Raw genomic sequence first — 57671 nt, 5'->3', positions numbered from 1 at the left:
TAATCTCTTTACCATGATTGATGAAATGATATGGTCCAACGATTTCCTCGTCGGTCACCGCACGGATCGTTTCACCGGAGTAGCGATGAGGAGCCATCACTGGCCAGCCATCTTCATTGATCCACATTTGATGTACACGAATTTCATGCTGTTCGCCTCTATTCGGGAACCTGCTGTGGAATATATTGAACAGCTTTTTGCTATCCTCGTCATAGTAAGTAGAGTTATGTCCTGCGGACACATAACCATAGGCTGGATAGTTCGCTTCATTATATAAGTTGTCGTATACATAATTGCCCAGCTGCTTCACACCATAAGGAGCAATATTAACGTCGTTGCCTACCAGACCACCGCCTGGTTTACCTGCTGCTTTCAGCATATCATTGCCTTCCGCATCATAATATGGGCCTTCTGGCGTCAATGAACGTGAAACACGCATATTATAGCCACCAACGGCATCAAGTCCGCCAAACGTCACATATAAATAATAGTATCCAGACTCTGGTACATATTGAATGTAAGGCGCTTCAATTCTCGCATGATTGCCGCCCATTAGCTTACGGCCATAGCCATCATTCTCTGAGTTGAGCTCACTGTTCTCGTAAGCAATCGGCAGTCCAGTCTCAGCATCCATCTCCATCATAAATATGCCACCTGAGTATGAACCATAGACCATCCACAGCTTGCCTTGCTCGTCAAAGAACAGATTTGGATCAATCGCATTTGGATGAATATTCGCATTATAGTTGGCATCGTTAAGCGGTGCTTTGCCTTTGCCAGATTTCAGTATAATCCCCTGATTCACATATGGACCTTCAATGTCATCAGCAACAGCAATACCAAGCGCAGAGATCGGTGCATCTCCCCTACACGCGTTATAATACATATAGTATTTGCCATTCAGTTCGATCACATCAGCTGCCCAAAGCCCTTCAAGCTCCGCCCATTCGAACGCTTCCTTCAAATCTACAAGTACATCGTCAAATAACGGATTATCCGAATTCACTCCACTTGCAAAGGTTTCCCATTGCAGGAGGTCTGGTGACTTGGCTGCTGCAAGGTGCGAACCAAATACATAGTACATGTCATCTACAACGATAATAGATGGATCATGTACAGAATCGTTGCGGAACACAGGCGGCTCAGTTAAGTCTGGCACGGGAGATGGTGCAGGTGTTCCGGTTGGGCTTGGCGTTGTTACTGGGCCAGGATTAGTCACAGGTGTCGGAGTCGGTGTTGGTGTCACGGTTGGGTCTTCAAGCTTACCCTCCACAACGTTCGCTGCTTCCCCACTTAAGCTGCCAATCGTACCATCTAGCTTAATCGTCGGCTTGTTCGTTGAACGAACCTCGACAGAGCCGAAGCTTCCGATCAATTCGATCACAGCACCTTCTGGCAGTCCATCGATTACGAGCTTATCTATCGTAACGCCTTCTTCCGCTACAACTCTAACCGAGGATTGCAGTACAAGCTCTCCTACAGAAGTCGTTCCAGCTAAGACGAGACGGAAAGCTTCATTATAATTGTCATCGTTAAGTACAATCGTCCCAACGCTGGAGCTGTCTACAGTTACCGCTTTAGATGCTCCTGCCACATACAGGGTGCCATCAATGCTTGTGCGATCAAGCCCAAACTCGCCATCTGCCGCACCTTCCGTCACATATACATTGCCTGTAAATGTTGACTGTTCAATGATTACACCAGCTGTATTCACAACAGCGTTGCGATCAGTGAGAGCTTTATAAGTGCCTGACTTAACGAGCAGCTCGCCACCGATTGCCCCAATTAATCGAATAGCCTCGGCTGTACTAATCGTCAGCTGCGGCTTAAAGGTACCGTCCGAATAACCATGAACATAGCCTTCATTCACTAGCGCAGCAACAGCAGCACGACTCCATTCCGGTAGACTGACAACATCAGAAAGCTTATTGGTACCGGAGCCATCGTTGCCATTAAGGGCTAGCTGAAACACTCGATGCAGGATAACTGCGGCTTCCTGTCTGCTAACAGGAGCAAACGGTCTCATTGTGCCGTCTCCATATCCGTTCATATAGCCAGATGCAACCGCTTTCATAATGTCGCTATAGTAGGGTGCTGACTGTTGAACATCCTTGAATGCAATCTCTGCTTCCTCTTGCAAATTAAACACTGCATTGATCAAAGCAGCAAATTCAGCGCGTGTAACCGGCTTATTCGGCTGATAGCTGCCATCCTTTTCACTTGAAATCAACCCTTTGTCTGTCCACGCTGTAAAATCCTCTTCCGCCCAATGTCCTTCAATATCTGAAGCGGATACAACAGACGCTGCATAGCCCGTCTGTAAAGTGATCGGCAAAGCCATTGCAAATGCAAGGACGATAGCCATTACGCGAAAATACAGTTTCTTTGTCATAACTGTCTATTCCTCCTAATACTATTCATAGTTTGAGAGCCTAGTCAGGAAGTTCTAATGGTTGTCGTTGTAAGATTTGTGAGTTTTCTAGAATGTTGATTTTAGATCTGTAGATTGGAGTGGAATCTGCGGAGGTAAAGGGATACTTGTGTGAAATGCTAATCTGTAAAGAGGACATCAATTTGGGGCACCAAGGTGTCTTTCCTTGTGACTGAAAATTCAAAATATTGTGATAATTTGTAATGCTACTAATGTACGATCTTGCTGCTCTTTCTTTCTTTCTTTCTTTCTTTCTTTCTTTCTTTCTTTCTTTCTTTCTTTCTTTCTTTCTTTCTTTCTTTCTTTCTTTCTTTCTTTCTTTCTTTCTTGCTTGCTTGCTTTCTTGCTTGCTTGCTTTCTTTCTTTCTTGCTTGCTTCTATCATCTTATGATCAACGAAGTTCAGACACGCTATTGCTTGGCTTCAATATTAGATATAAGCATCAATAGCGTGCTGAAGCTACGTTATCAACTTACTGTTACTGTGTTCATGCACGCATATACTCATGTTACTGTGCCCATGTTACTGCTGATTCGTTACAGCAACGCTGTCCTTGATATTAATCTTTCCATGTGACCGTACTGCCCCTTATTACTCCTTCAATGCGACAGCACTACCCCACAGGGAGATACCTTCCTCTGAGAGAACGGAGAATGTCATAACTTCCTGTGTCGTTAGCTCGTCATACTGACGCAGGAATACTCCGCGATATATAACATCGTCAATCTTAAGCGTAGCATTGTGCTCACCGCTTAGCTCCCAGCTGCCTGATAGCTCGCCAGTAATCTTGCCATCAGCTTGAAGCTCTACAACGATCGAGTTTTTCACCTCTGCCGATATGTCTCTACCATGATTCACTAGCTTGTATGCACCAGCAGCCTCTTCCTTCGTATACGTACCAATCGTTTCTCCTGCATAACGATGAGGCGCCATGACGAACCAATCATCCTCATTCAAGAACATTTGATGCACACGAATTTCATGACCTTCGCCTCGGAATGGGAAGCGTGTATGGAAGATGTTGAAGTACTTACCACTCTCCTCGTCGTGGAACGTGGAGTTATGTCCAGGCGACACATATCCAGCACCAACACCGCCGCCGCTTTCACCCGGCTGACGTCGGAACATGAAGTTGCCGACCAGCTTTACGCCATACGGCTCAATCGCACGATCATCGAAGAACGACCCTGGTGGACCTTGCGCATCAATGAGATCGTTACCCATCGAATCGAGATAAGGACCGTCCGGCTGCTTCGAGCGCGCGATACGCATATTGTAGCCGCCATTGGCATCCAAGCCACCGTATGATAGGAATAAGTAGTAATAATCCGTTTCAGGGCTGTACTGAATATATGGCCCCTCAATACGAACGTGGTTTTTGCCTAGCAGTTTTTTCCCGTAGCCTTGATCAGGCAGCGGCAAACCTGTCGAAGGGTCTAGCTCCATAATAAAAATTCCACCTGAGTAAGAGCCGTATACCATCCATAGCAGCCCTTCTTTATCAAAGAACACATGTGGGTCAATCGCATTAGGATGAACAGTCGCATCATAGATCGTGCCATCCTCACTCGGCTGCCCCCACATGCCTGACTTCAGGAACATGCCAAGATCCTCGAACGGACCTTCAGGAGAATCGGATACCGCAAGACCGATCGCAGCTCGCGGAGAGTCTCCTTTACACACACTATAATAGAAGTAATATTTTCCGTCCGCGAGCTGAATCACATCACCAGCCCAGAAAGTCTCCGTCTGACCCCACTCCAGCGCTTCAGCCATCTCTTCCTTTACGTTAGGAATAAGAGGGTTGCCATCGACAACACCAGTGCCGATAAGTGTCCAATTCATGAGGTCAGGACTTTTCGCTGCAGCTAGATGTGAACCATAAACATAAAACATACCGTCCGCATAAATAACGGAGGGATCATGTACAGATGCATTCGTAAACACTGGAGTACCTTCTTCTATCGTCATTTGTTCAGTGGCGGCAGGAGTCTCTTCCTGCTCCTTCACTTGCTCATTGCTTTGCTGCTCGTCGCCATCCTCTTGATTGACAGTCTGCTCAGGCGTCGCAGAAGGAGCAGGCTGCTCCTTGCTGCAAGCTGATACGAGCAGAAGTGCGGCAGCACAGCTCATTGCAATCATCCATTTTTTATTCATTGAATCCTCCTACAAACTTTCGTACGTTCGTTGATGTGCCTCTTTGCAACGAAAGTTACATCGGAAGCATTAACTCAGACTTTTTGTATCGTCCTTGATGCTGAATTCAATATTCGACGTCGACTAAGCTACAACGCGTTACTTCGTGATCAAAGTTGGACTTTTTGAGCTACCCTTCCAATAGAGGCTCAAAAAGTTCAGCTTTCAGCACCGAGAAGATGAAGTAATACTAGAAAGCGAGTAGCGCAGCGTACGGTATTGGAACGTGAGCAACGGAGCTTTCGGTAGGGCTTCATATTCGACGTCGACTAAGCTACAACGCGTTACTTCGTGATCAAAGTTGGACTTTTTGAGCTACCCTTCCAATAAAGGCTCAAAAAGTTCTACTTTCAGCACCGAGAAGGTTGAATAAAGCTAGGGACTGAGGAGCGCAGCGTACGTAGTGGGTACGTGAGCACCAGAAGGCCCGGCTGAATTCAAGATTCGATGCCGAATAAGCTACAACGCGTTACTTCGTGATCAAAGTTGAACTTTTTGAGCATCATCTTCCAATAAAGGTTCAAAAAGTTCGGGCTTCAGGACCAAGAAGATTGCACGCTAGTAGAAAACGAGGAGCGCAGCGTACGCTTTTAGTACGTGAGCACAGAAGTTTTCGCTAGCGTTCAATATTCGACGCCGACTAAGCTACAGCGCAGAGCATCGTCATCAAGCCTGTGCTTTTTGAACTACCCTTCCAATAAGGTTCAAAAAGCTCGGGCTTCAGGACCAAGTAGATGAAGCAATACTAGAAAGCGAGTAGCGCAGCGTACGTTCTTGGTACGTGAGCAACGGAGCTTTCGGTAGGGCTTCATATTCGACGTCGACTAAACTACAACGCAGAGCATCGTCATCAAGCCTGTGCTTTTTGAACTTCCTCTACTATTCGCCTGCTATACCTGCTCTCTCGATGCTCTCAACAAAGTACCTCTGCACAAACAAATACAGGATAAGAATCGGAATTACCGACAGCACAACCCCGGCCATCATCTGATTCATAACCGTCGGAGCCATACCTATTGCCCCCGACGAAACACTTGTACTCATTTGATCGGCGGTCATTGAAGCTTTACCATAAAAGCCGTTCATGCGCTGTGCCAGATTGTAGAATGGCGGAAGCCGCAAGTACAGACTTGGCTGGAAGTTGTCGTTCCAGTGCCATACGATCGAGAACAGGAACACCGTAATCATCGCAGGACGTCCAAGCGGGAACATAATCTGCCAGTACGTACGGAAGGCGCCCGCTCCATCGATCCGTGCTGCCTCCTCAAGCACTGCCGGCAAGCGGCGGTAGAACTGGATAAAGATTAATATAAACAGTGCACCCTGCAAGCCATGACCGAAGGCTGCCGGTACAATGAACGGTAAATGCGTATTGATCCAGCCTAGATCGCTAAAAAACATGTATAGCGGTACAACGATCGTCTGTGGCGGAACTAAGAATGTAAAGATCAATAGCACGAACCATAGCCCATACAGCGGGAAGCGATAGCGTGCAAAGCCGTAGCCGATCAGCGAGCAAGACACGATCTGCAGCAGCGCACTTCCGAGCGAGATGATGGTACTGTTCGTTAGACCTTGCCAATACTTCATCTCCGTAAATGCTACGCCGTAGTTATGAAAGTTAAGCTGATGCGGAACCCAGCGAACGGTTGCATCTGCTACATCCCAGGTCTGCATTAACGATTTGGATACCATGTACAAGAGCGGGTACAAGAACACAAAGGATAAGCTTAGCAATACGAAATAATAGAATAAATTGCCGACAAAGCTTTTACTTTTCTTAATCGTGTAAAACTTCACAGCAGGGTTAATTTTATCGCTCACCTTGAGGTTATTTATAAATTGCTGCGGATTCGCCATACGATTACCTGCCTTCCATCGACGATAAGCTTCTTCTAAATAGAAGGAATACAATACCGATCATAATGAAGATCAATACGAAGTAAATCCAGCCTAAAGCAGAAGCATATCCGTAGTTATTTTCTGCAAACACTCTCTGGTTAATGTAGTCCATGACGCCATTATCTGCACGCGTGAAGGAGCTAACCATCGTAAACAGGGTGTTGACCAAAATCATTGGCATAATCATAGGAAAGGTAATCTTCCAGAAGCTTTCCCATTTCGTAGCCCCGTCACATTTTGCAGCTTCATATAACGCAGGTGAGATCGTCTGCAGGCCCGCTAAGAAGATAAGCGTCTGTACGCCCGCATCCCACATAACCATCGTTAGTGCATCTGCATACGTCAGCAGATTAATGAGCAGATCACCTGGAATGAATAGGCGCAGCATATTGTATAGATCATAATCCAGGAAGATCGGAAGATTCGTCGCACCTTGCTCCATCAGCTTCTTCAACGTCGTACCCGAAGCGATAATAACAGGCAAGAAGAAAATTCCACGGAACAGCATACGCCCTCTAAAATGTCGATTCAATAGCAAGGCACTGGTCATTGCGAAGATCAGCACGAGCGGAACATGCGTCAGCATATTCGTAAATGTGCTTTGCAGCAGCGGCAGAAACTGCACATCTACTGTAAACGCTGCTCGATAATGCTGCGTCCCCACATACTCAGCAACTAGCCCTGCCTTACTCGGTGATAGATTTTGAAAGGAATAGTAGATGGAGCGTCCAAGCGGTATCGCCATGAACGCCATAAATCCTACAATCCAAAGCATGATGAAGGAATAGCCTTCCATGATGTGACGTTTTCTCATATTCATTTTAAATTTCATGCTGCTTCCTTCACCCCTTACTCCATGTATAATTCATGCTATCGACCGTTACACCATCAACCGTAACTGCCTCATTGCTGTAGTTGACGATAACCGCAGTTCCATTCGCATAGCTTGTGCGGAACACCTTCGGTGCTAGACGTTCATGATTCGTCATCTGCTGGCCAGCGATAGCATCGTACAGCGGCAGCAGCTCTGCATATTCTTCTGCAATCTGCGCAGTCCAGTCTCCAGCATAAGAGCTGAACAGTCTCGTTTCTGCTGTACGGTGCAGCTTGCTGCTAAGCTCGCCAGTCAGCTCTGCACTTGGCAGTGCACCATACTCGATTGCTTTCAAGTATTCTACTTCGGCATCCTCACGCAGGTTGATAGGACCCGCATAGTAAGGCACAAGTCCGTGAACGACAAGCTGATAGAAAGGCACCGCTTCATCTGTATAAATGTAATTGCTGTGGAATAACGGCACTTCCTCGATCCGATCAACTAGACCTAGCGCATATGCGTTACCGTATTCAACGGCTACCGAGCCGACCTCTTCCTTCACTAGCCTCATGCTTTCGATCCAAGCATTTGCCGCGACCGAACGATCCGTTATCGATGCTTTATCCTCATCTGAGTAGATAAGCTCTCCCATATATTGAAGCTGCACGCCATCTATCCCAAGTGCTGCAAGATCATCAACCTGCTTCTTCAAGTACTTGTTTAAAGCTTGCTCCGGCTTCAAGTAATGGAAGGTTAGATAATTCTTCGTCCAGCGGTCACTAGGCCAATACATCGTAGCAACAAGCAGCTCACGATCCATTCCGCGAACAGCGTCCTTGCGCTCACTGTATTTGCCCGTTGCTTCAAAGGGCTTCACATAGTTAGCCCGCAAGTAAAGCGGTACACCCTGCTCCTCTGCAAATGCAGTAAGCTTCTTCAATCCGCTCTTACCGCCAAGCTGCCTTGCAACCTTATGCTGTGGCTGTGCGCCGTACACACCATCCTTTGTCCAGCCTTCATAGGTGGCAACGATATTGCCAACACCAAGCCCCTTTAAGCTTTCAATGATCTCCTCAGCCTGCTTGAACGTTGTCAGCTTAATAAAGGTGTCTCCAATAATCTCCTCTCGCAATATGCCACCGAACAGCTTAAGCGATAGATTTGGCGCCTGATCGGCTACTGGCGTAACACCTTGCTCCTCTTGCAAATAGCTGCGATAAGCCTTTGCCATGCCGACATAGTTGGCCTCTTCCTTCTCAAGCAGCACATACTGTGCACTGCGATCACCAGCGATCATCGTACCTTGGAAATAAGGAATCATGCCTGAATTACCAATGAAAATAATATCGTTTTTGCGATACATAAACTCTACGGCGCTGCGGTAAACAGGAATTGCGCGAATGCCCGCCGGGTTAGCGTTAATTTTCGCTTCATATTGACCGTCCTGAACGATGGTCATCGACCCGACGCCATTGCGATATATACCGAACACAGGAAGCGCAATGCTTTCGCGGATTGTATTACCGCGTTTCCCCTCTGCTGACAGCATATCGTGTGTATGAGAGATAAACGTCGTATCGTTGCCATAGATGTATTCCGAGTAGCCCTTCAAGTACTGCTCGTGATTCGTACGGAAGTTAAGCAATGCACCCGAACCATCAGGAATGAGCATTGCCCCTTCATCTGTTTCAAGCGCGCCATTGAAAAACGGTAGCGGCTCCAAGCTCGTCAGTCTTGCCGACCCACTCTCTACAATACTTTCGAACGGAATATCGAGCTGCAAGCCGCGATCAGTAAGTGTATAGATCATCTGAACAGCAATGCCTTCGGCACCGAAGTTAATATCGAGCACCACTTGATCGCCTTCTACCTTATAGCTCGTTGTCGTTGTACTATCCTTCAGTGAATAGGTCGTCGTAATATCAGAGCCCTCTGTATAACGAAGATGGAGCGGAGAATCGACGAACTTTTTATTGTTCGGCGGCAGTGTAGACGGCACCTGCGGTGCACCTAGCCACTCCGTTCCTGACTGCTTGCTGACGACACGAACATTGCCCGTTGCCTCATCAATGAACAGCTTGAACTTATCATTGCTCAGCACCTCAGTCGTCGCCGTTACCTTCGAGAGCGTCACTTCGCCACCGACAGGTACTGCTGCTCCACCAGTTGCAACGGACCCATCCGTTGCTGGAGCTTGCTCCGTACTACCAGCTGCATCCGACGCCGCAGCGTCAGCTTGCTCTGTGCCACCAGCTGCATCCGATGCAGCTGCGTCCACTTGCTCAGTACTGTTTGTTGCCCCCGCATCCGCTTGCTCTGATGCTGCATCATCTGCCGCTGCTTGATCTCCAGCATCACCTTCTACAGCGGTTTCAGCTTGCTCGTTCTCCACTGCTGAAGCTGCAGTGTCGCCTGCTTGCTCTGCATAAATATCTCCAATCGAAGAAAGTGCAGAGGATTGGCTTACGAGGACGACAGCAAGCAGCATAACTAAGATTAGTTTTTTCCAGCCTATGTTTTTTCGCTTCATCTTGCAGTCCCCCTATCCTCTTAGCCTTAATTCTTTAACGATATCGAACAAGAAGTTTACGAACTGATTCGCCAAGCCGAACAACAGAATGCATATAAACCATAAAATAAGTACAGCAATAATACTTAAAAATGTAATAAATAGCGTTTTCGGAAGATCAAAGTTATGAAGCACCTTAACCTTAAGTAGATAGAGCCAGATAACCCATAGATAGATCGCACTCGTCAGTAGATTGACGATACCGGATTCATCAAGCGCCAAAAACTGAGTAAGCAGCGTAATGGGGATAATGAACACGATGTACGGGACGAGCGCATACGCACTGCCATATACAATTTCTACAAATTTTCCCTCACCATCTAGAATGGCTGAAACGGCCCAATGTGCCACACACCATGTAAACCAAGGCACGAAGATCCAGATCGCTTCCTGTAGAATCGAGATCTGATACGCCTCACGCGATTCGAAGGCAAATCCTACGAGATAGATTGAGACAACTCGGGCTAGATAGGCACAGATAATTAACGTTATCGCTTGCCTAATTCGCACCATGCCAGGGTTCTGAATATCCTCAAAAAAGTCGAATGGACGGAACATGATTTTATGGATCATTACAAATGGACTCATACCGTCTCACTCTCCTTTACTAATACGCTTTTCTTCACTGGTACACTTGGCTTCAGCTGTGACTTCTCCTTCACCTTGCGTGCAAGCCAACGTGACAGCTTCGGAATGTAGATACGAAGCAGGATGAACAGAACAATTACGCTGATCGCAATAACTGCAAAGTTTTCCTTCACGAGCTCCTTGCGATATTCCTTAAACGCCATTGAATAGTCGCCGCGTGCGCTTGCTAGCTTGAAGTATTCCATCGCTTCTTTATATTTCTCTTCCTTATAAAGGGCTTTACCGATTGCTTGGTAGGCCATCTCGTAGTTACTGTTCTGACGAATAACCTCCTGCCACATCGCTTGTGCCTCTTCATAGCGTCCATCTACATACAAGGTTGACGCCTCTTGTACGAGGGTGGCGAAAGGCGTTTTACGGAACACCTCGATGGAGTTGCGTCCACGGTCTACAACGTAAATATTGCCATCGGCAGATTGCGCCAAATCAGCTGGCGTTGTAAACATTCCGCGCTGCTCTCCTACACCGCCGAAGGCGAATAGGAAGTTGCCCAGCTTGTCATACTGGAACACTTTACTTGCCTGTAGATCCAGTGCAGTAATGATCCCATTCTGATCGACAGACACTCCAATGAATGAAGGCATGGAGAATGGACCTGCACTATAAAAATCACCGTATTGTCGCTGGAAGCCCATGTTTAACGTATCGACACCGACAGGTGACAGACGTTTGATCTGGTTGAAGTCTTCACCGATCGTCGTTGTATACATAAAGCCTTCCTTATCGATGTCCAGATTGGAAAACTCTGCTGGACGAACGGTTGCAATTTTTTGCTGCTGTGATTCAGTGGCGATGAGCCGAATGAACAATCTCGACCAGCTGAAGCCAACATGGTTGGCGCCATAGAAGCCCTTGAACTGTCCGGTCGGGTCAAGCTGAATCAAGCCTTGCGTATTTCCGTCACTAACGACATACATATAGTCGCGCTTATCAAGAATGATTTTGGAGGGCGAGTAGGAAAACGTCGCACCAATGAGCGGACTTTCCGGCTTCAAAAACTCTTGCTGAAACGTCCCGTCTGCATTGAAGATAACGATACGACCATTTTTCGTATCCGCTACGTAAATCGTACCGTCTTCCTTCACGTAGACACCCTTCGGCTCGCTAAGCTTGCCTTTGCCATCCGCGTCTCCAATCAAACGTACAAATCGATGCTGTTTATCGAGCTGAACGATGCGGTTATTGCCCGCATCCGCAATATAAATCATGCCATCACTCGTAATAAACAGAGATTCTGGTCGGACAAATGCTCCTGATTCCAGATCAAGCCCTGTTATCGAGCTGTCATACACGAACCCTGCAATAGAGCGTATATCATTGCCTTGCGAATTGATCGTATAGCTTTCATAGGGCGTTGCCGCATGAGCGGTGGAAGCTAGCAAGGACATAATAAACGTCATCAGCACGAGGATTCGCACTTTTTTTAATGGTTTCATAGCTGCCCTCCTATTCCTTCAAGCCCGAGTGAGCCATCGTCTGAAGCACCATGCGCTGCGTTCCGATAAAGACGAGCAGCGTAGGAATAATCATCAAAAAGCTGGCTGCAGCGAATGTACCCACACGCGCGATCACTCCGGCTCCCCCTTGAATCGTCTGAATAGCAAGCGGCAGAGACTTCATATTTTCACTCGTTGTATACACCATCGCTGGGTAAGGATCATTCCATGCGCTAATGAAGCTGAACAATGCGAACGTAGCAATGGCCGGCTTCAGCATAGGCATAACGATTGACCAAAATATTTTCCATTCTGACGCCCCATCGATCCGCGCTGCTTCCAATAATGCATCTGGAATCTGACGCAAAAACTGTACCATTAGGAACATTCCTACTGGAGCTGCCAAGTATGGCAGGATCAAGGCAAAGTACGTATTCATCAGACCTGATTTACTCATGATCAAGTACTGTGGAATTTGCAGTACAAGTGGAGAGAACATCAGAGACGCGACGATGAGATCGAAGAAAAACTTTTTGAACACCATATTGTGCTTAGCAAGCGGATAAGCTGCCAGCGCTGAAATAATGACACCACCACCGACAATACCTGCCGTGACGATAATGCTGTTCACGATATAACGAATAAATGGTACCGCAGATGTTCCTGTAACGAGCAACAGGTCACGAAAGTTAACCATCGTTGGATTCATTACGAAAAATCTTGGCGGGAACAGAAACAGCTCACTTATTGGCTTGAGCGCTGTCGACGCAAGATATACGAGCGGCATAAGCATTAACAACCCAAACGCTGTTAGAAAGGTATAGAGACCAATGCCGCCCCAGTCAATTCTTCTTCTTATGGATCGTAATCGAGACATCATTAATCCCTCCCCAACAGATTAAAGATTAGGCGGTTCAAGCCCATCATCAGCAAGAACAGCACCACTGCAATGGCAGATGCATAGCCCATCTCGAATCGAATAAATGCGTAGTCGAACAGATGCGTCAATATCGTGTGACCTGCATAAAGCGGACTCGGCAAACCAACGAGCTGCACACTAATATCGAATACTTGCAGCGAGGCGACGACCTGCATAACGGCGCCGAACAGCAGCTGCGGCTTAACCGATGGAACGGTAATATACCATAGGCGCTGCCAGCGGTTGCGAATACCGTCAATATCACCCGCTTCATATAAATCAGTCGGTACGTTCTGCAAGCCGGCAAGGAAGGCAAGGAAGCCTACACCCATGCTCATCCATAGCGAAACGATAACGATAACCGGCACGATGGAGCGAATATCCTGTAGGAATAAGAACGGCTCATCAAAAATCCCAAGCTGAATGAGCCAGTGATTGAGCAAACCCTTCCGGTCCCCTGCAAACATATAAAGCCAAACAACGGACATCGCGGTTCCACTGGCAATCGATGGCGTGTAGAAGCATAGCGTGTAGAAAAACCGATATTTCGTTGGAATTTGACTAATTAACCATGCAAGTAAAAACGCCATAATATAGCCGATTGGACCAGTAATTATCGCAAACTTGAGTGTGATCCCAACAGCCTGCATAAAAATATCATCTTCAATAAAAAGCAGCTTATAGTTGGAAAACCCAATAAAGCGCGGTGATTCTAAAATGTTATAGTACGAGAAGCTTAGCGATACCGAGATAATAATCGGTACGACGATAAAAAGCGTAAACAGGAGCAGGAAGGGCGCTACAAAAAGTAGCGACACCTTACTGCGTTTCACATCAGCCCAGAAGAGCTGCATTTTTTTCTTAAAGCGGGACTCAGAACGGGCCATTACTGCTCCTGCCTGTGTCTCTGTTTTTTCAGCTATCATTCTGTCGTCCCTCCTTGTTCAACATCATCTAGACCAAACTCTTCTCGTTTTTTGGCTAGCTCTTTATCAATTTCCTTAACGCCATCCTCAACCGATTCGCGGACAATTCGACCATTTAGTACGATCTCGTTCCACATATTAGCGATATAACGTGTCGTATAGTAACCACCAAGCACGACCTCGCGCTCACGGAACCATTCCCATTGCTCAAGAATCGCTTCAATATCCTCTGCTTGCCATGGCAAACGCTGCAATGCTTCAACATTGGCTGTATTCCAGCGAGCCTCAACACCAAGCAATGCTTCGAGTTCAGATCCAAAGCGCTCCTGTGCATCTGCGCTAGTCCACCACTTCAGGAATTCCCACGACTGCTCTGGAAACTCGGTATCCTTGAAGATCATACCTGTTTGAGCAAGACCACCCGTTGAACGATTGATCTTACCATCCTCTTGACGCATACCAGGCATTGGCTTCATGCCCCACCAGCCTGTCAGCTCAGGTGCTGCAGTAGATAATAGAATGTACGTAGAGTAGTCAGCTACACCAATTGGCATCTCGCCCGAGCGGAAGCGGTTATAGAAATCAGCCTGCTTCTCGATCTTGTAGTTCGTAAACAATCCCGTCCACATCCGCATCGCTTCAATAGCCTCTGGCGAATCTAGTGCGGACTTGCTGCCGTTCTCGGAATAGAACTCTCCGCCATGCTGGAATAGGAACGGTGCAAATTCATTAATTGCCTGCTTCGTATCATTGATCGCATGCGGATAGAAGAAATCCATACCGTTTTGCTGCAATATAGGAATGAGCTCCATAACGTCTTCCCATGTTTCCGGCATATCCTCTTCCCCATAGCCAAGCTCCGCCATAATGTCTTTGCGATAGAATAGCATATAGAAGTTTTGATTCTCTGGCAGTGCAAAGTTTCCACCGTTGTACTTATAAGGAATAAGTGCTCCTGGACGGAAGCGTGCAGCTACCTCTTCATAATCATCGAAGCTGCCTAGATCGATAAGTGCATTACGTACCGCAAAGTCAATCGGCACCTCGCCATCTACACCAAGTGCAACGTCTGGCGCCAGACCTGAGGTGTTAGCGAGCATTAGCACCTGTGACTGGTTGGCAGGGATAACGTTTACATTAACCTTAATGCCAGTTTCCGGTGTAAAGTCTTCATCGATCATTTGCTTAATAATGTCGACCCAGTCACGACCACGCGCAACCCATACATCAAGTACTTCTTCATCATCGCTATAAACGGTACCTACGCCGCCATAATTTTTCCTAAAGGTTAGCAGTAGATCACTAATGCTTGTGCCAATACGTATATAGATCGGTGCAGCAGGTCTTGGCCAATCCTGATCCGGAGATTTCACGATTAAGTAATCCATAAGCAAGCTTTGTTTGCTTAAGCCGTTAACCCAGATCCCAAGTGAGGATTGTAATTCTCTAAACTGATTCAAACGAGCCGGAATAGAGCGTGTATTCTCAGACATATCAACAAGCACGCCTCTTGCCTCGTAAAGCGTACTAATCTCCGAGCTGCCTTCATCAACACCGAACAAAGACAGCATCGTAATCGCATCCTCGATATTCCACGCCATGCTTTGCAGACGCTCTACGATATTCGGAATATTACGATCTAGCTTCCAGTCCGCATTCGGGTCAGGGTTCGTTCCTGTCACTCGAATTACTTCACGTGTCAGCTCAGACATTTTTTGTGATGTATCAGTAACGAGCTCTAGCACCTCGCCAAGATCTCCAACTTGAACCTCCATTCGAATCGTGTTCTTACCTTCATTCAGATAGAACAAGTAATCCTCTTCATTCGATTGGCTGAAGTTGCTAATTTGCCATTCTTGCTTATAAGGGAACGGCACTGAATTCATCTCGATAAATGGCAGCTCACCGTTAATAAAAACTTTGCGCTGCACAGGGAAGCCATTCAGAAACCATTGTCCGAATCTAGCTCCTATATTGTATAAACCACTTTCGGGAACATCGATCTCCCATTCAGCCCATTGACCACCTTCTCGCCAGCTTAAGCCTCCAAAGCTATTAAGCACGATCGCTTCACTATTGAAAGGAACAGTATCAGGCTCGCGGTCTTCTATTCGTTTTAATGTTGGATCAGATCTTAACGTAGCAAGCTCTGTTTGGAACGTTAAATAATGACCTGTCGTTGCTTTGAGGTTGTCTTGTGCATACTGCGCTGACACTTCCTCGTATGTAGGAATTACTGGCGGTGCATAGACATGAAGCTCACCAATTGCACCAGGCTCACGAATCGCCTCGATACGAATCGTATGCTTGCCCTTGCTAAAGAAAAAATGGAATCCTTGTGCTACTTTAGCCTCTGAATCGATAAAGTCACGATACTGCCATCCGAATACCTCTTGGCGCTTCGGATTGTACTCGTTGCCCTGGTTGTCATACCACGGCTCTCCATATTCCTGCCACATACGCTGGAATTCCACTTGCTTTGCTTGATAGAATGGATATTCTCCATCCACTTGAATACTTCTAACTAGACCTGAACGCTTGCCTTCAAGCGCATAATAGTCCATACCGATCATATAGAAGCCGTCTTGAGGAATGTCTACCTCATACTCTACCCAGCTTTTTTCATCGCGTAATGCGATAACATCACCGAACTTACCATCCAGCTGACGCTCTACCGTTGTACCACTGTCGCTAATTGCGCTGTAATCCATGGAAGGGATCGTAAGATGTATACCCTGAACATCTGTGGCACCTTGACCTACATAACCGTAATAGTATTTGTAATAGGATTGCTCTAGTAACGCACTTGTATTTTCTCCATCTAATAGTGACGCTTCATCCAAATTATCATGGCGCGGCACATCGGCCATTACGTTTTGGTCGAAGCTGCGATTGTTATTCCACCATACTAGCAATGATGCCAGCACGATTAATATCAGTATGGTTCCTGTATACTTTTTCAAAAATCTGACCAAGCTGCTCCCCCCAATCTTAATTTGTTAGCTAATTGCACGGATAAATAATCCGAATCAAGTCGGGGCGACTTGATTCGGATTGTCAGTATCATTGCTTTCGTGTTACTTACCTAGATCAGCCTTAAGCTTAGCAAGATCCTCAGCAAGCATCGATTCAACATCTTCCTTCGCTAACTGAAGCGTTGTACGAGAGTCTACGTTGTTATCAAGCGCATCAAGAATACGAGGCACCCAAATGTTCCAAGCCGCACCATCTAGCGGATTTAGACGTTTTGTAGGGATGTTGGATGCGATCTTCTCATATAGCTTGTAATCCTCTTGACCGCCGAGGAATTCGCTCTTATGGCTTGCATACCAATCTTGTTGAGCAATGTCCGTATAACCAGGCTGGATGGAGTACTTTGTCCAAATCTCCCAAGCTGTTTGTGAACGCATTGCCCATTGTAGATATACCCATGCAGCTTCTTTATTCTCAGATTGAGAAGGAATAACGAAGCTTGAACCACCGATTGGGAAGTTAATGTCGAACGGTAGGTTCGTAACTCTCCATTTACCTGCTTGCTCTGGGAAGTTAACCTCTAGGTCACGTGCACCCCAAGAGCCTAGAGCCATACCCATCAATTGACCAGATTGTACAAGCGGCTTACCTTCATCTGTACCGTATGCTAGATGCGGTGCCCAGCCGAGCTGATTGCCGCGTTTTGTGTAGTCAAGGACTTGAACTAGCTTGTCATTTTCACGAACCCAGCCTAAATTATCATCGAAGTATCCGATCTCGTCACCAGCCCAGTGGATCGGACCATCACGCCATTCCATAACCTGCTTTCCTTGTGCTGCTGCAGCTTGTGCAAGCTGAAGGAAGTTCTCACCGTCTTTAATGAACTCACCAAGCTCTTCTGGATCAGCTGGGAAGCCTAGCTCCTCTACGATATCAGCGCGGTAATACCAAACTCCAGGCGTAGAATCCCACGGCATACCTAACAGCTGTGATCCGTCTGGGCTCATCCAGCGCTCCCAGTTGTATGCAGGAACTAGATCTTTATATTTACCAGCGTTATAAGGCTCTGCAAGAAGATCCTCCAACACGCCACCTGTTACATAACGAGTGAAGTTACCTACTTCAACCTCTGCAATGTCAGGTGCACCCGTGCCGCTCGCTAGTGCTGTTTGCAGGTTGTCGTGCAGCTCTGCAAACGGAACGAACACAGTGTTTACTTTAATATTTGGATATTCAGCCATAAATGCTTCTGCTACTTCCTCGAATACATTCTCGTTAAACACCCAAATAGAAACTTCACCAGAAACATCTTTGCCAAAATCCTCTTCGACAGCTGCCGGTGTTTCAGCATCCGTACCACCATCATTTGTCTGCTCAACATTCGTAGGCGTTGATCCTTCATTATTACCGTTGTTTGTCGTTGTACCGGAGTTGCCACCAGAACAAGCAGCTAATACAAGAATCAATGCTAGCAATGCGAATGTCATTTTACTGAATTTTGCAAATCTCATGTCTTTACCTCCTAATTTGTATTTGTTGGAGAAGCTTTAATGTATGACCCCTGATGTATACTAATTAATATAAACATTAACGAAACCATCTTTTTCACGTTACTTTCCAAGCATTTTTGTTAACGAAATCTTTAGTTTTTCTCCATGTGTTTGCAATCGCTTACACATGCGTTAAAAAAAGAAAGTTTCAATTTATGTAGACTGGAAAGAAAGCGTCACCATAGACGAAAGCGGTTATCGTTTATGTCTATGTTAATAGATTACTTATTTATTAATGATTAGTCAATACATAAACAATAAACTTTCTACTTTTTTTTATTTCATATTAGAGAGGTGGCTCCTGTCCCTATTATAGTAGGCTGTTGTAGTAGATCAACCACGCAATAGTAGATGCTCCTAGTCGAATAGTAGAGCAGATGCTACCGTAATAGACCCATGCCTGCATTAGTAGTGCGGATGCTACCTTAGTAGATACAAGCCCGCTTTAGTGAGCAATTGCTACCTTAGTAGATACAAGCCCGCTTTTGTAAGCAGATGATACCTTATTAGATACAAGCCTGCTTTTGTGAGCAGATGTTACCTTATTAGATCACCCCTCATGTAGCTCTGAGGCAGCTTTAATTATCGCAATGGCTATGCTTGTCCTGGCATAGGCATACGCAAGTATAGGATTACTGGCTCGGCATCAGCCAAGCCAGTAATCATTCTTCTGCTGCTTATTCTTAAGCGGCATACTCCTCTACCTCTAACCCTCAGCAATCAGCCTGCATCCTTTACGATTGCAACTTTTGTCTCGCATTTTATGATGTTAATTTGCCTATTTATACTACCTCATAAGTCAAGTCATCTCTTCATTAATCTATCTAGTATTCCACTACTAGCGTTCCAGCTCCCACACGACGGTCTGAACAGCATGCGGCGGCAGCTTAAGTAGTGCCTTTCCGTCTTTAATATTACCCTTTGCATTAACGGGTACGATAAGCTCTGCATTTTTCTTATTCACATTAGGAGTGTGAAGCAGCTCTTTATCGCCCGTCAAAGTCGTCAATGCAAATTGTTCTTTTACATCCAGCTCAGTTAGGTCGATGGTGACCGATTTGGCAGTCTGATCAGCATTCACAAGCTTCATATATAGATGAGTTTCATCGCGTGTCACGGAGTAGAACACCTCATCATTATAAGCCTCCAGCTTGTACGTGCTATCAAATCGATAGCTCTGTTCATCCAGCTTGCGGTGACGGCAGCTCAGCTGATCGCCGTGCTCTCCGCCATACACCACGCTATAGCTGTACGTAGTATCAGACTCTAGCTGCTCATCATAGGCAGCTCGCATATTGCCCGCCATCGTGCTTGACGCAAAATCTCCAAGCGTATATGCCTCAATTCCTTGCTTGAACACCTTGATTCCAGTCGCTTTTCCGTCCTGTCCAGCTACATATTCAATGACATCGTGCTTAGAGCTGTTCGGATTCTGCAAGCCAACGCCGACATACAGTCCATCATCACTCGTGACATGATGTGCAATAACATCGACCTGCACCCCGCTCCAATTCACATCGAGATACAGCCCAGTACGTTTATGTCCGTTCGGCTTAAGCGTTACACCGACACCTTCCTCCCACATAGACGAATCGCTGCCAGTAAGCCAGCACCACTGCTTTGCAAGCTGCTGCGTAAAGTCCTGTTCAAAAAGCAGCTCTCCGTTATGTGATCTAATCGCGATTGACTTCAGCACAACATGTCCAGCTGCTGTCGATAGAGAAATGCCTCCCTCTGGCTTCAAGCGAACCTTTTTACCGCGACGATACGTATAGTAGTCACTTGGAACAGTTTCTGTACCGATATTCGAAGCAAACATCGTCTGCACATAGTAGTTAGGTGTAAACCATATATCTGTATCATCAAACCAAATGCAGTCCGGCGTCCAGCGGTATGAGCCGTCGGTCAGCACCTTATTGAACAACGGTGCATAAGCAGCTAATCGCACAACATCGGCATTGTTTTCGAAGCCAGTCATAATCGCTGCTTCAGCAATCGCTCCTGCCAATGTGTTTTTATCGTTCGATGCATATTCACCTACAAATACCTTAGAGGTTAATCGTTCATCCAGCTGCCCCTGCTCATCGTACGCACGGAAATAATAATTGTAGCGATCAGCGTTGCGCAGCAAATAATCGTTCGAGCGATAATAGTGCTCGTCAACAATTGTATCCATATAATTCGACTGCTCGCTGTACCACTCTACTGTTTCCACGATTCGTTCGCTTCCATCAGTAAATGCGATCGTCTCAGAGCCCTTGTATTGTCCGCGCAAAAACTTCCAACCCTGCTGATAAGCATCATCGTCTGCCTGTGCTCCGACTGTAGATATAATGATCAGCTCACGACCTGGATAATGCTTCTCCATGTAGCGGTCGATTGCCGTTTTGAACACTTCAAAATTTGCAAAAAACTCTGTTCCCCAGTTTTCGTTGCCGACTCCGAGATAACGTAGATCGAACGGCTCTGGATGACCCATCGTTGCCCGCAGCTTTGCCCATTCATTTCCTTCAAAGTCCTCGCTAATTGCGAAATCTATTAAATCTGTAAAGTTTTTAATATAGTAATCTCTTAATGCACCGCCAGCAGGATTCGCATAATCACTGCGCGCCTGACAGAGCACACCGCATGCCATAACCGGCAATGGTGTAGCATTAAGATCCTCTGCCAGCTGGAAGTATTCCATGTAGCCGAGCCCAAGCGTCATCATATAGCCCCAAACGTTAAAGTTCTCCTTGCGAACTTCAATCTCGCCAACTGACTGCTTCCAATCATATACGTTCTCCCATACATGCGAGCCCTCTGAGATACAGCCGCCAGGGAAGCGTAGAAACTTCGGCTTCATATTTTGCAGTGCGACAACCATATCCTTGCGTAAGCGATAGTTGCTGTTACCGCTATAGTTGCGATGCGCCGATGGCGAGCCTTCCTCTTCCTGTGCTCCCCATACCTTTTCTGGGAATAGCGAAACCATATCAATCGACGTCTCATCACTGAACGTAATTGCCAGCTGACCAAGCACCGTTTCTGTCGCTGTCAGTGTTAGTGGCAGCTCGACGCCGTACTTGCGCCAATTTCCATCAGAATCGATCTGCAGGTCCAGCTCTTCACTGATCGCTTTGCCCTCTGCGTCCTGCAGTACAATATGCAGATTGGAGGAATTAACTGAGCGAGCCCATATGGTAAAGTGGTAGCTGTCTCCAGCGATAAAGGACATCGCGCAATGATGATTGCTGTCATTGAAGCCCTTATTAATAAGCGTAGCACCCGCAGGTGCGGTAATATAGGTATTATTCACTTCAGCGTCCGTCAGCTTAAAGTACTCATTAAGTCCGCCTTCGCTGCAAACTCTCACTTGATCAACATCGCCGTACCAGCCCTCTAGAGGATTACGTCTGCGGCCAGTGGAGTGACCGTGCTCACCGCATACGTGAGAGAAGCTATCGAAGCTAAACGCCTCAAAGCTGCGATTGCGGACAAGCTCTGCATAGATACCGCCATCGGCAGCGTTGTTAATATCCTCGTAGAACAAACCATACATAACAGGACTGACCTGTTCTGATTTGCCATTAGGCTTAAGGACGATTTCATACGGAACAGTAGACGCTGGAAGCACTGTTAGCTCCATCGAGGTCTGATAGCTTGCTGCTCCTCTAGTTAATGTTGCTGTAAGCGTAACGGCCTGCGGCTTTTCTAGTTGTGTATTAATGATGCCTCGATGAGATAGAACCTCTGGGTTAGAGGAAGTCCACTCTACCGTAACGAGTCCTTTCAATAATTCCTCAGGTAGCTCTAGCGATTCAGTCACGATAGAGGTTGGCAGCGTAATGTCGATTTGTCTTGCAAGCTCGATAATTTGCTCATCGCTTAATGTTTCGCACATTAGCTCGATGACCTGCTCATCAGACAAAGTCGCTGCATACAATCTGAAGTCAGAAATCGCCCCTCTAAAATCATGATCGGCTGCGAATTGGGAATGACCAATATAATTTTGGCGATACCCATCGCCTTCAAGCGTAGCAAGCCACTGCCGATAAGCAAGATATGTGCCACTCGAGGTTTGACTAATCGTACCATCGACGACAAGCTGCCCGTTCAAGTAAAGCTTTGGACCAGCCTTGCTTTCCGTCGCGCCTTTTGTACCGCTTACAACTAACGCAACGTGAATCCACTCACCAACTGGAAGCTGCTTATTGTAGTCTACCGCAAGATCGGAGCCGTTAAAGCATACACCTCGCAAATTCCGCGTCAGGAACATATACGGTCCCTGCGGTCCTTCACCAAAGTCGAAAATTCGTTCCCATACACTTTGTCCCGGTTCTAAATAAATCCAGCTCGCAACCGTTAGTCCTGTATAGTCATTAACCTCAGCCAGGATCCCCGCTGGAAGCTGAAAGTAGCCACTTCCATGCACGCCACCATCGAATACGATCGCTGGTCTGCCCTTCAACTGTTTAGCCGCAACCTTTCCGTAAACGGTTGCATGATTGTCCAAACCAGAACAATCGAAGCCAGCTTGCGCTTGAGCCTGTGATTGTGTTTGTGCCGCAGCTCCTTGCGAAGCATCGGTTCTTTCACTTGCCAACACCTCCGCTTTTTGCGCTGCATCCGTTGTTGCTTTATTCGCAGCTTCGGCTGACAAACCAACTCGTTCATCCGTTGTCTTCGCATAATGTAATATCAATCGTTGCTGTTTATGTACATCTGTCACAAGACCACCGCCAATCCTCATTATTATTAATAAATTAATTAAATATTAACCTTTATGCGAATCAGTTTAACCTACACCTTCCCATTTTTCAATAGTTGAATGAAGAAAAACACCTTTATATATAGGTTTTTGCCTGTTTTCTATCTGTTTTTAAATTAAACACTAGACAAAGCAGTAGGTTTGTGTGATATTAATATTATTGTAAATATTTAATGTTTATATTAACTAAATTACTATGAGGAGGATTGATTTTACCCTATGTCTACCACTGAGTACGTAAACCCGATTATTCCTCAGCGAGCTGATCCTTGGATTTATAAACACACAGATGGTTACTATTACTTCACTGGATCGGTGCCAGCCTATGATTGTATAGAGCTGCGTAGAGCAACGACGATCAATGGTCTTGCAGATGCTGAGCCTGTTGTATGCTGGAAAAAGCATGATTCTGGTCTAATGAGCGCGAACATTTGGGCCCCTGAAATTCATTATATTGATCAAAAGTGGTACATCTACTTTGCCGCTGCACGCACAACAGAAACTAACGATGGCTTATTCGATCACCGTATGTTTGCACTTGAGTGCGAGGCAAGCAATCCACTTGATGGTCCTTGGGTTGAGAAAGGTCAAGTTAAAACAAAATGGGAGTCTTTCTCTTTAGATGCTACAACGTTCGAGCATCATGGTGTTCGTTATTATGTATGGGCACAAAAGGACCCGAGCATTAAAGGAAATTCTAATCTATATATCGCACCGATGGCTAACCCATGGACAATCTCAGATCAACAAGCGTGCATCTCTACCCCAGAATATGATTGGGAGAAAATCGGCTTCCTCGTAAATGAAGGGGCTGCTGTCATTAAACGAAACGGAAGAATCTTCATTACTTATTCTGCAAGCGCTACAGATCATAATTATTGTATGGGCTTGCTGTGGGCAGATGAGAACAGCAACTTGCTTGATCCTGCTTCTTGGCACAAATCACCTGCTCCAGTCTTCACTACACATGAAGAGCATTCCATGTTTGGTCCTGGACATAACAGCTTTACTGTTGCCGAGGATGGAGAAACAGATATACTTGTTTATCATGCCCGCGACTGTAAGGAAATGATTGGAGATCCGCTGTATGTACCAAACCGCCATACTTGCGTGCAGCCTATAAAATGGACGCCATCAGGCTTCCCTGACTTTGGCAAGCCGTTAGCTAAGTCATCAATTCCATTAGCAGCAGGTGTAAAAGCCTAGCGAATATCGACATACCGCTCGCTATGATCTAAAAGTTACAGCTCTATCAACATTAGTTGCATAGGTATATGATTAGATAGTAGCTTATAGCATTGAACAGTCTTCTATTGATTGTTAAATTATAGTGTTTACGTTGAGACTAGCTTGATCGTTTAGGCTAGCATTATTTAATGATAGGTCTAGCTATCTAGTACCTCTCGTTAACACATTAGCTCGGTCCTCTGCTTATTGTAAAAGCAGTGGTCCGGGCTTTTTTATTCATAAGCGTATATCATGGAAAGCAAAAAAGCATGCGCAAGGGCCATTGAAGCGAATATCGCTCAATTTATGGCCTATGCTCATGCTTAGTTGTCGTTGTGCCATTGCTTAAACAATGCAAGAGATTCATGAGATTGATTTATTTATTCGTTTTAGAGGAAGCCTGCAATTCCTGTACTTCCATATCTGTTAGCTTGCGATCATAATACAGCTTGAACACGATGTCTTGGTTATAATTACCGAACCCGCTGCCAAACAAGGTAACGCCCCCAACATTCTCTGCATCCTCGAGAACAGAGATTCTAAACTTCCACTGCGTTATTTCCAGATCAAGATCAGATAGCTTGACCTCGGAAATTTTCGTTCCATCTATAAAAGTACCCTCTTGGTTAATTTTTAGCACCTTGAGTAGTCCGTATTGGTTAATTTCGTCCCACCACCAATCAGGTGTATAACGTCCACGCTGCTTGTCGCCACCAAAGTCACCAGGACTCGTCCACATTCCAAGATCGATTCCATTCAAATTAAACGTAATATCCGACGGCCAGTTTTCGTTAGCAAAGGGTGCCTCAGACGAGATTTCCATTGAGATTTCCAGCTCAACAGGGATCTCATTTTTATTCAAATAGTTGGCTAATCGATACTCAACATAGCCTTGACCGAACCAAAGAATTTTCGCATTTACTCGCTCTGGCTCAAGAAATGCACGAGGTTCATCGAACATTCCAATCACCTTTACTGTAGTTGCTAATCCGCAAGTTGGTGTAACCTCAAAATCAGTGTAGTGACCGACCGAAACTTCCGTCACGTGGCAGTCACGATATACGCTTTCAACCTTCGGCGGAAAAATAATTTCGATAGAATCGGTAACTAGTGTACATACCTTCTTAGCGCCACCCTTACCTGGTTGCATGGAAGACTTAATAATGCCTGCACGCTCAAGCTTTTTCACATGCATCGTCATAATCGCACTACTTAATCCCATAGCATCAGCAAGCTCTTTTATATTCATGGATTTCACTGCCAACAAACGAATCATCTCGATACGCACATTACTTGCCAACGCCTCATACACGGGCAAGGAATGCTGTGAAATGTCTATTTTCATATTAACCACCCTATTAATATACTTATTAACAATAATAACATAATTAAGTATAACATAAATCATTTCTTTGTAGTTCTTTTTGAGCATATGTCCAATTTGTTATGTATCAGCAGGTTAAAACAAACAACAGACTATATTTTTCTATTCTGTCTGTCATCCTTCGCTACTATGTAAATCAATTTAACTATATAATGCTGTAATAAAGAAACAGATCGCCGTAATAAACGATAAAGGTGTCATTACAAGCTTTTCTTTTTTACTTTTAGAAATAGCATTCATAGCGGTATTAATAATGAGATAAAACGCAAAGAAGTAACATGCGCCTTTAGCAAATGAAGCTATTGCTTCAATAGAAATCACGTGACCTGCTTGGAGTATACAGAGGATGGCAAACAACTGAACAAATACCGAAATTACAATAGCAAATCTCATATTTTTCGGCATGACTTTGTGCTTCCCGCCCATTGCTAGCTCCCCATATGGTAAACCTAAAGCTAACAGTATGTACAATATAGCAACTGCGAAAAACAATATGCTTCCAATCCATGCTGCTATCATATTAACCTCCTAAAAAGTGGATATGTTAAGCACAGTCTTACTAATTGATTACTTATTTGGGACTACTGGAGCCAATTGATCTCAATTCTCGTTAACTTACTTGCGACTGGAGCGCATAGTTCTCAGCTCTCTTCTTGACAACTTACTTGCGACCGAACGCATAGCTCTCAATTCTCGTTAACTTACTTGCGATTGGAGCACATAGTCCTCAGCTCTCTTCTCGACAACTTACTTGCGACTGAACGCATAGTCCTCAATTCTCGTTAACTTACTTGTGACTGGAGCGCATTGCTCTCACATGCTTCATCCTTTCATCATTCTTTAATGCGTGATACTCAGCGGAATCAACCGCATATAATGCCAGCTTTCCTTCGGCATTGTGATGTATTCCCCAGCCATAACGCTTACCTAGGGCTGAGGTTCGAAGGCACGGTTGACCTTTAGAAAAGAACTTTTCCCGTTCTTCCTCTCTACGCTCAACGGGAATGTTGTTGCGATGGGCATATACCTCGAATAATACGTCCTCTTGTGTATACGTGTAAGGCTGTTCAGCTATCATTTCATATTGAAGCACTGCAATGGTTTTCGTAGTTTCATCTTTTGCTACTGGAATTTGTCCAGCCGTCACTGGACAATCCTCTGCAACTTCAACAAACATATTGTAGTGATTGTGATCCTTTCTCATTCTAGCTCCTCCTTCTAATTCGTTACTTTGTTAACACCAATATAAAGCTATTGTTGTTCTTCTATTTCATTACCATTGTAGGCACTTCACTTGGTGCCTATTTACCAACTACAGCACACGATTTTCTTGCTCATCTATTCATACCACTTCACATACTTTTTTCTTGACCATCTATCCCTACCACTGCACACGCTTCTCTTGACCATCTATCCCTACCACTGCACATGCTTCTCTTGACCATCTAATAGAAAGCTTACACCGCCATTGCGATTACTCCCGAAAGAAGCTTGTTCTGTAGGCTTACTCTCAAAGGTCATCGAGTATGTAGCGCCCGATCTAGGCTCTAGAGTCACTTGCCTATACTGAATTTCAATAGCGGGGTAATCACTTGTTCGTTCATACACTCTCTCCAATATTGGTTTTATGTTTACCACTACCTTTTCCTTTCCGTAATTAAATAACTGAATCGTACAACGATACGATACAATCCCTTCATTTGTCGTATAGCTGCAGCGATAATCTTTTTTCGAATAATCAAGTACGGCTAATCCAGTGTCGTTTACATGTACAAGCATTAGCGCCCACTTTGTCACGAGAGGAAAAAGTATAAACAATAATATACAAGCGACTACGACTTTTCTTGCCACTTTATTATATTTTTTTCTAAAGTGACGAATTACAAGATTGCCGCATAATAAGGTTAAGATCAACCCTAATACGACTGAATAATGTAAGCCCTGATCTCCTCTACTCCACGCTGGAAGTCCAAACCATCGAAAGATATGATCCCCAAAATTCAGTCCACGATGGTCAACCATAAGAAATAACAACGAAATGAATAGCAACATACTATAAATCCATGCCTTTCTTCTCCACACCAACGAGCACCCCTCCTTGTAGATGAAAACTTAAGCATATCCATGTCTGTTTCTCTATATATCCATAAACTAACCCTATATTGAAGTCATCGATTGTATAGTTACATTTGAAGACATATGTTGTAATGTGTGTCCCCTAGACCAAAAAACACCTACCTCAGATGTTTGATCTAGGTAGGCGTTTTGTAAGTGTATTCTATGTAATTATTTCTTCCTCAAAAATTGATCTAGCTTCATCCATGTTTCTGTTATGCCTGTAACGAGCCCCATTTTTAGCACGGAGTCTAGCTCTTCCTGAGAAGGATAACGAGCCTCGCTTTTTACACGTGTAAATTTCGCTTGATCCTCAAACTCTAACACAACGATCGATTCTGGAAGACTTGGATCGATCTCGCCAGCCTCATTCGAGAAGCAATCTCGGTACACGATGCGATTCGGCTTGTCCATCTCGACATAGATCGCTTTCCCCCAGGATTGTTGCCCTACGTACTCCTTGCTTTTGTCCGTGCACGTCATGCAGAAATGCCAATATCCGTCTGGCTTTGCATCAATCTCACAAAAGGTTAGCTCCCAACCGTTCGGGCCCCACCATTCTTTAAGCTGCTCAGGATCAATAAAAGCTTGGAACACTTCCTCCCGTGAAGCTGGAAATACTTGCTCTAAAAACAACGATTGCCCTTTAACCTTAGAGCTAATCTTACCTAGCTTTGCTCTCGAAAACATCTATTCATCTCCTCTTAGACGTATATGCTAATCCCATCATAACGAATAAGGTGAGGTTAACGCAAATGGTATGTTATATGACTGCTCGAAATTCGGCTACAAAAACTGCTAGAGCTAGATTGATACTGCTGCAGACGGGTTTGGGTGGTTTTTCATATAAAATGCGGTGGTTGTGCGATACTCGATGGTTTTTGGCTGGTTTTTCATACAAAACGTAGTGGTTGTGTGCTACTTTGATGGTTTTTGGGTGGTTTTTCATATAAAATGCGGTGGTTGTACGATACTTCGATGGTTTTTGGGTGATTTTTCATACAAAACGTAGTAGTTGGGCGCTATTTCGTGTGCTTTGGGTGGTTTTTCATACAAAACGTAGTGGTTGTGCGATACTTCGATGGGTTTTGGGTGGTTTTTCACACAAAAAGTGGCGGTTGTACGCTATTTCGTGTGTTTTGGGTGGTTTTTCATATAAAATGCGGTGGTTACTCGCTATTTCGAGCGTTTTGGGTGGTTTTTCATATAAAATGCGGTGGTTGAGCGATACTCAATGGTTTTTGGGTGGTTTTTCATATAATACGCGCTGGTTACTCGCTTTTTCGAGCGTTTTGGGTGGTTTTTCATATAAAATGCGGTGGTTGTGCGATACTCGATGGTTTTTGGGTGGTTTTTCATATAAAGCGCGCTGGTTACTCGCTTTTTCGAGCGTTTTAGGTGGTTTTTCATACAAAGCGTGCTGGTTACTCGCTTTTTCGAGCGTTTTAGGTGGTTTTTCACACAAATCGCGCTGGTTACTCGCTACTTCGAGTGTGTTGGGTGGTTTTTCACACAAATCGCGTCAATCCAGTGCTTCTACGAGCTTTTTATATGTTTTTTCACACAAATACGCCCCGGCTACACGCTACAACAATACGCACACATCAACATATGTCCTCGTACCGCACTGCATTCGTACGCTCTAACTCACGTAGAAAAGCACCGCCAAAGTTCATGTTCGGCGGTGCTTTTTACAATATCTCACCATGCTATGTCAACTCAATTAGCCGAGCTACTTTACCTTGGGGCATCGTTACTGTCAGCTCCTGCTTTTCAGCATTCCAGCTAAGCTCGCTGCCGTGTTGCTCTGGATAAGCAATGCGAATATCACTGGACTCGAAGCCTCTTCCAGCTAACGGAAGAACGACAGACTGTGCCTCCCCTCTCACTCGCCAAACAGCGATGAAGCTGCGCTCCTGATGTCTGAGCCCAACACTCACCCATTCCGATTGATGATCAGGCAATCCAAGTGGCCAGAATGGAATAGCTTCCTTAATAAGCGGACGGATCTCTTTATAGTAATCTAGCGCTTCCTTCACGAGAGCAAGTCTAGGCTTGCTGAGCTCCGCTAAATGTCCACTTTGATGAACACGCAGCAGCAATGCATTGACCATATTGAAGATGACTTCTTCATCATCTCCTTCACGTAAAGGGTAGGACCAAACTGCCGCCTGCTCTGGCGTCAGCACAGCAGATGCGCCTGCCGCAATCGTTGCATAGTTAACATAATCCTCTTGATCACTAGTCGATTGAATGCTGTAGCGGCTAAGCATTGCATAATCCATTCGCATACCGCCCGACGAACAGTTTTCAATAACGAGTTCAGGGTACTTTTCGAAGGTTTGATCTAGCCAGTTCAGATAGGCGCGATTATGCTCCAGTAAGCCAGCACCTACACTATCGGCACCGGTTTCTGTCCCTATGCCCGCATTAATGTTGTAGTCCATTTTAATGTAGCCGACTCCATATTGTTCTACGAGTCTAGTAATCACTTCATTCGCATGCTCGATCACTTTTGGATTGCGGAAATCAAGCTGATAACGGCTTCGATCCTTCACTATCTTACCGTGACGCATAAAGAACCAGCTATCATCCGTCTCTTCAAGCTTCGGACTATGAATGCCCATGACCTCGATCTCAAGCCACAGTCCGGGAATCATACCTTTATCGCGGATGTAATCCAGCACGTACTTTATTCCTTCAGGGAAACGTTCAATAGAAGGCAGCCACTGACCAACTCCATCCCACCATTCGCCAGGGGCGTACCAGCCTGCATCGATACAGAAATACTCACAGCCAACCTCTGCCGCAGCATCAATGAGCGGCAGCAGCTTCTCTGTAGTCGGCGCTCCCCATAAACAGTTCATATAGTCGTTAAATATGATACGTAGCAGCTCATTATCCTCGTTAGGGCGACGTATGCTTCTGCGGTATTGCGTAAGCTCCGCTACACTTTCCTCGAAACCGCCTTCGACTATACCAAAGGATACAGGCACTGACGTAAAGCTTTCGCCAGGCTCTAGCTTCTCCCACCAATGATTGTCATGCTCGTTCGGCCCTCCGACTAGCAATGACAGCTGATCCACTTGATCGGTGAGCTCCCAATGCCACGAGCCGTTATGCTCGATCTGCCAGTATAGAGCTGTGTTGTTCTCTTTATTCTCCAGCACCGCCATTGGCACCGTTTCTGCACAGGACCATGAACCTGTGTTGCTGAACGCTAATCGCTTGGAGCCGCGATCTGCCAGATGGTTCAAGCCTAGCTCAGGCAATGTATAGCTTTGCCATTGCAGCTCACTTTGCCAGCCGCTATGCGCAATATACAGCTTAAGCTTATCGCTCCGATCGAGGCTGCCTTCCTTGCCGAATCCTGTAAATGCGAGGGATGAAATATATTCTAGAGCAACCCCTTCACTGCCCGAGTTGAGTACAGTAGACCAGCAGCGTATAGTCTTTCCATAGAATTGATAATGCTGCTCTACAGTAATGGCTGTTACAGGATCATATAGCGTAATTACTAGCTTTCTTCCTTGTGCATTACGGCTATCCTCATGTGAACGGTAGATGAGTCTTAGCCCAGGAAACGAAGCGCGATGTGAGCGACCATGATACTCTGCACGATCCTCTCCTGTCAGCTGCAGCTCTAGCATGCGATAGCCCGCAATCTTATCCTTAGGGATCAGCTCCATGTCCAGTTGAGAGGTGCCGATATGAAGAAGCGTAACATCTCCTTCTTCAGATACACGAAAGACAAGGTGCAAGCCCTGCTCTTCTACCGTAATCATTTGTTCCTTCATTATATAATTCCCCTCCACTACTAATAATGTTTTACTAAGTGATGGCACAAGAAGCCACTATGTTTACAGGATACTTGTCTCGATAAACTACACTAATTACCACCAGGCGTAACTACTCGCCAATTATTACGCACTTAACAAGTTAGATACACGCTACTTACTTCACTTTTTATCATACCTAGATACACGTTACTTACTTCACTCTTTACGATACCTAGATACACGTCATTTACTTCATTTTTACCACGCCTAGATACAACAATGACTCAGCACAATCGTACTGAGTCATTGTTTTTTAGAGCTGCTGGCGCAGCCTACTCATTTAGCTAGCTATTATTGTGCGGATGAGCCGAATTGAATCCAAGCTTTTTGAATTTCATCGATCGCTTGATCTTTAGATTTGCTTTGACCGATATACGCCTGCATTAGCTCACCGAATTTTTGATGGAATGTATCCAAAGAGTAGTTAACGGACAATTCACCAGATTTACCTGCTTTCAGAATCTCATCCATTTGCTTCGGCATATCAAGATCTGGAAGCGGAGCATCTTTAATTGGTGGAATTACACGCGCTACTTCAGAGAACCAGCTCTTACCGTAGTCAGAAGTGTACAGCCAGTTAAAGAACTCGATTGTTTCGTTTACTACTTTAGAATCCTTGTTAATGCGAAGCGCTTGGTCAGCACCTGTTGCAATTGTTGCTTGCTCTGGTTTGTCGCTTACAGGATAGCCTGCGATTTGAATGTTCATATCTGGAGTAATCTTTTTGATTGCTTCCTCATCCCAAGCACCTTTACCTGTTAGGAATGCAGCTTCACCTGTAGCGAAGTCACTCACTTGTGCATTGCTGTCACGCTCAAGCGGCTTGTTCGTACCATGTGTAACGGTTTTGTCGATAAACTCAAAGAAGTTGTTGTAAAGTACTGAATGCTCTTGGAACGTTGTTGTACCAGCGATAAATTGGTTAACTAGCTCCTGTGCAGAAATTCCAGCATCCTCAGCAGCTGCATTTACATAGTGTTGGAAGATATGCTTCCATACCCACCATTCCTTATAAGCATTCGCGAACGGTGTAATACCAGCAGCTTCTAGCTTAGCAATAGCATCGTCCATCTCAGCAATCGTCTGTGGAATTTCAGTTACGCCCGCTTGATTAAGCAGATCCATATTAGCAACCAAGCTCATTAGATTCCCTTTTACAGGCAATCCAAGCACACGGCCGTCAGTTGATGTCATGCTTGTACGAACAGCATCTGTCATCGCTGCCGCTAGCGGCTCATTTGTCAAATCAGCGCTATATTCAGCAAATGTATCGATGTCACCGCCTGCTGTTGTTTGGAACACATCTGGCGTTTGTCCAGAAGAAATTTTAGATTTTAGTACAGTGTTGTAGTCGGCTTGCATAATTTCAAGGTTAATCGTTACGTTCGGCTTAACCTTTTTGTATTCTTCGATATAAGCGTTAAATGCTTCGGTATACTCTGGTGAAGCGGTAAACATGTTGATCGTTACCTTTGCATCTCCAGCTCCGTCTGGGTTGTTAGTGTTCGCTGCGGAATTGTCATTGTTGCTGCTTCCACATGCGGATAGCAGACCTACAGCTAGCACCAAGCTTAAGGCCAGCGAGGAAAATTTCTTAAACATTTGAATGCCCCCAATCAAAAATGTTATGTTCTTTACACCTTCATTCTAATGAAATTTCATTCAGCAAAAAATGTATATAAGTGAAGAAAAAAGGGTAAAAAAGTGTTCGATCAGGATACATTTCACTTTTTCACAGTTTCGGCTCTAGTGACTGACGATACTCAGAGGGCGTCATATTGAACCGATTGCGAAAGGCCTTGCTGAAGTAATTATTATCCTTATAGCCTAGCATATCGGATATTTCCTGCACCTTGAGCTGCTCATCTGCCAGCAGCTCCTTCGCCTTCTCCATGCGCACATGCTGCACATACTCATGAATTCCTCTTCCATATTGCTGCTTGAAAAGCTTCATCAAATACTCTCGGCTTAAGTAATACTTCTCTGCAAACATCGTGACTTTAATATCCTCGTAATAATACTGATCAATATACTTCTTAATATCTTGAATCTTAAAGCTAGTATCCTGCTGCTGCTCCTGGTCGATCATTTCCTTATACCCCTGCACAAGCTGCTGCAGAATAGAGCCCAGCTGCTCGGTATTGGAATAATCTCCATCGATGCCAAGCACACGAAGCGGTTCATCTGCTCCAATAGGCAGCTTCGAAGACGCTACACCGAATTCCATCGCTACGTCATTAAACATAATGATCATCTCTTCAAGCAGCTTCTCTGACTGTCCGAGTGTAAACTGCTCTGCTTTCTCTAGCTGCCCAGCGAGGTATTGATAGAAGGATTGCATCGCTCTGCCCGCTTCCGATGCCTGCTTTAGCTGGTTGAGACGTGTAAGCACAGACTGATAATCTGACGTATTCCCTTCCAGCGCATCGTCACTTTTCATCACAGCTCCACTATTGTATTCACGCTTTAGATCATACTTCATCACTGCACGCTTTGCTTGATCAAAGCTAACGGTTAGCTCTTGAATATTGTGAACTGGAGAGCCTATGCCAATAACAACCTCTAGCTGGAATAGCTCTCTGAGCGTTGTACTGAGCTTATTCATTTGATGATAGAGCTTGTAGAGCATATCCTCACGATAGCTGCCCTCAAATGTTAGGATCGTAATAATATCCCGCTCTCGCTTCGGATTAGCGAAGCTGAAGCTTTGAAAATAGCTTGATGTAATATCGTGGACAATATTCGTCACTGCAAAATGAAGCAGATCAATATCCTCCTTAAAGCGTCGCTTCGCCAGCTGCTTCATGTTAAGCATATAGATCGAAACTGCTGCCAGTAGCTGATTGGGTTGATCAGCACCGATAAGCTTTACTAGGTCCTCATTGTAGTACCTCGTATAGCTGCGATCAATAAGCGATAAATACAGCTTCTCCTTCAGCTTCGGCAATGACATGTTCAGCGTAATGTTTTGATGAATGCTTTCTTCTTCCTCTTTCCGTCTCGCTTCCATTAGATCGACTGCTTTGCGCAGTGATTGATTGAGCTCCTGACGATTGATCGGTTTTAGCAGATAGTCAACAACTCGCGATCGTATCGCTTGCTTCGTGTATTCAAAATCATCGTAGCCGCTTATTACAATCGTAAGCAGCCTTGGGTACTTTCGCTCTAGCTCCTGCAGCAGCTGCTTGCCATTCATTTCAGGCATTTTCATATCGATGAGTGCTATGTCGATTGAGTGCTGGGCAAGAAGCTCTAATGCTGCCTTGCCGTTATTCGCTTCATATATATGGGAGACTCCAAGCTCCTCCCATTGTCCCAAAATTTTAATGGCTTCACGAAGCGGCTCTTCATCATCAATAATGATAACGTTAATCATTTCCCCTGTTTCCTCCTCTTGTCAGTATAATGATCATTCTCGTGCTGTTCTCATCACTTTCTATCTCTAGCCTTGACTCATTGCCGTAAAGCAGCTTAAGACGAGCATTTAAGTTAACTAAGCCAATGCTTTCCTGCTTATATAGCGCTTCCTCCCAGTCCTGTGCAAGCCAGTGTCTAATTTCCGCTAGCTTCTCCTGCTCGATAGCAGGACCGTTATTTTCTACCGTTATCGTCACGTGATGCTCCTCTGAACGTACGGAAATGTTTATGGTAACAGGAGTTGATACCTTCTCCAGTCCATGCTTGACCGCATTTTCCACCAGTGTTTGAATAGAAAGCTTCGGTACATCGATTGTCGTTAACGCTTCTGGCACATCCATATTAACGATTAAGCGCTCGCCGAATCGAGCCTTTTGTATCGCTAAATAATGACCGATATGCTTCAGCTCCTCTTGTGCTGTAACAATATCACTTCCGCTTATACAATATCGAAGTGACATGGCGAGTGAATCGACCATGTCGACGATTTCCAGCTGTCCATTCTTCAGAGCTTTAGTGGAAATAGCCTGCAGCGCATTGTACAGGAAGTGAGGGTTGATCTCCGCCTCTAACGCTTTCAGCACTGCGTTTTTTTCAGCGAGCTTCAGCTTGTACCGTTCATTAATAAGCTCATTTGTCCGACGAACCATCGAATTGAAACGGTGCGAGATATATGCCAGCTCGTCCGTGCCGACTACCTCTAGTGTTGCATCAAAGTCCCCTGCACTAAACCTTTTCATTTGCGTGGACAGTCGAATGAGCGGCTTTGTAATATGACTAGCAAATATGAACACTAGTAGGACAGCCAACACGAGAAAGCCAATCCCGATCAGTAAGCTGAATTGCAAACTTTGCTTCGCGCTCGCATTGATCTGAGTATAGGGGATTTGCTTAATGAGCTTCCAGCCTTCCTTATCCCCAATGTTGTAAATCACCAAATACTTATGATCGTCTATCGTATATGAGTATTGTCCATCGTGCTCATCGGTCAGTGCATCGATCACTTGATGATCAACCAATTGCATATATGTGTCCTGATTGCTTGCCATAAACAGCTCATTCGTCGGACTCAGCCAGAACAGCTGCTCATCTCCTTCAATCGGAATATCCTTTACAATATCATCAAAAACGTTGCGATTATAGTAGAAAGAAATGACGGCCTGTGGCGTTCTGGTCGCTATAGAGCGCATCACACGATGGTAAGCGAAGTAGCCTTCCTCCGCACGTGCTTGATAGCTGTCCTCAATCGTTGTAAATTCAAGTGATTGATAGGAACGATTGAACTGGCTCTGCAATGCTTCTTCATACCACGGCTGCTCGATTGGACTTGTGTCCTCATGTGTCGATATCGTAATGTCGTTGCGTAGACGCTTCACCTCGTAATATTTCCCAGAGTTAAAAAGATATAAATAAATGCCCTCCAGATCCATCTCGTTATAGAAAATGCTTCGCAAGTATTCCTCTATAAGCATTTTCGAGGAGTAGCTTTCCGCTTCATGCACGAATGCATAGCTTAGCTCGTCAAAATTACTTTGAGGCAGCGATCTCTTTTCCATCTCCTTCACGTAGTCCTCCAGATTCTGATTAACAAGCTTTAAGTTGTTCGAGGTACTGGAAATACTATGACCGATCGCTTCTTTTTGCAGCATCTGATAGGAGATTAGCGTTAAGCTGCCTACCACTAAAATAATAATTGCTGAAAACAATAGGTTGAGCTTGTTCACAAGTCGGCCAGTTGCCCATTCATGCAATCTCTTGATGCTTCTCATACGTCATGACCTCCTGTTTTCATACTTTAACGTTGGTTCACTTTTTTACCCTTAACTGATAATTAAAATCCATTTAGCCGCTCAAGACTGCTCTCTATAATAAGTAATATAACGTTATCATGCAACGAACTACAAGAAAGAAGGTGCCTTATGTTCAAGTTTTTAGGTAGAAAAGGGAATGACAAGCTAGAATTTGGACTGTTCACTATACCAGTCATCATCTGTATTGCTGTCGCCTTCTATATTCCATTTTTTATGACGATTCGTTACTCCTTAATGGAATGGAACGGGATATCTAGCTCTCCAAAATTTGTTGGACTAGAAAACTATAAGCAGATTTTTATGGGCGATGCGAACTTTGCTCAAGCATCATGGTTTACGATTAAATATACGGTGCTTTACATTGTTCTGATCAATGTGATCGCCATCCTGCTTGCACTATTACTTAATATGAAGCTAAAAACAACGACATGGCTGCGCGCTGCATTTTTTATACCGTATATTTTAAGTCTAGTTATCGTTGGTTTCATCTGGAAATTTATCTTCATGCAAGGCTTCGAGTCTCTAGGTAAAAGTACAGGCTGGGGCATTTTCGAGCTAAGCTGGCTAGGTGATCCAAAGCTCGCCTTTATCTCCATACTGCTTGTATCGATATGGCAATCCGTCGGCTTCTATCTTGTTATCTATATCGCTGGCTTGCAATCCGTGCCGGACGATCTGAAGGAAGCTGCTGTAGTTGATGGAGCTGGACCGATCCGTCGCTTCTTCAACATTACATTACCATTGCTCGCACCCTCGATTACGATAAGTGTATTTATGGCACTAACAAACTCGATTAAAGTATTTGATGTCATTCTATCCCTTACTGCTGGTGGTCCTGGTGGAACGACTTACAGTGTTGCGTATGATATTTATCGCGATACGTTCCAGAACAACCTATTCGGCTATGGTACAGCAAAGGCAATTGTTCTGTTCGTTGTCGTCTTGGTCATTACCATTATTCAGCTTACATTGTTCAAACGCAGGGAGGTTGAAGCATAATGAAAAACCGGAAAACGATTGGCAGAATCATACTAGAAATCGTTATGTTTCTTGCATCACTGCTGTTTCTATACCCATTATTCTTGGCAATCAACAACTCTTTCAAATCATTCGGTGAAGTGATGCGCGATGTTATTGCGCTGCCGGAGAAATTAATGCTCGAGAACTACTCCTATGTATGGAAGTTTATCGATTACCCAAAACTGTTCACGAACAACCTTGTGATTACCGTGCTTGGCCTAGCAGGTATTGTGTTCGTGTCATCGATTGCAGCCTATAAGCTCGCACGTACGAAATCTCGTTGGAGCATTCTAATCTACATGCTGTGTATTATGCCAATGCTCATTCCATTCCAGTCCATCATGCTTAGCGTTGTGCAGCTGGCGAATCAGTTGAATTTGTCTGAAAGCACGGTTGGTCTTGGATTGCTGTATTGGGGCTTTGGTGCTCCACTTGCGGTGTTTATCTACCATGGCTTCGTGAAGGGGATTCCAAAAGAAATTGATGAAAGTGCAACGATTGACGGTGCATCAGGCTTTAGATTGTATTTCTCCGTTATCTTCCCGTTGCTTAAGTCCGTAACAACGACAATTGTTATTATTGACGTCATGTGGATCTGGAACGACTTCCTGCTTCCATTGTTGCTCGTAAACGGCTCTCCGGATACTAAGACGTTAACGCTAGCTGCCTATACCTTCGTGGGTCAATATACTTCTGACTGGCAGTATGCGATGACAGCTATGGTTATGGCGGTGCTTCCTTCGATTGTCGTGTTTATGTTCCTGCAAAAGTATATCGTTAAGGGCGTTGTAGCAGGCGCCGTTAAAGGGTAAGTTCATGCTTCTCTCTCTTGTAAGCAGCGCTCCGTAGATGGCGAGGTTACAGTTGCTGTTGTCAGCGCTCCGTAGATGGTGAGGTTACAATTGCTGTTGTCCTCTGATTTCTAGAAGTGAATCAAATGTAGAAATCAGAGGACAAAGGCAACCGCTTCGCTTTTCCACTCTCACCATTACTCCGCTGTAGCTCTTTGTGGGTGTTGCTTCGTTGTATTACCTCTCTATAAACTTCGCTGGGGTGTGTTAGTGGGGTGTGGTACGTTGTGCGTAGTAACTCGCACCATCTACTCCGCTGGGGTGTCTACGTGGGTTTACACTTCAAGGTGATACTTTACATTAACCTTATATATAGCGGACTACATTGAACAGGCTTTTTCTATAATGAACTCAAGGATACAAGTCGATATAGTAGCTAGGTCTTCCTATAGACCTAGCTGCTTTTTTGTAGCACAAATAACAATGCAAAGAGGTGAAATGGATGGATATCGCAGCAGCATCAGTCTCCAACAGCCTAGCTTCTGTTAAGCAGGAAGTTTCAGTTAGCTTGTTGAAAAAATCATTGGATCAGAATAAGGACATGGCTTCCCAGCTGATCACTAAAGTGCTAGAAGGTAGTCTTGATCCTAATCTGGGGAACAAGCTTGATATTCGCGTGTAATAGTAAGCTGTAGCGGGAGCGTCTCAATCAATTGATTGGGCGCTCTTTTTCTCTATATACGACTCTTGTTAAAATGGGCTAGCTAGACAAGTAAGAACGTATTGACAATATTTCTCTCTTATGATTAACTATATATGAACATGTGTTCATATATAGTTAATAGTAACAACAACTAATAAATTTATAAGTAATTAATCGATCTATTGGGTCTCATATCATACATGATACAAACAAGACTAACCAACACTATTACAATGATCGATTGATTGAGGAGGAAATGATATGTCAGAAGAACATCGACATCACAGCAATCAATGTCACGATAATCATAGTCACAGCCATAGCTCTCACAATCACCATAATCACAGCCATCATGGATTGCATCATCATCATGGACCTGTGGACGGCAACCGTACTGGACTCATTATTGCACTAGTTATTACAGCAGGTATTATGGTGCTAGAGTTTGTAGGAGGATTGCTGACAAATAGTCTAGCCTTGCTATCGGATAGCGGTCATATGCTTAGTGATAGCAGCTCACTGTTATTTAGCCTCATTGCATTTAGCTTAGCAGCAAAGGCAGCTACACCTAAGCGCACCTTCGGCAATCATCGTTTTGAGATACTGGCTGCTTTGCTGAATGCTGTTACGTTATTTATTGTCGCTGCATTCATTATTATGGAGGCGATCGAGCGGTTTAGCGCTCCCCCTACTGTTGCTAGTGGAACGATGATTTGGATTGCTTGCATCGGTTTGTCGGCTAATCTACTATCTGCATATTTTCTTATGAAAAAAGGGGATGTCGAGCATAATCTGAATATGCGCTCCGCTTACCTGCACGTAATTGGCGATGCGCTTGGCTCAATCGGAGCAATTGTTGCAGGGATCATTATGCTTAGCTTTGAGTGGTATTACGCTGATCCTATTATTAGCGTTATCGTAGCCCTTCTCATTCTGCGCAGTGCTTGGGGCGTATTGAAGCAAAGCTTGCATATCTTAATGGAAGGAACACCATCGTCAATCGATCAGCAGGCTGTACTTGAAAAGCTGTCTAATTTGCCTCATGTTATTGACGTGCATGATCTGCATATCTGGACGATAACGTCGAATATGGATTCGCTTAGCTGTCATCTTGTCATAGAGGATGAGGCCGACCAGCAAGCGGTACTACGGAATGCGATTAAGCTTGTGGAGGAGCAATTCGGGATCTCGCATAGCACGTTTCAAATTGAAACGTCAGTGATGGTGCATGAGCCGTGTCCTGTTTGATGGCTCCGTAATCGGTGAAGTTACAGTGCTCCGTAGATGGTGAGGTTTCAGCGCTCCGTAAATGGTGTTGTTCCGATTGCTGTTGTCTCTCTGATTTCTTGAAGTATTATAATGGTAGAAATCAGAGGACAAAGGCAAACGCTTCGCTTCTACACTAACACCATTACTCCGCTGGAGTTCTTCGCGGGTGTCACTTCGTTGTGAACCTCTTCGATTACTTGCTGGGGCTGTTCGTGGGCTTCACTTCGTTGTGAATCTTCACCGTTTACTCCGCTGGGGTGGTTTGTAGGCGTCACTTCGTAGGCCATCTTCATACATAATAAAGGAGCAGCATTGGGGTGAATACACCCTTCAATGCTGCTCCATTTACTTAGAATAAGCAGATGCTATTGTGCTGGTTGTTTTAGTCGACATGATTATTGCTTTGTTACGCTTAATACTTTATTGTGCTTAGCTTTGTCGCTCTTTATTGCTGCGCTTCTAGGGCTAGTAACACTTTGACAGCTTCCGCTCTTGTTGACTGTCCTCTTGGGTCGAAATGATGATTGCCTTTACCTTGCATGATGCCAGCTTCTGTTGCTTTACGGATAGCTTCCATCGCCCATGATGATATCTGATCTGCATCCTCGTAGTTCAATACACTGTTGTGTTGTGGATTCACTACGGATGATGTGCCGTCTGTGGTTCCTTGACCAACTGCATCTTGCGAAGCTGTTCCCAATGCCCCTTGCTTCTTGTAGTCCAATGCGCGTACAAGCAGCACGGCCATTTCCTCGCGGGTGATGCCTGCCTGTGGCGCAAATCTGTGGTCATTGACTCCATTTACTAGACCTGCCTCATATGCGGCTGCAATCGCTGGCGCATACCATGCATTAGCTGCAACATCAGTGAACGGAGCCGCGCCATCAGGGGATAATCCTAAGATGCGAGCTAATATTGCTGTAAACTCTGCTCTCGTTATCGTATCGTTCGGAGCGAAGGTATTCTCGCTCTTTCCTTCTATGAACTGCTTAGCAGCAGCCTGCTGAATAAGGCTGGATGCCCAATGCTCTGCTGTAACATCAGCAAACACCTTCTCATAGCGGATTAGCACATATCTTCCCGCTTCAGCTGCAGACACTGTGAACTGTCCATCTGCCTTCTTCGCAGGTACGTATTGCAGTGTTCCATTCTTAAGCAGCTGATACACGTTCGTCAACAGACCATCACCACTACCTGCTGTAAAGCTTAGCGTAATGCCAGCTTTAATGGCTGTAAGCGCTTTGTCTGCTTGCTCATTGGCAAAAGTAAGCTCAAGGATTGGCGATTGTGCACTCAGCTGTGCCTTCTTTGCATTGGCTGCTGAATCAAGCTGCTGCTTCACTTCCGCTGCAGTTAGTGTAACGGTCATTTTACCAGTCTGTGAAGCCCATGCTTCGAGCTGCTCGACAGAGATCACAACCGAGAAACCATCTCCTAGCAAGCGCATTGGCTTATGAAGCTTCGATGGAACAAGCGTTATCGTGTTCGTTGACGTTGACAAGCTCAAACGAACGTCATAGTAATCCCCATTCAAATGCTCTTCACTAATTGTCACATGACCATCATTCCCAGTAGGTTCACCTGTAGTTGGTGCTGGAATTGGTGTCGGAGTTGGCGTTACAACAGCTGGATTCGCAAGTATGATTGTTCCGCCATTGATGCGAGAAGGAAGCTCGAGTGTAACGGTGCTATCCTGTCTTACAACGATATGATTGCCGCTGTACAGCTCTGTCAATATAGCACCAGCCTTCGCATCCACCTCAAACGTTACATTACGCGGCTCATCACTAACATTGATCGCTACATACACTTCATCGTTGTTGTAGGCACGCTCGAACACGATGTATTGATCAGTGTCGCCACCAGCGAGCTTTGTACGAGTGCCCTTGGCAAATACTTTAGAGTACTGGCTGCGTGCAGCTAATAGCTTTTGATAATGCGTTAGCATATCGCTGCGTTCCTCTAGCTCATCCCATGGCATATCGTATCGGTTATCGCCATAATTGCCCTCATCAAAGTTCGCATTTTTACCAGACATGCCAAGCTCCTCGCCGTAATAAATAACTGGCTGACCCTTAGCTGTCATCATCAATGATGCAGCAATTTTTTGCTTGCTTTCATCATTGTTCGCATAGGTGGCCAGGAATCCATCCTCGTCATGACTGCTTAAAAATTGACCCAACGTTGCAGCATTATTCAGCTTTTCATTTCTAGCCTGTAACGTTTCCTCTACAGAATCAACGCTGCCGTTCACGAAATCACGCGCAATGTACTTGAAGTTAAAATCAAGCAACGAATCCATCATCCCAGAGCCTAGGTAGCCTCTTTGGTCATCGACATATGCGCCGAATACTTCACCAATTAGCTTAAACTGAGGCTCAATTTTCGTTAGCTCATTTTTGAACTGTGTCCACGTCGTCGGCTCGACATGCTTTACAGTGTCTACCCGGAAGTAGTCAATCGTGTCCCCCCGCTCAGTACGTGCACGCTCTAGCCAATCAACCTGCCACGCGATAATCTGCTCACGAACGGCCGCATCCTCTGTGCGAAGATCTGGCAGTCCGGCTAACTCACCATGTAGATCTCCCGCTCCTGCTGGATTGCGAATCATACCACTGAACACCGCTTGCTCTTCCTCTGTTGGATAGTTCGGGACATTCAGCCTCACATCCTCAGCATCCATTCCGTAGCCTGTATGGTTAAGCACAACGTCTACCATCAGCTTAATGCCACGATCATGCGCTTTGTCGATGAGCTCCTTGAAGGTATCCAAATCTCCAAGATGCTCATCGAGCTTCGTGAAATCCTTTGCCCAGTAGCCATGGTAGCCATATTGATATTGCCACGGCTGACCATGACCTACATTCCAGTCCACATTGTCAACGATTGGCGTAATCCATATCGTATTAATCCCTAGCTTTTCTAAATAATCCAGCTTATCGATAATACCTTGGAAGTCCCCGCCATGATACGTCTGAGCGTGTGTTGTATCATAGCTCTCGCCATTCGGATCATTATTGCTCTCATCTCCGTCGTAGAAACGGTCAGTCAGCATGAAGTAAATGCGTGCTTCATCCCAATCGAAGTCATGCTTTCCACTAACTTGTCGAGCGTTCACCGTTACTTCAGCAGAGGTTTGATGCTCCACTTGATTCCTATCAATGATCGTTACTGGAATCGATTTGACACCTGCAGTGACATCATCAGTGACTGAGATCGTTAGTGCCATCAGCTCCTTATCAATCTGCACCTGCTCATGGCCGCCCAGCGCAGTCAAATCAGCATAAATACTGCTAATTAACTCCTTCGGCGTGTCCGTTTCAATCGTCAGCAGGCTGTGTGTATTGTAATTGAAGCTGTCTGGCGCAATCGAAGCACTCAAGTCAATTTTGATCAGCTGATAAATAATTTTCGATACACCATCCACATTATTTTTCGGATCTACGATTTCGATCGTTTCACCATCAATCGTAACGAGGAATGTGTACGGGTACTCTCCTTCCTCCATATCCTGCCACGTATAGCTGTAGTATTCACCTGCTGTATCGTACGCCATCGAATATTCGCTATCACCAAGCTTCACCTTCACTTCTGAAATACGATGGTGCTCATTACTACGATATAGCTCTTCATTGCGATAGTAGAAGGTAACATCATTTCCTTCGATTATTGGACCGGCTATATACGGTGTTTGAAGGAATTCTGCCTGCCCACTCGTAATTTTAACGACGACATAGCTTTCATCCAGTCTAATATTTACAAATCGGTCAGCCTCCGTATCCTTCTCTAACCAGTTTCCTTTTCGTACAATAAAGCCAACCTGAGTGACATTAGGTGCAACCTCAACTAAAGCAATCGCTTTTCCAGCTTCGATCGTGAATGGAATCGCATCATTTATCACGCCTGTATTCCATACCCATAGGTCCCAATCTGTATAGTCTTTATCCTCTCGCTCATATTCGAATTGGATATAGCGTTTCACGTACGACTTGACCTCAACCGTGAAGTTAGCCTTGATGTCTCCTATCGCAGCGTTTATAACTGCATGACCAGGTGACACACCAGTAACGATTCCAGTACTATCGACAGTTGCAACCTGTTGATCACTCGACGTCCACTTCAGTGGCTGGCTGCTCATCACTTGGCCAAATTGGTCTCTAACTGTCGCCGTAAGCTTCGACGTAAAATCAGCATAGACCATGTCTTCCCCTTGAATAACAAGCTCAGTTGGTACTAATGAAGCGACAATTAACTGAGCAGAAGCTGTTAGCTCACCGGCTGACGCTGTAATCGTCGTAGTGCCTTCCTTCAACGTTCTAATTCTGCCGCTATCTGTTATCGTCGCAACGCCTTCATTCGAGGAGCTCCATGTAATCTCCTCTCCTGTCATGATGCGGCCCCGCTGATCCTTCACGACAGCAGTAGCGATCATATCCTTACCTGCTTCCATCGCTTTCTTCGCAAGCTTTACCTCTAGCGTTGTTGGAATGGACGTATCCTCCGTCGCTTCATCGTAAAGCACCATCATTGAGATCGGGTCAACCGTTACACTATCCGTTGCCTTTGACAAAACAGCTGTGCCTGCAGAGGTTGCGTTAACGACTACATTCCATTCTCCTGCAGCAGGAAGCTTAATGTTGCGTGCTTCACTTGCTCCATTGTAGATAACAACGATGTTTTTCCATTCATCTCCATTGGCATACTCGCCTAATGTATAGGCAACAACACCATTGGCACTTTCCAGTACATTTAGATGCGCATCGACCTCTGCCTTCGTCGTCATACGGAAGGCTGGATGGGAGGTGCGAAGCTTAATCAATCCTTTGTAATATTCATTGATATCCGCAAAGCTTGCTTTATTGCCCCAATTAATCTTGTTCACTGAATCCGGGCTGCGATAGCTGTTATGATCGCCATACTTGCTGCGAAGCAGCTCATCACCCGCATGAATAAACGGAATGCCCTGCGCAGTCAGCACAATACCATTTGCAAGAAGTGAGCGTTTTACCGTTTCATTAGCAAATACGTCCTCCTGATCAACATATCGATACGGATTAGCAGCTGCTACTGCATCGTCTACATTACCGCCGTTATTCAGCTCACCGTTTGTAATGGACAGCATATTGAGCTCTTCAAACAAATTCTGAGTTCGTAACACCTTATCCCATAAATTTAGATTGTCGTGAGCGGTCACATAGTTGATCGTCTCCGTTGGTGCGTTCGTAAAATCAGTCGTTGCACCGATAAGCCCCTTCAGAATTCCATCGATGTTGCCTGCTTCTAAGTCCCCTGTTGCAAAGCCTTTGCCAGCTCCATCGCTATCACCTTTAATGGCAGATCGGAAATGATCGTTAAATACAGCAAAATTCAAATCCTTCTGTGAACCCTTCAGCGTTTGATCCGTACCTGGAAGCGGTGTAGAGCCACCCATCCACGGCTCCCCGTAGATTAGAATCGATGGATCAACCTCCTGATGAAGCTCCTGCGTAATTTCAGCCATCGTTGTCGTATCGATAATCCCCATGAGGTCGAAGCGGAAGCCATCGATATGATATTCCTGTGCCCAGTAATTTACGGAGTCCTTAATATATTTCCTCACCATTGGACGCTCGGTCGCAATTTCATTGCCTACACCAGAGCCGTTGGAATAGGAGCCATTGCTGTTCGTACGATAGAAATAGCCAGGCACAATTTTATTGAATGGTCCATCCTCGATCGAATACGTATGATTGTATACAACATCCATGACGACGCGAATGCCTCGCTCGTGAAGCGCCTGAACCATTTGCTTAAATTCAGTAATTCTTGCTGTTGGATTAGCTGGGTCTGACGAATATGAGCCTTCAGGTACGTTATAGTTTTGCGGGTCATAGCCCCAATTGAATTTCGGATTCGTGGATGCAGGATCATTCACCGTCAGCTCATTGACCGTCTGGTAATCGTAGGCTGGCAGCAGATGCAAATGTGTAATGCCCAGCTCCACCAAATGATCAATACCGAGCGAATGTCCAAACTCATCGACGAGACCAGACTCTGTAAATGCGGCATATTTGCCCCGACTCGCTTCACTTACTCCTGAATCCTCAGAAATGGAAAAGTCTCGAATATGCAGCTCATAGATAATCGCATCCGTTGGCTGCATAAACGCTGGCTTCTGATCGTTGCTCCAGCCTGTCGGATCAGTCGCTTCCAAGCTGACGATAGCCGTTCTTGCCCCATTAGCTGCTACCGCACGCGCGTAAGGATCAACGACATAGTGACTGCTGCCGTCTGCAAATTGCACATGGTACATATAATATTGTCCTGCCAAGTCTCCATTGACCGTGCCTGACCATACGCCTTGTTCGCTTCGAGAAAGCATCGTCTCGGTGCCACCTGTATGATCCTCTACTTTGCCAGCCGCATTATACTGACCTGCTTCGTCGTAGATGGCAACGGATACTGCAGAAGCAGTTGGTGCCCATAGCTTAAATGTGCTGCCAGTCGTATGGTAGGTAAGCCCGAGGTCTGAACCGCCGTAATAAAATTTCTGGTCGTTCAGCACGTTACGAAACACTAGCTCTGTGCTATTGAGTGAGGAGTGTCCCACTCGGTATAACTTCGTAACGTCAATCGCATCCTCGTCAACCGTTAGACGATAGAGAAGCTTGCCAAGCTTCTCAGGCTTCACCGCAACGCTCACCTGCTCTGCCTGCTCCATGACATAAAATCCATTCAGTTGTTCAGGCTGCAGCTCTTCAGTTGTCGTAACATTAATCGACGTTAGTGAATCCATAAATGCCGCTTGAACCTTTGCAGATAGATCTACGTCCTCTGCATTGTAATAAACTGTTTCATCCCCTTGAATAAGCCAGACATCAACACTCTGCTGCCCCTGCGGCATGGTAATGATGCGTGTTTCCTCCTGTGTACTCCAATCACCAGGACGTGTAATCACATTAATTATACGAGCATCACTTGTAATGCTTACTGTTGCAAATCCCGATTCGTCCGTACCCGTAAAATCTATCTCTCTACCATCATTAACATCATCCCACGTCCAAATATCCCACTGACTTTGTTGTCCATCCAACCTGTAATAGTGAATATTGTAAGTGTTCATTGTGCTCGGGTCCTTCTCTGTTGTAAATGTAATGGTCTTATCCTCCGCTAGATTTTTTATCGATCCAGCAGGCAATGTCATCATATACGTTGTATGATAGCTAAGCTTTTCAAGAAGCTTGACGATGACAGCTCCTTCATCTATGCCCGCTTCAACAGCAACGCTTGTGTCGGCAGACTGCAATACTGGCAGCTGGCTTGCATCATCCCAGATTAGCTCTCCTATGAAATTCAATCGTATTTCTGATAGCTCAGTGCTTACATTGTGTTCACCTGCTGCTGGTACAGAGCTTGCCAGTACAAGCTCCGGTGCTTGAAAGCTAATGCTGTATGATGTAGTATATTCAGCTTGTGTGTTTGGTTCTGCTGATACGTTCCAGGATTGCGCAATATTATTGTTTGCGCTTTCAGGAATGACATCGAATGCGCCATGCTCGATGTCGTTATTTCCGCTTAGCACAGCGATCGCTTTAATCGAGTCCCCTTCTGCTAGACCTAGCAGTGACAAAGGAATACGACCCTCGAAGCCCGTATCAATGGCGTTGGCGAACTGGGTACCTTTACTTTCTCCCCAGCTTGAAGCAATCGGTTCATTTAAATTGTCTGTCTTGTATATCGCTGCGCCGTTAAGCTCATTATTGTTCTTAATGCGGCTCACGACCTGATAGCTTGGCAGTTCCTCTGCAGCGCTAAAGTTAAAGCCTGTGCCCCATGGAGCATTCACATCAACATCAGCTGCAGGTCCACCATTGATTGATATTGCCAGATTAAGATAGAGTCCGTTTTCTCCCCAATTATCCAGCTTCACACCGTCGATCCAATAATATAAATAGGTGCAATCATTCGTCAGCTTCAGGTTATCGATGTGGAAATCATTCCAGCCCTTTGATGCTGACGTGCCTAGGGTCGGCACACTATTCCACAGATCGTCCTTTAAGCCATCCACTGTAATGTAGCCGCACGTTTCATCTTCTGCAGCCACTTCAGCTTCGGCGTAGGCAGCTGATGTTGGAAACAATGATAATAATAATGCAACAATCGAAAGCACAGCCACCCATTTCTTCTGTACGTTAAACATATAGCACTCCTCCGTTCTTCATTTTTCGATAATTTGCGCAAACGATTGCATTAATTGATGACGAGTGCCGCTTAATATTCGCCGGAAACTATGGCGTTTAGCGGCATGTTCTAAGGAGTTTCATATGTATCACACGGAAGTTTGTGCAATCGTTTTCATAAAATATAATAGTAGACCGTACATTTATTGTCAATCGCAATTTGAATAAATTAAAAAGGGAGATGATCTCGCGATGGATGTCTTGCCTAGAGATTCTCCCTTATTTTACGGTAATATTAATAACCTTTTCGTACGTACTTATCTGTCACTTGCTATATCAACTCAATCTTATTTATCGGAGGATTCATCCTCAGCTCCGCTTCTTTCCGAATTCCTGCTTATTTCCGAATGTAAGAAGCTTAATACTTGCTCATTAATGATCTGTGGCTGCTCAATCGTTAGTGTATGATTGGCATCGTGTACAAGGATGCAGGTGATATTCGGAACATTGGTCTGAGCATACTCCATTGCTTTATGAGCGGGATAAAGCACCTCGTGTTCACCGATCATAAGTAGGATGGGCAGCTTGAGCGTGGCTAGCTCCTCTGGCTCGATTTTCAGCGGATACAATCTTAATCGGGGGAGCGCATGATGATAGCCTGCTAGCATAAACTCTCTATAGCCCGGTGCAAAAGGCAGACCTTCTGCTGACAATCCGCGAAATGCTCGATCCACCCACTTCTCCGTTTGAAAGAGCAAGCCCGGAAAGGAATAATAGAAAAACCTCCAATGCAAGCGGTGAAAGGCAGCAGCAGGCGCAAATAATGCAAGCTTTTTGACACGTTCCTCGTAAGCCATCGTGAATCGCAGTGCGATGTAGCCTCCGATGGAATGTCCTGCTAGGTAAAATTGATCCAAACCAAGTGCATCAACCGTTTCCTTCAGCCATGCTACAGCTTCTTCCTTTTGCATAATGATCTCGTTGGCTTCGCTTTTTCCAATATCGCCGATAATATCGATAGCATAGACGCAGTAATGCTCACTCCATGCTTTAACGTTTGGATACCACATAACGGAGCTCATCGTCATGCCGTGCAGCAGCACTAGTGGAGGGTTATTGCTATTGCCAAATTGCAGCACATAGGTTTTGCCAAAGGAAGTATGCAGGTACTGATCGATATAAGGACATTGAAACAAAGCTAAGCTCTCGTCATAATGCATGTTATATTGCTCTCGGTATCCACTCTCCAAAAAGACATCCATCGACTATACCTTATCCTTTACACATTTTTCAGCGCTCAGCTTAACCATCTCTACGCTCGAACCTTCCTTCGTCAGGAGATCGCTTTAGAGATGGTTAGCTTCGCTGTAGCTCTTTTACTTGATCAAACCTTTGGGGCGTTTCTTCGATAATTCTCCATATTCAGCGCTACGCTTAACCATCTCTACGCTCGAACCTTCCTTCGTCAGGAGGTCGCTTTAGAGATGGTAAGCTTCGCTGTAGCCTTTTACTTGATCAAGCCTTTGGGGCGTTCCTTCGAGTGTTATCCACGCTCATCGCTCCGCTTAACCTTCTCTACGCTCGGACCTTCCTTCGTCAGGAGGTCGCTTTAGAGATGGTTAGCTTCGCTGTAGCCTTTTATTAGATCAAACCTTTGGGGCGTTCCTTCGATAGTTATCTAACCTCAGCGCTACGCTTAACCTTCTATACGCTCGAACCTTCCTTCGTCAGGAGGTCGCTTTAGAGATGGTTAGCTTCGCTGTAGTCTTTTATTAGATCAAACCTTTGGGGCGTTTCATCAATAGTTATCTAACCTCAGCGCTACGCTTACCTTCTCTACGCTCGAACCTTCCTTCGTCAGGAGGTCGCTTTAGAGATGGTTAGCTTCGCTGTAGCTCTTTTACTAGATCAAACCTTTGGGGCGTTCCTTCGATTGTTATCCACGCTCAGCGCTACGCTTAACCATCTCTACGCTCGAACCTTCCTTCGTCAGGAGGTCGCTTTAGAGATGGTAAGCTTCGCTGTAGCCTTTTACTTGATCAAACCTTTGGGGCGTTTCTTCGATAGTTATCGAACCTCAGCGCTCAGCTTACCTTCTCAGCGCTACGCTTAACCTTCTCTACGCTCGGACCTTCCTTCGTCAGGAGGTCGCTTTAGAGATGGTAAGCTTCGCTGCAGTTGTTGTTAGTGTACCAAGGGGATTGAACGTTAGTTGGTACGTGAGCACCTACAGTGTTTTCATAGAAAACACGCTTCGAAAGCAAAGCCTTTCGGTTGAACCTCATATTCGACGTCGAATCAACTACAGCGCGATGCATCGTCATCAAAGCTGGACTTTTGAGCATCCCCTTTTTCAATGAGAGCTTAAAAGTTCGGCTTTCAGGACCAAGAAGATGGGACGATAGTAGAAAACGAGGAGCGCAGCGTACGTTAGTTGGTACGCGAGCACCACAGTTTTCGCTAGCGATCCCATATTCGAAGCCGAATAAGCTACAGCGCGTTACTTCGTAATCAAAGTCGTACTTTTGAGCTACCTCTCTTCAATTTGAAATTTAAAATGCTCGGCTTTCAGGACCAAGAAGATGGGGAGAAACTAGAAAATAAGGAGCACAGCGTACGGTATTGGTACGTGAGCACCGCAGTTTTCGGTTGAACCCCAGATTCGACGTCGAATCAACTTCCATGAAGCTACATCGTCATCAAAGTCGAATATTTTAAATAACCCTTCCAATGAAAGCTCAAAAGTTCGGCTTTCAGGACCAAGAAGATGGGACGATAGTAGAAAACGAGGAGCGCAGCGTACGTTAGTTGGTACGCGAGCACCACAGTTTTCGCTAGCGATCCCATATTCGACGTCGAATAAGCTACAGCGCGATACATCGTCATCAAAGCTGGACTTTTGAGCTACCTCTAAATGTCGTAGGTTTTGCAACGCTTGTAGCTGTATATCACATCCTCCACCCACTCACCGAATTGAAACAGTGCGTCCTCGTGGCCTGCTGCGGATATAAGCTGAACACCAATCGGCATTCCCTGTTTATCCGTCCCGATCGGAAGTGTTAATGCAGGTAATCCCCAAACATTGGCATAGGCAATGTAGGGCATGTACTTTTTGAAGGTTTTACGGATAGAGAAAATCTCGCTGTATTGCTTCCCATGCTTCTGTGCCGCTTCATGATAGATAGGCAAAATCAGTATTTTACCCTCAAAATATTGTTCAAGCTCCTGATCACCTTGCTGTAGTGCGACACGAATTTGCTGTAGTCGTTCCTCAGAGGGCTTGAATAAGCCTGCGCCAAGTAAAGCCCAGGACAGGTAGGAATGAAAGTCAGAGCGGCCAGTTAACTTCTCCTTCACATACTCAGTAAGCGGACTTTTTGTACCGCCTTCGCTCATAAGCTGCTGAACATGCTTGGCTCCATTAATACTCATTAGCTCCTGCCAATACAACGCGGATTCATGAAAATGCGGTGGGAGCTCATCTACTACACGATAGTCTTCCCCAATTTTGCCGCGTATTTGCTCGAGCAGCTCTTCTGTATCAGGACCAAGTGGAATATCAGGCTGCTTGCCTGGTATGACGATCTCGTAACGATCCAAATCAACAAATTTACGCTTACCATCAGTTAAGATTTCATGGATGAACTGAGCATCTCTTACGGATTTGCCCATTGCACCGATCCCAAGCATTCTCCGCTGTTCAGGAATGGTGACCGGTGGAAAGTTTCCTGTATCATCAACCTGACTATTCGCTGACTTAAAGCCTACGATGCCATTGTAATGGCTTGGAAAACGGATCGAGCCTCCGATATCCGCGCCAAGACCAACAGCAGCGCCGCCCACTGCCATCAACGCTCCTTCTCCACCGCTAGAGCCGCCTGCGGAACGATTCAGATCCCATGGATTATTCGTGCGTCCATGCAGCTTATTGTCCGTTTCCTCACAGAAGCAAAGCGCTGGGGTATTCGTTTTAGCTACAATGATTGCCCCTTCCTGCTTCAAACGCTTAACGACTGCAGCATCCTCTGTCTCAATCATTTGTGCACGATGAATTAAGCCTGAGGTCGTAGCCATTCCCGCGACATTGAAGCAATCCTTCATACTAATGGGGACACCATGAAGCCTCCCTGTTGGTTCACCGTTTTGCAGCTGAAGATCTGCACGTATCGCCTCCTGCCTTGCAGCCTCATATCGATCAACGGTGACGCAATTAATCCGTTCATTCGCAGCCTTCAAATGCTCTATGTATGTAAGTGTTGCTTGAAGTGATGTAATTTCCCCATTTTTAATTCGAGTAGAAAGCTCCGTTGCATCCATATCTAATATTTGCTTCAACCTTCTTCCTCCTTAACCCATTTCTCTACTACTACTATACTACGTGTCCACTTTTTTTCTATACATGTTTTCACCTGATCTGAAAAATTAAGAGCTTAGAAGCACGAAGCCTCTAAGCTCAATTTGTACCTTGCCTCAACCTCTACTCAAAGCTCATCTCGGCTCATGATCAGCTTGGTTCATGCTCATGCTTCACCTGTCAGCCTTTGCACATCTACCGACACGATGAGCTGCTGCTCACTAGTTCCGCGATATACGCCCTTCACTGGCACAACATCCTGATAATCCCGTCCATGCCCTAGCTTTACGTAGCGATCATCGAACTCTGCCTCATTCGTCGGATCGAACGAGCACCAGCCTAGATCTGGCACATACGCTTCAACCCATGCGTGAGAAGCCTGCTCAAAATCTGCGGCACCGCCGTGAAGATCACCTACAAAATGATAACCACTTACATAACGCGCAGGTATCCCCTTCGCTCTGCAAACAGCAATCATTAAATGTGCAAAATCCTGACATACTCCGCGTTGCTTCGAGATAAGCTCATACGCCTTCGTTCTTACGGTCGTTGCCTCAGGATCATAGATATAGTGAGTACGGATATAGCTGCTCAGCGCATCAAGCCAAGCGTACACTGAGGAAGCAGGCACCCCAACACTTCCTTGTTTGGCTTCCCACAAGGTTAGTTGCGGAATATTATCCACCAGCTGCTTAATCTCTTCAGTAATTTCCGTATAGGCGGTTGGCAATAGAAATTCAATAAAGCGATTAATAAGCTCCTCCGAGGCAAGATATTCCCACGCTACACTTGGTTTAAGCGTACTGAGCTTTTTCTTATCGTCCATAGTGAATGACTCCGTCGTCACGACAAGCATGGTTGATTTGATTGTAAGCATTTGATGTGGTTGATTGATGGAGAAAGCATGAACACGATTGCCGAAGCTATCGTCATAGGTAAACATCGGAACATTGGGCTCGATGGAAAGACTATGATTATAGCAGGACTGCCGTTCATTCGTAACAGGCGTAAGCCTTATTTCATTGACACTGTCCATGACTTCCTGCGCGTAGTGATAGGTAGTGCTGTGGCTGATCTTTAGCTTCATACGCTAACCACTCCGGCAAGAAAAAAGCTTTTTCCGATCTCGCCACCAATCCATGAGCACGAATTAAGTAGTCGCAACGTTAATTCATCCTTACTCTCATGATCAAGCTCGGAGCTCTCAATACAATCAAGCTCAGCAATTAGCTTGCTAATCTGCTTTACAATTCGATCATGAGCGAGCTTTAACGGCTGATCCGTCAATTCTAGACTTCGAATTTGCTGAATAAGCTGACGAAAGGCATAGTGTACAGATCGCGGAAAAATCGGATTAAATATAACAAATTCCCATATCGGTTCAGCGGACACTCGATCAGCATAAATACGCCTGTAAACCTGATGTCCACTCATCGACTGAAGAATACCTTGCAGATAGGGATAGGATTGACTTGAGCTTGCTGCTTTCATCGGCTGTACCGTACGAAGAATGCGCAGCGTGTTCTCTGCACGCTCCAAATATCTGCCGCACTCCATAAAATACCACTCATTCTGTCTAGTCATCACTGAAGTAGCGCATCCGTAAAACATATGACACCATTGCTTAATTTGAGATAAAAATTGATGCGGTGTTTCCTTATAAAAACCTTCTTCGCTTTGCTCCATTAACCAAAGATAGAAGCTGTTTAGTACCTCCCACAGCTCGGCTGGTGCTTGATCACGCAGCATACGCAAATTATTGCGCGCATGGCTAACACAGGACACAAGTGAGTTTGTATTATCCTGGTCAAGCGTAATATAACGCAGTACCGTTTGCTCAGTATAATTTGTATACCTTTGCTCGAAGGCTGCTCTGCTTCCTATTGCTTCTACAATACGTTTCCACTTATCATCCTGCTGATTCTCTTCATAATCATAATGATTAATGAATTCATCCTGCTGTATATGGTAGTAGACATCAATCAATCGGGCATGGTTTTCTGCACGCTCCATATATCTCCCAATCCAAAATAAAGCTTCAGCGGTACGATTAAGCATTCGCATCCCCCATTTCATTATTGCTTATTTTTTTAGCACCCACGTATCCTTTACCCCGCCTCCCTGTGAGGAATTGACAACAAGCGAGCCTTCAACTAATGCGACTCTCGTTAATCCACCAGGTATAACATGGTTATCAGTGCCTTTAAGGACAAAGCCTCGCAGATCAATATGACGAGGTGTCATGGTTCCTTCGTGCATTATAGGCGCAGTTGATAGCTTCATCGTTTTCTGTGCAATATAACGGGTTGGATTTGCTTGAATAGCTTTAGCAAATTCAGCCAGCTCCCGTTCTGTCGCCGACGGCCCAATTAGCATCCCATAGCCACCCGACAGTGATGTTTCCTTCACTACTAATTCTCGCAAATGCTCCATTACATACTCATAGTCATCCTTTCTATCAAGGATGTAGGTTGGAACATTACTTAGTATCGGCTCCTCGTGCAAGTAATAACGAATCATATCAGGCACATAAGCGTAGATCGCCTTATCATCAGCAACTCCAGTACCAGGCGCATTCGCTATTGCGATATTACCTGCTCGATAGGCGTTCATTACACCCGGTATTCCAAGCAATGATTGCGGATTAAAGGCAAGCGGGTCTAGAAATTCATCATCTATTCTGCGGTATATGACATCAACCTGGCGGAGACCGTTCAGTTCACGAATATAGATCTTGTGATCCTTGTACAGCAAGTCTCTTCCTTCTACGAGGTATATCCCCATCTGCTGCGCTAAAAACGTATGTTCAAAATATGCCGAATTATATGCCCCGGGCGTAAGCAGCGCGATAACGGGATCCTTCTTGCCATTGGGTGCAATGCTTCGCAGTGAGCTTAAAAAAGCATTGATGCTGCGCTCAACATCCATCACAGAGCTTTGAAGATATAGATCGTGGAACAGCTCTCTCATTAATGCTCTGCCTCTAAATAAGTACGAAAATCCTGAAGGCGATCGTAAATTATCCTCCAGCACAAAATATTGTCCGTGTTCGTCACGTATAAGATCAATGCCTGAGGTTGTAATGTATACCCCTCCCGGGACATCGAGGGACATCATTTCAGGGCGAAAATAAATATTGGATACGATCATTCTTCTCGGAATAATGCCATCCTGAATAATTTGCTGTTGGTGGTAGATGTCATGTAAAAATGCATTAAGTGCTTGTACACGTTGACGTAGGCCTCTGTCAACAATTTCCCATTCCTCTGCTGCAATCGCACGTGGTATATAGTCAAATGGGATCGTTCTCTCTAAAGCTTTCTCTGCTTGATCCGATTGATAAAGGGTAAATGTAATCCCTTCCTCGATCATACGCTGCTTCAAGGCTTGCTGACGAATGGATTGAAGTGCAGGACTCATCGTTGCGAATTGAGCATGGATCGATGCATATTGTGGGCGAATACTTCCACTTGGATCGAACATCTCATCATAAAAAGACCTGCTATCGTATAGAAATGATGCCTTTGTTTTCTTGGCTGTTGCTATGTTGACCCACCTCCTGCAATATTAGTGTTTACAAATTCGATTTGAGAGCCTGGACATTATATCTAAGCACATTTTAGCTTTTAACTATTTTTACCTGACTTGTACCAGCAATAAGTATGTGTTAACCCTGCTTATCTTATTCTTCACTTGTTCATCATTAGTATATTTATAGGGTAAGGTGAGCAAGCTATTTTCATATCAATGAACCCATCTAGGAGGACACAATGAAAAAAGTAATCATTAGCTGTGTGCTGATGGTATTTCTACTGGCACCAATGAGCTATGCAGCAGAAAAACCTCTGTCTATTCCAATCATTGACGCAAGTGGCAATACGATTGGTCAGGCTACATTTATCCAAGAAGGCAAAGAGGTTAATATTCACGTTCAAGCAAAGCAGCTGCCGCCAGGCGAGCATGCGATTCATATTCATGAGAAGGGCCTATGCGAGCCACCTGATTTCAAAACTGCTGGTGAGCATTTTAACCCGAAGGGCAAGCAGCATGGCTTCAACAATCCGAAGGGCTTTCATAATGGAGATCTGCCGAACATCGTTGTTTCTGAGGATGGATCGGTTGATGTTACGATAAGTACTGGCGAGGTAACGCTCAAGAAGGGTAAGAAAAACTCACTTCGTAATAAGCAAGGCTCTGCACTAGTTATTCATGCAGATGCCGATGATTATGTGAGTAATCCTGCGGGGAATGCTGGGGCGCGCATTGCATGCGGAGTCATCAGTTCTGCAAAGTAAGGTAAATCAAAAAAGATCCAACTTTGATCACGAGGTAATAATGTAAGCTTATTCGGCTTCGAATCTTGAATTCAGCCGGGCCTTACGGTGCTCACGTACCAACTACGTACGTTCCGCTCCTCAGATCCCTAGCTTTATTCAACCTTCTTGGTGCTGAAAGCTGGACTTTTTGA

36 protein-coding genes (1 of these 36 only partly in view) are annotated in these 57671 nt (G+C 45.2%); 6 read left to right on the top strand and 30 right to left on the bottom strand.

What is annotated here, in order from left to right; translation table 11 throughout:
* The 14 genes from M3180_RS11435 to M3180_RS11375 all read right to left on the bottom strand — a co-directional run.
* Positions 1-2392, bottom strand: partial view of a LamG-like jellyroll fold domain-containing protein gene (locus M3180_RS11435; protein ID WP_251667594.1) — the 5' portion only. Its footprint begins 2333 nt before the window's first position; 2392 of the gene's 4725 nt are visible here — the first part of the coding sequence; it begins with the start codon at positions 2390-2392; its stop codon lies off the left edge, out of view.
* 219 nt (positions 2393-2611) lie between these two features.
* Complete coding sequence (locus M3180_RS11430; RefSeq protein WP_251667593.1) at positions 2612-2815, bottom strand: hypothetical protein; 204 nt, start codon at positions 2813-2815, stop codon at positions 2612-2614.
* A gap of 207 nt (positions 2816-3022) precedes the next feature.
* Entirely contained in the window at positions 3023-4588 is a 1566-nt protein-coding gene (gene abnB, locus M3180_RS11425; RefSeq protein ID WP_285855696.1) for an arabinan endo-1,5-alpha-L-arabinosidase AbnB, read from the bottom strand.
* A gap of 918 nt (positions 4589-5506) precedes the next feature.
* On the bottom strand, positions 5507-6487 hold the full coding sequence (locus M3180_RS11420; RefSeq protein WP_251667592.1) for a carbohydrate ABC transporter permease: 981 nt from the start codon (positions 6485-6487) through the stop codon (positions 5507-5509).
* A gap of 4 nt (positions 6488-6491) precedes the next feature.
* The gene (locus M3180_RS11415; RefSeq protein ID WP_251667591.1) at positions 6492-7361 is read right to left on the bottom strand and encodes a carbohydrate ABC transporter permease; all 870 of its coding nucleotides are present in this window, start codon (positions 7359-7361) and stop codon (positions 6492-6494) included.
* 10 nt (positions 7362-7371) lie between these two features.
* The gene (locus tag M3180_RS11410; RefSeq protein ID WP_251667590.1) at positions 7372-9873 is read right to left on the bottom strand and encodes a DUF5696 domain-containing protein; all 2502 of its coding nucleotides are present in this window, start codon (positions 9871-9873) and stop codon (positions 7372-7374) included.
* Positions 9874-9885: 12 nt separating this feature from the next.
* The gene (locus M3180_RS11405; RefSeq protein WP_251667589.1) at positions 9886-10500 is read right to left on the bottom strand and encodes a Yip1 family protein; all 615 of its coding nucleotides are present in this window, start codon (positions 10498-10500) and stop codon (positions 9886-9888) included.
* Positions 10497-11996: a hypothetical protein gene (locus M3180_RS11400; RefSeq protein WP_251667588.1), complete on the bottom strand. Its 1500-nt coding sequence runs from the start codon at positions 11994-11996 to the stop codon at positions 10497-10499. Before M3180_RS11400 ends, M3180_RS11405 begins: the two co-directional genes overlap by 4 nt.
* A 10-nt stretch (positions 11997-12006) precedes the next feature.
* Positions 12007-12876, bottom strand: coding sequence for a carbohydrate ABC transporter permease (locus M3180_RS11395; RefSeq protein ID WP_251667587.1), 870 nt, complete (start codon positions 12874-12876; stop codon positions 12007-12009).
* Positions 12876-13841 (bottom strand): carbohydrate ABC transporter permease, encoded by a 966-nt coding sequence (locus M3180_RS11390; RefSeq protein WP_251667586.1) that lies wholly within the window; start codon positions 13839-13841, stop codon positions 12876-12878. Before M3180_RS11390 ends, M3180_RS11395 begins: the two co-directional genes overlap by 1 nt.
* A complete protein-coding gene (locus M3180_RS11385; protein WP_251667585.1) occupies positions 13838-16816 on the bottom strand; it encodes an extracellular solute-binding protein in 2979 nt (992 codons plus the stop codon). The genes M3180_RS11390 and M3180_RS11385 overlap by 4 nt, the downstream gene beginning before the upstream one ends.
* A gap of 102 nt (positions 16817-16918) precedes the next feature.
* Complete coding sequence (locus M3180_RS11380; protein ID WP_251667584.1) at positions 16919-18325, bottom strand: ABC transporter substrate-binding protein; 1407 nt, start codon at positions 18323-18325, stop codon at positions 16919-16921.
* 633 nt (positions 18326-18958) lie between these two features.
* Positions 18959-19084, bottom strand: coding sequence for a hypothetical protein (locus M3180_RS22740; RefSeq protein WP_285855695.1), 126 nt, complete (start codon positions 19082-19084; stop codon positions 18959-18961).
* Between the two features lie 118 nt (positions 19085-19202).
* The gene (locus M3180_RS11375; protein WP_251667583.1) at positions 19203-23075 is read right to left on the bottom strand and encodes an alpha-L-arabinofuranosidase C-terminal domain-containing protein; all 3873 of its coding nucleotides are present in this window, start codon (positions 23073-23075) and stop codon (positions 19203-19205) included.
* Positions 23076-23333: 258 nt separating this feature from the next.
* On the opposite strand from M3180_RS11375, the gene M3180_RS11370 reads away from it, so the two are divergent.
* The gene (locus M3180_RS11370) at positions 23334-24320 is read left to right on the top strand and encodes a glycoside hydrolase family 43 protein (protein ID WP_251667582.1); all 987 of its coding nucleotides are present in this window, start codon (positions 23334-23336) and stop codon (positions 24318-24320) included.
* Between the two features lie 397 nt (positions 24321-24717).
* Here the strand turns inward: M3180_RS11370 and M3180_RS11365 are convergent, their stop codons facing one another.
* The 10 genes from M3180_RS11365 to M3180_RS11320 form a co-directional block, all read right to left on the bottom strand.
* On the bottom strand, positions 24718-25686 hold the full coding sequence (locus tag M3180_RS11365) for an ArsR/SmtB family transcription factor (RefSeq protein ID WP_251667581.1): 969 nt from the start codon (positions 25684-25686) through the stop codon (positions 24718-24720).
* Positions 25687-25866: 180 nt separating this feature from the next.
* Positions 25867-26244, bottom strand: coding sequence for a hypothetical protein (locus tag M3180_RS11360; RefSeq protein ID WP_251667580.1), 378 nt, complete (start codon positions 26242-26244; stop codon positions 25867-25869).
* Positions 26245-26512: 268 nt separating this feature from the next.
* Complete coding sequence (locus M3180_RS11355; RefSeq protein WP_251667579.1) at positions 26513-26929, bottom strand: DUF6157 family protein; 417 nt, start codon at positions 26927-26929, stop codon at positions 26513-26515.
* Positions 26930-27141: 212 nt separating this feature from the next.
* Positions 27142-27810 carry a hypothetical protein gene (locus M3180_RS11350; protein ID WP_251667578.1) on the bottom strand — a complete coding sequence of 223 codons (669 nt, stop codon included), beginning with the start codon at positions 27808-27810 and terminating at the stop codon, positions 27142-27144.
* Positions 27811-28011: 201 nt separating this feature from the next.
* A complete protein-coding gene (locus tag M3180_RS11345) occupies positions 28012-28530 on the bottom strand; it encodes an SRPBCC family protein (protein WP_251667577.1) in 519 nt (172 codons plus the stop codon).
* 541 nt (positions 28531-29071) lie between these two features.
* Positions 29072-29356 (bottom strand): hypothetical protein, encoded by a 285-nt coding sequence (locus tag M3180_RS11340; RefSeq protein WP_251667576.1) that lies wholly within the window; start codon positions 29354-29356, stop codon positions 29072-29074.
* A 193-nt stretch (positions 29357-29549) separates the two neighbouring features.
* Positions 29550-31637, bottom strand: a complete 2088-nt coding sequence (locus tag M3180_RS11335) for an alpha-galactosidase (RefSeq protein ID WP_251667575.1) — start codon at positions 31635-31637, stop codon at positions 29550-29552.
* 333 nt (positions 31638-31970) lie between these two features.
* Positions 31971-33281, bottom strand: a complete 1311-nt coding sequence (locus tag M3180_RS11330; protein ID WP_251667574.1) for an ABC transporter substrate-binding protein — start codon at positions 33279-33281, stop codon at positions 31971-31973.
* Between the two features lie 130 nt (positions 33282-33411).
* Complete coding sequence (locus M3180_RS11325) at positions 33412-35055, bottom strand: response regulator transcription factor (protein WP_251667573.1); 1644 nt, start codon at positions 35053-35055, stop codon at positions 33412-33414.
* Complete coding sequence (locus tag M3180_RS11320) at positions 35048-36865, bottom strand: sensor histidine kinase (RefSeq protein ID WP_251667572.1); 1818 nt, start codon at positions 36863-36865, stop codon at positions 35048-35050. The genes M3180_RS11325 and M3180_RS11320 overlap by 8 nt, the downstream gene beginning before the upstream one ends.
* 150 nt (positions 36866-37015) lie before the next feature.
* Here M3180_RS11320 and M3180_RS11315 point away from each other — a divergent pair, with 150 nt between their 5' ends.
* The 4 genes from M3180_RS11315 (at position 37016) to M3180_RS11300 (ending at position 40669) form a co-directional block, all read left to right on the top strand.
* On the top strand, positions 37016-37906 hold the full coding sequence (locus tag M3180_RS11315; protein ID WP_251667571.1) for a carbohydrate ABC transporter permease: 891 nt from the start codon (positions 37016-37018) through the stop codon (positions 37904-37906).
* The gene (locus M3180_RS11310; protein WP_251667570.1) at positions 37906-38739 is read left to right on the top strand and encodes a carbohydrate ABC transporter permease; all 834 of its coding nucleotides are present in this window, start codon (positions 37906-37908) and stop codon (positions 38737-38739) included. The genes M3180_RS11315 and M3180_RS11310 overlap by 1 nt, the downstream gene beginning before the upstream one ends.
* Before the next feature lie 481 nt (positions 38740-39220).
* Positions 39221-39400, top strand: coding sequence for a YjfB family protein (locus M3180_RS11305; RefSeq protein ID WP_251667569.1), 180 nt, complete (start codon positions 39221-39223; stop codon positions 39398-39400).
* A 282-nt stretch (positions 39401-39682) separates the two neighbouring features.
* Positions 39683-40669 carry a cation diffusion facilitator family transporter gene (locus M3180_RS11300; protein WP_251667568.1) on the top strand — a complete coding sequence of 329 codons (987 nt, stop codon included), beginning with the start codon at positions 39683-39685 and terminating at the stop codon, positions 40667-40669.
* A 466-nt stretch (positions 40670-41135) separates the two neighbouring features.
* On the opposite strand, the gene pulA is transcribed toward M3180_RS11300, so the two are convergent.
* The 6 genes from pulA to M3180_RS11270 form a co-directional block, all read right to left on the bottom strand.
* Positions 41136-48869 (bottom strand): type I pullulanase, encoded by a 7734-nt coding sequence (pulA, locus tag M3180_RS11295; protein WP_251667567.1) that lies wholly within the window; start codon positions 48867-48869, stop codon positions 41136-41138.
* Between the two features lie 327 nt (positions 48870-49196).
* Positions 49197-50111, bottom strand: a complete 915-nt coding sequence (locus M3180_RS11290) for an alpha/beta fold hydrolase (RefSeq protein WP_251667566.1) — start codon at positions 50109-50111, stop codon at positions 49197-49199.
* A gap of 1648 nt (positions 50112-51759) precedes the next feature.
* The gene (locus M3180_RS11285) at positions 51760-53184 is read right to left on the bottom strand and encodes an amidase (protein WP_251667565.1); all 1425 of its coding nucleotides are present in this window, start codon (positions 53182-53184) and stop codon (positions 51760-51762) included.
* 185 nt (positions 53185-53369) lie between these two features.
* Complete coding sequence (locus M3180_RS11280) at positions 53370-54290, bottom strand: transglutaminase family protein (protein ID WP_251667564.1); 921 nt, start codon at positions 54288-54290, stop codon at positions 53370-53372.
* Positions 54287-55261, bottom strand: a complete 975-nt coding sequence (locus M3180_RS11275; protein ID WP_251667563.1) for an alpha-E domain-containing protein — start codon at positions 55259-55261, stop codon at positions 54287-54289. Before M3180_RS11275 ends, M3180_RS11280 begins: the two co-directional genes overlap by 4 nt.
* A gap of 24 nt (positions 55262-55285) precedes the next feature.
* Positions 55286-56686 carry a circularly permuted type 2 ATP-grasp protein gene (locus tag M3180_RS11270; RefSeq protein WP_251667562.1) on the bottom strand — a complete coding sequence of 467 codons (1401 nt, stop codon included), beginning with the start codon at positions 56684-56686 and terminating at the stop codon, positions 55286-55288.
* A 287-nt stretch (positions 56687-56973) separates the two neighbouring features.
* Between M3180_RS11270 and M3180_RS11265 the strand changes: the two genes are divergently transcribed.
* Complete coding sequence (locus M3180_RS11265) at positions 56974-57498, top strand: superoxide dismutase family protein (RefSeq protein WP_251667561.1); 525 nt, start codon at positions 56974-56976, stop codon at positions 57496-57498.
* The last annotated feature ends 173 nt before the right edge of the window (positions 57499-57671 follow it).

Source organism: Paenibacillus camelliae, assembly GCF_023715345.1.
In the GTDB taxonomy this organism is placed as follows: Bacteria; Bacillota; Bacilli; order Paenibacillales; family Paenibacillaceae; genus Pristimantibacillus; species Pristimantibacillus camelliae.
The sequence above is the reverse complement of the archived record's forward strand: the minus strand, read 5'-3'. Positions and strand labels throughout refer to the sequence as shown.

What these genes read in the sequence shown, in the direction of transcription:
- M3180_RS11430 (WP_251667593.1), bottom strand. Translation starts at nt 2,815, where the DNA reads ATGATAGAAGCAAGCAAGAAAGAAAGAAAGCAAGCAAGCAAGAAAGCA.
- abnB (WP_285855696.1), bottom strand. Translation starts at nt 4,588, where the DNA reads ATGAATAAAAAATGGATGATTGCAATGAGCTGTGCTGCCGCACTTCTG.
- M3180_RS11420 (WP_251667592.1), bottom strand. Translation starts at nt 6,487, where the DNA reads ATGGCGAATCCGCAGCAATTTATAAATAACCTCAAGGTGAGCGATAAA.
- M3180_RS11415 (WP_251667591.1), bottom strand. Translation starts at nt 7,361, where the DNA reads ATGAAATTTAAAATGAATATGAGAAAACGTCACATCATGGAAGGCTAT.
- M3180_RS11410 (WP_251667590.1), bottom strand. Translation starts at nt 9,873, where the DNA reads ATGAAGCGAAAAAACATAGGCTGGAAAAAACTAATCTTAGTTATGCTG.
- M3180_RS11405 (WP_251667589.1), bottom strand. Translation starts at nt 10,500, where the DNA reads ATGAGTCCATTTGTAATGATCCATAAAATCATGTTCCGTCCATTCGAC.
- M3180_RS11400 (WP_251667588.1), bottom strand. Translation starts at nt 11,996, where the DNA reads ATGAAACCATTAAAAAAAGTGCGAATCCTCGTGCTGATGACGTTTATT.
- M3180_RS11395 (WP_251667587.1), bottom strand. Translation starts at nt 12,876, where the DNA reads ATGATGTCTCGATTACGATCCATAAGAAGAAGAATTGACTGGGGCGGC.
- M3180_RS11390 (WP_251667586.1), bottom strand. Translation starts at nt 13,841, where the DNA reads ATGATAGCTGAAAAAACAGAGACACAGGCAGGAGCAGTAATGGCCCGT.
- M3180_RS11380 (WP_251667584.1), bottom strand. Translation starts at nt 18,325, where the DNA reads ATGAGATTTGCAAAATTCAGTAAAATGACATTCGCATTGCTAGCATTG.
- M3180_RS11370 (WP_251667582.1), top strand. Translation starts at nt 23,334, where the DNA reads ATGTCTACCACTGAGTACGTAAACCCGATTATTCCTCAGCGAGCTGAT.
- M3180_RS11365 (WP_251667581.1), bottom strand. Translation starts at nt 25,686, where the DNA reads ATGAAAATAGACATTTCACAGCATTCCTTGCCCGTGTATGAGGCGTTG.
- M3180_RS11360 (WP_251667580.1), bottom strand. Translation starts at nt 26,244, where the DNA reads ATGATAGCAGCATGGATTGGAAGCATATTGTTTTTCGCAGTTGCTATA.
- M3180_RS11355 (WP_251667579.1), bottom strand. Translation starts at nt 26,929, where the DNA reads ATGAGAAAGGATCACAATCACTACAATATGTTTGTTGAAGTTGCAGAG.
- M3180_RS11345 (WP_251667577.1), bottom strand. Translation starts at nt 28,530, where the DNA reads ATGTTTTCGAGAGCAAAGCTAGGTAAGATTAGCTCTAAGGTTAAAGGG.
- M3180_RS11335 (WP_251667575.1), bottom strand. Translation starts at nt 31,637, where the DNA reads ATGAAGGAACAAATGATTACGGTAGAAGAGCAGGGCTTGCACCTTGTC.
- M3180_RS11330 (WP_251667574.1), bottom strand. Translation starts at nt 33,281, where the DNA reads ATGTTTAAGAAATTTTCCTCGCTGGCCTTAAGCTTGGTGCTAGCTGTA.
- M3180_RS11325 (WP_251667573.1), bottom strand. Translation starts at nt 35,055, where the DNA reads ATGATTAACGTTATCATTATTGATGATGAAGAGCCGCTTCGTGAAGCC.
- M3180_RS11320 (WP_251667572.1), bottom strand. Translation starts at nt 36,865, where the DNA reads ATGAGAAGCATCAAGAGATTGCATGAATGGGCAACTGGCCGACTTGTG.
- M3180_RS11315 (WP_251667571.1), top strand. Translation starts at nt 37,016, where the DNA reads ATGTTCAAGTTTTTAGGTAGAAAAGGGAATGACAAGCTAGAATTTGGA.
- M3180_RS11310 (WP_251667570.1), top strand. Translation starts at nt 37,906, where the DNA reads ATGAAAAACCGGAAAACGATTGGCAGAATCATACTAGAAATCGTTATG.
- M3180_RS11305 (WP_251667569.1), top strand. Translation starts at nt 39,221, where the DNA reads ATGGATATCGCAGCAGCATCAGTCTCCAACAGCCTAGCTTCTGTTAAG.
- M3180_RS11300 (WP_251667568.1), top strand. Translation starts at nt 39,683, where the DNA reads ATGTCAGAAGAACATCGACATCACAGCAATCAATGTCACGATAATCAT.
- pulA (WP_251667567.1), bottom strand. Translation starts at nt 48,869, where the DNA reads ATGTTTAACGTACAGAAGAAATGGGTGGCTGTGCTTTCGATTGTTGCA.
- M3180_RS11290 (WP_251667566.1), bottom strand. Translation starts at nt 50,111, where the DNA reads ATGGATGTCTTTTTGGAGAGTGGATACCGAGAGCAATATAACATGCAT.
- M3180_RS11280 (WP_251667564.1), bottom strand. Translation starts at nt 54,290, where the DNA reads ATGAAGCTAAAGATCAGCCACAGCACTACCTATCACTACGCGCAGGAA.
- M3180_RS11275 (WP_251667563.1), bottom strand. Translation starts at nt 55,261, where the DNA reads ATGCTTAATCGTACCGCTGAAGCTTTATTTTGGATTGGGAGATATATG.
- M3180_RS11270 (WP_251667562.1), bottom strand. Translation starts at nt 56,686, where the DNA reads ATGTTCGATCCAAGTGGAAGTATTCGCCCACAATATGCATCGATCCAT.
- M3180_RS11265 (WP_251667561.1), top strand. Translation starts at nt 56,974, where the DNA reads ATGAAAAAAGTAATCATTAGCTGTGTGCTGATGGTATTTCTACTGGCA.